Below are 57,671 nucleotides of genomic sequence, written 5' to 3' on the forward strand. Positions count from 1 at the left end.
TGCTATTGCAATATTCATCCTGCTTATAGCTTGTGTTAATTTCATGAACCTAAGCACTGCGCGCTCTGCAAATCGTGCACGCGAAGTAGGCGTGCGAAAAGTCTTAGGCTCTTCGCGCAATAACCTCATCTTTCAATTCCTGGCCGAATCGCTTTTAGTAACGTTGATTGCAACAGTAATAGCTTCTTTTTCAGCTGCGGCATTGCTACCGCTATTCAATCAACTGGCAGGTAAAGAAATAGTGCTTACTGCGCAAACTGTCATCTGGCTTGTGCCTTCCCTGCTTGCAATTGTTTTAGTAGTGGGAGCCTTAGCTGGATCTTACCCTGCTTTTTTCCTATCTGCATTCCAACCTATAGCCGTATTAAAAGGAAAGCTTTCAAACGGTTTCAAAAGCAGTTTCCTGCGCAGTTTTTTGGTGGTTTTTCAATTTAGTGTATCTATTCTATTGATCATTGGCACGCTGGTGATCTATAATCAATTAAACTTTATCCAAACCAAAAATCTTGGCTACAACCGTAACCAGGTTTTGGTGGTTCAAAATGCATTCGAACTGGGTAACCAGGCATCCATCTTTAAACAGGAGTTAGCAGACCTGCCGGGCGTAAAAGCCACCACCATGACAGGCTTCTTGCCAACATCCGGATGGAAAAACACCCGTATCTTTTTCAAAGATGCTTCCCTCAATCAAAAAGAATCAATGTTCCCGCAAACCTGGGATGTTGATGCCGATTGGATACCAACCCTGGATATGAAAATGGCGCAGGGCCGTAATTTCAACAAAGATATTGCTACCGACTCATCTGCCGTGATAATCAATGAGGCAGCGGCCAGATTCCTGGGCTTTAATGATAACGCCGTAAATAAAGAATTATATCAGTCCCTTGGTGGTAAAACCGAATTAGCTAACACTAAACTGTACCATGTTGTTGGTGTTGTGAAGGACTTCCACTTTAACTCGCTTAGAGAGAAAATAGAGCCGGTTGTGTTAAAGCTTGGCCAAAACAACGGTGCATTAAGTATCAGGTTAAGTGCTAATAACCTGCCACAACTGATCAGCCAGATAAAAGCTAAATGGAGCAGCCTGTCACCCGGCTTACAGATCAATTATTCGTTCATGGATCAGGATTTTGACACCATTTACAAAAGTGAGCAACGCGTGGGTGAGATCTTTGTCATATTTACAACACTTGCTATTGTAATTGCATGCCTCGGCTTATTTGGTTTGGCAGCCTACGCCGCTGAGCAACGTACAAAAGAGATAGGTATCCGCAAGGTTTTAGGAGCCGATGTAACCTCTATTGTATCGATGTTGTCTAAAGATTTTGTAAAACTGGTTGTACTTGCACTGGTAATAGCTGCACCACTGGCCTGGTACCTAATGAACAAGTGGCTTCAGGATTTTGCCTACCGGATACATATACAGTGGTGGGTAATAGCCGCTGCCGGCATAGGTGCATTACTGATAGCGATTGTCACTATCAGTTTCCAATCAATAAAAGCTGCACTGGCAAACCCGGTTAACAGCCTCAAAGACCAATAAACAACGTTGCTACTTGTTTGACACCAGTGCATTGACTTAAAGACCAGATGACTCAATTATAGAAAATATGTTTAAGAACTACCTAAAGATCACATGGCGAAACCTGATGAAAAACAAAGGTTTCACGGCTATCAATATTGCGGGTTTGGCTGTTGGCATGGCCAGCGCAGCACTTATCTTATTTTGGGTACAAAACGAGGTAAGCTATGATAGGTTTCACACCAAGGCAGACCGATTGTACAACATGTATAACCGCTCGCGTTTTGATGGCAAATTATGGTGTTGGAATACAACTCCAGAGCCAATGCGAAAATCTCTTAAACAGGATTACCCACAGGTAGATCAGGCAACACGGGTCACCGATGCTGGTTTTCTATTTACCGTTGGCGAAAAGCATTTAACGATGCAGGGCAACTTCGTGGATAACGATTTCCTGACGATGTTCAGTTTCCCGCTTATAAAAGGTGACGCTAAAGCGGCACTTAATGTGATGAAGAACATTGTATTGACCGAGTCTACAGCCAAACGACTTTTCGGTAATGACGATGCGATGGGCAAAACCATCAAGATTGACAGTGTTGATTATTTTACTGTAACAGGTGTTATGAAGGATCTGCCAAACAATACCCGTTTCAAGTTTGATTACCTTCTTCCATGGCAATACTATGATAAGATCAGCAACAAAGGTAGTGAGTCTGCCAATTGGGGAAATAACGACGTCAACACATATATAACTTTAAAACCGGGCGTTACGGAAGATTTCTTTAACTCACGTGTTAAAAATATTACCCGTTCGCATTCAGATATCAAAGACATTGACGTTTTTGTACATCCGGCAAAAAAATGGCGCCTTTACTCAAAGTTTGAAGAAGGCAAACAAGTGGGCGGTAAAATTGAAGTAATAACGCTTTTCAGTGTTATAGCCGCTTTTATATTACTGATAGCCTGTATCAACTTCATGAACCTAAGTACTGCCAGAAGCGAAAAGCGTGCTAAGGAAGTAGGCATACGCAAGGTGGTTGGCGCCGGTAAAAGCAGTTTGATAGCTCAATTTATGGGCGAATCAATACTCATCTCTTTAATTTCAGGAGCAATTGCGCTGTTGATAGTTCAACTTTCATTATCAGGCTTTAACAACCTTACACAGAAGCAGTTATTTATTCCGTACGGCAGCCCATCGTTCTGGTTGATCTTTACTGGATTCATTGTTTTCACCGGCTTATTAGCGGGTAGTTATCCTGCACTTTATCTATCCTCGTTTGCGCCGGTTAAGGTATTAAAGGGAACCTTTAAAGCTGCTAACGCAACTTTTTCACCACGAAAAATTTTGGTAGTTACACAATTCACTTTTGCTATAGTGCTTATCATCAGCACAATCATTGTTAAAGAACAGTTGGATTATGCGCAAAACCGCGAAACAGGCTATGCCAAAAATAAACTGGTGTATACCCTCATGACCGGGGAAATAAGTAAGAATTATAATCTTATCCGTAATGAGTTGGTTATCAGCGGTGCGGCGGCAGCTGTTACCAAAACCAGTGCACCAATAACCGAAGGTTGGAGCGATACCTGGGACTTTTCGTGGCCGGGCAAACATGAGGGCGATAAAATAGACTTTAACGTATTTAACACCGATGGTAATTTCACCAAAACCATGGGCCTTAAGATAATTGATGGCAGGGATATAGACATAACTAAATATCCGGGCGATTCAACCGCTATTATGCTGAACGAGGCCGCGGTTAAAGTGATGGGGCTTAAAAACCCAGTTGGGCAAATTGTGCTCAACGGTAACAAAACCAAACTTACCGTAGTAGGCGTTGTGAAAGATTTTGTTCTTCAATCGCCGTATGACCCGGTTAAACAAATGGTTATACAGGGGCCGTCAGCATGGTTTAACGTAATACACTTTAAATTAAACGATAACCTGAGCACCGCTCAAAGCCTCAAACTGGCCGAAGGCGTTTTCAAAAAATACAATCCCGAATATCCATTTGAGCCACACTTTGTAGATGAAGCTTACGGTAAGAAATTTCAGGATGAGCAACGGATAGGTACACTTGCATCTCTATTTGCAGGACTAACCGTATTTATCTCATGCCTTGGCCTGTTTGGTTTAGCTACTTACATGGCACAAAACCGCATTAAAGAGATCGGTGTACGCAAAGTTTTAGGCGCCTCAGTTATGCGGGTAACCACTATGCTATCAAAAGACTTCCTGAAACTTGTAGGTATTGCCTTCGCTATTTCTGTACCCATATCATGGTATCTCATGAGCCAATGGCTACAAAAATACTCCTACCGGGTTGAGATAAGCGTTTGGGTGTTTGTAGCAGCCGCACTGCTTACTACGCTTATTTCCATCTTAACAGTTAGCACACAAGCTGTAAAAGCAGCGCTTGCTAATCCGGTTAAGAGTTTACGTTCAGAATAATTAAGGGCTCCATTAACTCAAATAGGGTTTGGTGTTTAGTTTTCACTTCATTAGCATTTAAGTATCATGATATTAAACTATTTAAAAACAGCCTGGCGCAACATCTTATCCAATAAGTTTTATGCAGCCATTAATGTTACCGGTTTAACGGTTGGATTAGTAGTTGGTATTTTTATGCTGCTGTGGGTGCAGGACGAATTAAGCTTTGACCGCTTTAATTCTAAAGCTGATAACATTTATAAAGTAGGCATTGTAGGCGGTACCGGTTTAAGCAAGCAGATATTTAGTAATATCATTGCTCCGGTATCAACATTTGCCAAAAACGAACTGCCGGATGTTAAGGATGGCGTGCGTATTATGGCTGTAGGAGATGCACCGTTCAAGTACAAAGACAAAGTTTTTTACGAGGATAATTTTTGCTTTACTGATCCATCTTATTTTTCCGTTTTTGATTTTCCGTTGATAAAGGGAGATAAGCGCAATCCATTTCCTGATAATAACACCATTGTAATTACTGAAAGCACTGCCAAAAAATATTTCGGGACCGAAGACCCTATCGGCAAGACAGTGATTATCGGGCAAAATGAACCCGTATCCGTTACCGGCGTCATTGCTGATTATCCTAAGAATTCCAGTTTCCAATACCGTGTAATGCTGCCGTTATCGAGGTTTAACTACCTGGCTTATATCAAGAACAAAACCAGCTATGATGGGAAAACAACTGTACAATCAATGGATGCAGATTGGTCAAGTTTTTCTTTCCAAACTTATTTACTTACTAAACCAAATACCAAAGCCGCTAAGCTTGAAAAAGAGCTGCAGGCTATACACGAGCGACAAAAACCTGAAGATGCCCCTGTTCCATACCTTACACAGCCTCTGCCGCAAATGCACCTTTACCAGGCTGATGGTACGGATGGCGGCATGTCAACGGTTCGTATGTTTGCTATTGTTGCTGTTATGATATTGGTTATAGCTTGTATAAACTACGTTAATCTGTCAACCGCACGATCAATGCTTAGAGCGAAAGAAGTAAGCATCCGCAAGATCATTGGTGCGGGCAAGTTTCAATTGTTTATGCAGTTTATGGTAGAAACAGCGCTTTTATTCGCCCTAGCGGCTGCAGTAGCAATTGCATTAATGTTTATATTATTACCTTATTACAACCAGTTCTCCGGCAAGCAAATAGCGTTAAATATTACCAGTTTTAATGTTTGGGCTTGCGTGGTGATAACGCTTATCGGCACCTTAACGGCATCAAGTATTTACCCGGCTTTGTTACTTTCTTCGTTTGAACCATTAAAGGCTTTAAAAGGAAAGGTTACTGCTGGTATTGGTACCGCCGCGTTCCGCAGAATATTGGTGGTATTACAGTTCAGCGTATCGGTAGTGCTTATTGTAAGCACGCTGATCATTGGTAAGCAGCTAAAATATGTTTTTACAAAGGATTTAGGTTACGATAAAGAGAATATAATCACATTTAACATGCGCGATGATATGCACAAGCATGCTGATGCGGTGATGAATGAACTCAAGAAAGATCCGTCTGTTTTGGCTGCAACGGTATCCAGCCGCAATATGGTTGTTGGCGGTTCCTCAACCGGGAATAATGATTGGGACGGCAAACCGAAATCATCAAATCTGTGGTTCAATCAAATTCACGGTGATAAAAATCTTATCGATTTTTTTAAGATAAAGTTGATACAGGGAAGCAACTTTACAGGCGTGGTTGCAGATAGTTCGCATTTTATCATTAACGAAACGGCCGTGAAGGAAATGGGCCTTAGTGGTAATGTGATAGGAAAACGACTGAGGATACAAACCATAAATGGTACCATAATAGGGGTGGTTAAAGATTTCCACTTCCAAAACCTGCATAAAAAGATAGAGCCTGTGGTTTTCCAATATAACCCGGCAAACAGCTGGCGGGTTTACCTTAAAATAACCAATGCCAATGCCCAAAGAGCAATTGCGATTAGCACAGCAGTATGGAAGCAATATAACAATGATGTACCATTCAATTATGCTTTTTTGGATGATAGCTACCGCAGAATTTACAGCGATGATAGCAGGCAGGGACAACTCTTTAATATATTCTCTGCTATAGCTATCGTTATTTCCTGCCTGGGGCTATTCGGTTTGGCCACTTACTCGGCCCAGGTTAAAACGCGGGAGATAGGTATTAGAAAAGTTTTGGGCGCAAGTGTCGCCCGCATCATAACACTGTTAGCAAGGGAATTTATGATACTCATTGCCTTATCAACTGCCATTGGTTTACCTGTGGCGTGGTATGCCATGAACAAGTGGCTGCAGGATTTTGCTTACAAAACAAATATAGGCTGGGCGGTATTCGCGTTTGCTGCATTTGCCGCTGCCGCTGTAGCGCTTGCCACCATCAGTGTGCAATCAATAAAAGCTGCACTTGCAAACCCAGTAAAAAGCCTCAGAAGCGAATAATGATTTAAGGCTGCTTTGAAAGCAGCCCATTTTGCGAACTTTTATTTTTAAGAGATGCTTAAAAACTATTTCAAAACTGCTTGGAGAAGCTTTTGGAAACACCGCTCCACCGGCTTCATTAACATAGCTGGCTTGTCTGTTGGTATGGCTGCAGCTGTGCTCATCTTTATTTGGGTGCACAACGAATTCACTTTTGACGACGACCAGCCCGATGCGGAAAACGTTTACCGGATAACCAGCCACCTGGCCATAAGCAAAAACGAAACTTGGGTATGGGAAAGCGCACCATATCAATTAGGGTTAGAAGCTAAAAAAACGATGCCTGAGGTTGTTGCGGTAACAAGGGTGCTTCCATTTCATTGGGAGCCCATGTACCTTAGCATCAATAATGAGTTTTTTAAAGAGGAGAATGCTGCATATATAGACGAATCATGGTTTAATGTATTTAAAACCAACTTCGTAAGCGGCAATGCAATAGCATTTAATCAAAATCCATTCAGCATTATTCTTTCAGAAAGCAAGGCAAAAAAGTATTTCGCTAATCAGGATGCTGTAGGTAAAATCATCCGCATTGATTCTGCCAATTACCAGGTACAGGCAGTTGTCAAAGACGCACCTGCTAACTCCAGTTTTAAATTTGATTTGTTTATACCTATTGCAGCAAGGCAAGCTGATGCGCAAGAGAAAAAGAACGATATGAGTTGGGGCAATTTCTCATATATCACCTTCCTAAAATTTAAACCTGGAACTAACATAAAACAGGCTACAGAAAATTTAAAAAGCATCATCAAGCCACATCGTGATAAGAACGATAATTTGAATATCACCTTAAGAAATTTAAAGGCGATGCACTTTGAGAGTGATCTTCAAAATTCTGGATTGGTACATGCCGAAAAAAAGGTTGTTTACATATTTGTTATCCTGGGTGCATTGCTGCTGATCATAGCGTGTATCAATTATGTAAACCTAACAACTGCACGCGCCAGCCTTAGAGCCAAAGAGGTAAGTATTAAAAAGATAGTAGGAGCAGGCAGGGGACATCTGTTCAACCAGTTTGTTGCCGAGTCGGCAGTGATAAGTGTGTTGGCGCTTGTGCTTACGGTAATTATTGTAAGTGCTGCCTTACCATCTTTCAATAGCTTTACTAATCGCAATTTTTCGCTAACAACAGGTTCTGCGTATCTGTGGCTTATCATGATAGGCACCTTGCTTTTAACAATTATACTTAACAGCATTTATCCGGCAGTGCTGCTTTCGTCTTTTAAGCCGTTAAGTGCGTTTAGGGGCGGGAGCGTTATGAAAATAAAAGATACGTCGTTGAGGAAGGGTTTGGTGGTATTACAATTTACATTCTCTATATTTTTAATTATTGGCGTTATCACCATTTACAAACAACTGTCTTTTGTTCAGTCGCAAAATCCGGGTTATGATCGTTCGCAGATCATGTCGTTTAATCTTTCATGGAAGTTACTTAAGGGTATGAAAGATGATCAAAAAGCAGCTGTAAAATCAACCTTAAAACAAGCTATTCTGCAAGAACCATTCGTTAACGGCGTCTCACTGGTTGGCATGGAGTCGATACAATCAAATGGTAGTTTTTCCTCAGGCAGTGCCGATTGGGAAGGCCGTCCAAAAGATTTTAACCCAAGCATAACTTATTTTAATGTTGATGGTGATTACAACAAATTGGTGAACATTAATTTTACATCAGGGAGGTGGTTTTTCCCGGGCAGCGTAGATAAACGCAACGTAATAATCAATGAAACTGCAGCCAAGCAATTTAATTTACACAAACCTTATGTTGGCCAGCGTTTTATAGCACAGGGCGATACAGGTGTTGTTGTAGGCGTTGTTAAAGACTTTAATTTTCAATCTATGCACGCAAAGATAACTCCGGTGGTGTTTAAGTTAGACCAGCAATGGAGTTCAAACTACCTTGTTAAAGTTGCTCCGCATAAACAAGCGCAAGCTATTGCCAGAATGGAAAGTATCTGGAAGCAAAATTTCCCGGATCAACCATTCTCTTATCAATTCCTTGATCAGGAGTTTGATAAAATATACCGCGAGGATGCTAAAGCTTCTACATTGATGTCGGGTTTTGCTGTGGTTGCCATCATCATCTCATGCCTTGGGTTGTTTGGTTTAGCGGCATTTACGGCTGAACAAAGAGGCAAGGAGATTGGTATCCGCAAAGTATTAGGTGCTTCAATAGCTGGCCTTGTATCGTTGCTTTCCGTTGAGTTTGTGGTTTTAGTGCTGGTAGCGTTAGTGATTGCGGCGCCATTAGCTTACTGGTTAATGAACCTGTGGCTACAAAACTTTGCTTACCGTATATCAATGCAATGGTGGATATTTATGGCTGCCGGTTTTGTTGCAGTACTGATAGCGTTTGCAACAGTAGGCCTGCAAACAATTAAAGCAGCGATGGCCAACCCTGTGAAGAGTCTAAGATCGGAATAGATAAGTTGTGCATTGGAGCACGAGGTGATATTTACCCCATCTACGATATTAATCTCTTGTATCATAACCGAACACTTACTGTTGCAGATGCGTACGCTTAAAAAACTGTGAACTGCAATAAAATATTGATTTACAAATATTTATGGTATTGGCATTCATATTAGTGCTTATCTGTACATTATACAGTTATGATACACAATTACCTTAAAATAGCATGGAGGAGTCTTTTAAAACATAAGGCTTTCTCATTTATCAATATAATTGGTCTTGCGGTAGGTATAACGGCTTTTGGCCTTATTGCGCTGTATGTGACAGATGAGTGGAGTTATGACAGATATAACACCAAAGCTGATCGAATTTTCAGAGTGGCACAGCATGGGCAATGGCAAGGCGGTAAATTTGATATTGCCGTTACTTCACCCCCATATGCGCCTACGCTTAAATCAGAATTTCCGCAAGTTGTAGAGGCGTGCCGAATTGATGCAGAAGGAGGCAGCAAAATAGTTTACGGCAATAAATCTCTTGAAGAAGGAAGCATTCTATTTGCTGACAATAGCATCTTCAGTATCTTTTCTTATAACTTTTTATCCGGCGATGCTACTAAAGCGCTTAATAAACCTAATACGGTTGTTTTAACGGAATCACTGGCTAAGAACTTATTTGGCGATGCAGGATCAGCCACCGGTAAAATGCTTCAAATGGGTGATACCCCAACAGAGGTAACAGGTGTTATTGCAGATGTACCAGTAAATTCACACTTTGCCTTTAAAGCTTTACGCGCTTTCCCTGCCGGTTACTTTACAGGCTACAATAACAGTTGGGGCAACTCAAATCTATACACTTATCTGCTTTTAAAAAACCAGGCCGATGCAAAAGAGATTGAAGCGTCGGGTAATGCTTTCTTTAACAGGCATGTAAAAAGTGAGCTTGGGCCTATGAAGTTCACGTTAGAACTTCAGCCTTTGACTGACATCCACTTGCGCTCTAACCTAAGCTATGAACTGGGTGCGAATGGTAATATCACTTACGTGTATGCTTTTGGTATAACGGCAATTTTAATATTGGTTATCGCTATTATCAATTATGTTAATTTAACTACAGCGCGTTCATCCGTACGTGTAAGGGAAATTGCGGTACGAAAGGTGGTAGGCTCAGACAGGGGTCAATTAGTGACCATGTTTTTTACGGAATGTGTGCTATTGACTATAGTGGCTGCTGCTGTAGCTGCTTGTCTCATACAAATTATCCTGCCATACTTCAATCAATTGTCTGGTAAAACGCTAACCTTGTTTCAGTACGGTAAATATTATACCATAGCAATTTTTGGACTGTTTGCAGTAATTACCGGTTTGCTAAGCGGTATCTATCCTGCACTTTTTCTTTCCGGTTTCAAAACCATACCTGCAATGAAGGGCCAAATGGGTAACCAATTAGCAACTATTTTCTTCCGGAAGTCTCTTGTAGTATTCCAGTTTGTAGTCACAATTGTGCTGATTGTAGGGTCTTGCGTTATTTATCAGCAATTAAACTATTTCCAAAATAAAGATCTCGGTTTTAACAAAGCACAAACACTCACTTTTCACATTAACAATAGGGAGGTGAGGGGCCGTATAGATGCTTTAAAACAAGCTCTTTTGCAGAACCCCCATATCGAAGCTGTAGCCGTAGCCGGTAATCCCATAGGCAACAATAATATTGGCGGAGGTGATTTTAATCTCGGCCCTGACGGTAAACCAAATGCTGATTCTAAAATCGTACAGAATCTGCAAATAGATGAAGATTTTATCCCGGCGATGCAAATTCGCATGGCAGCGGGTCGTAATTTCTCAAAAAATATCACAAGTGATGTTAATGATGCTATCATAGTAAACGAAACACTTGTAAAAGAACTGGGATGGAAAAACCCAATAGGCAGGAAGGTCCGCACAGGTTTGGACGACAAGGGAAATGTACTTGTTCGCACAGTTGTAGGTGTTGTAAAGGATTTTAACACGTATTCGCTGCAACACAAAATTGCGCCAATAGTGATGGAAATGCCTGCAGAAGCAAAGGACAAGGACAATTTTTATGTACGAATCGCCAAGGGAGACGTAAAAGCTTCTTTAAATTATATTACCGCTACTTATTCGGGCTTTGATCTGGAGAACAAACCGGAATTTCATTTCCTCGATCAGAACTTTGCGGCACAATATCAAACAGAACAAAAGCAGGGAACCATCTTGCTGATCTTTACTATCCTTGCTATTAGCATAGCTTGTTTAGGTCTGTTTGGATTAGTGACTTTTACTGCAGGGCAGCGTGTAAAGGAAATTGGCATTCGCAAAGTTTTAGGCGCAAGTGTAACCAGCATAGTACGCATGCTGTCTACCGACCTCATACGTCTTGTCGGCATTGCAATCATCATTTCTGTTCCGATAGCATGGTTTGCCATGGACAGGTGGCTACAGAATTTTGCCTATAAAATTCAGATCCAATGGTGGGTATTTATACTTGCCGGATTAGGTGCAACGGTAGTGGCTTTAGTTACAGTAAGTGTTCAATCTATAAAGGCGGCTTTAGCTAATCCGGCTAAAACCCTTAAAGATGATTGAGTTATAGCACTGCCTCATAAAATTTAACATTATAGAGTTTAGAATTTAATAACAGAATTTCACCTGCATATCATGATCAAGAATTATTTGAAAATTGCGCTTCGTGGTCTTTGGAAAAACAAGGGTTTCACTTTTATCAACCTTTTTGGCCTTACCATAGGCTTGTGTAGTTGCCTGCTAATAGGCGTTTACATTATGCACGAGCTTAACTACGACAACACGCAAACAAAAGGCAACCGCATTGCACGTATGATAATGGAGTACAATTTTGGTAAAGGCGAAAGCAAAAAGGGAAATTATACCAGCGTTAAGGTTGCACCTACATTCAAACGCAATTTTCCGGAGATAGAAAGCGCAGTACGCATGTTAAAATCCTCTTTGGTTATCGGTTATAAAGACAAACTGCTTACAGAAAAATCGTTCATGTACGCCGATTCATCTTTTTTCAAGATCTTTTCTTTTGATCTCATAAAAGGGGATAAAAACACAGCATTGGATGCATCTCATAAAGTGTTACTTACCCAAAGTACGGCTAAACGATATTTTGGTGACGAGGATCCAATTGGTAAAGCACTAAAAGTAGGTAATGATAGTATACCTTACCAAATAAGTGGTGTAATGGCTGATTGTCCTTCAAACTCGCAGATCAAATTTGATTTCCTTGCTTCCTTTTCGTCATTAAATGTGGGTAAATGGGAGAACAGCTATTGGAACGCAAATTTTACTACCTACCTGCTGTTAAAGGACGAACGTTCGATAGCTACCCTTCAAGCCAAAATAAAACCATTTATGGCTAAGGAAATGACAGGAGAGGGTGCCAGTGTAAGCTTCGATTTAGAACCGTTTAAGAGTATTCACCTACATTCGCCTTATGATGGGTTTGAGCCCAATAACAACATCAAATACATTTATGTATTGGAGGCTATAGCCCTGCTGATATTGGTTATCGGTTGTTTTACTTACGTTAATCTCAACACCGCGCGCTCGATGGAACGGGCAAAAGAAGTGGGTGTCCGTAAGGTGATCGGAGCCGACAAAAGTCAGTTGTTCTGGCAATTTATTGGAGAATCGGTTATCGTTTGCGTGATTGCGGCTATCATTAGCTTTATTGCGGCTATTTTACTTTTACCGGCATTTAATAACTTAACCGACAGGCAACTACCGGTAGAAGCATTTTTCACTACGCCATTTGTAGTTGCGACCATTACAGTGGTATTGGCAGTAAGCTTTTTCGCGGGATTGTATCCTGCATTGGTTCTTACCAATTTCCAGCCGGTTAAAGTGCTAAAGGGCGCTTTCAAAAATACTGCATCAGGGCAGTTTACCAGAAAAGCACTTATTGTTTTCCAGTTTTCTGTATCGGTTATCCTTATCGCATCAACTGTTATCATCCAGAAGCAACTGGCTTACATTCGAAACAAAAATTTAGGTTACGAGCGCGAAAGGGTAATAATACTTCCTTTCGAGTACAGGATGAATAGCCAACTAAATGTAATGCGGAACGAATTTAAGGCAGATAAAAACATTTTAAATGTATCGCGCTGCGTAGACGCCCCCGTGAAGATTGATGGCGGATACAACATGCGTAATGACCAGATGCCGGAGAGCCAGCAGATAGCGGTTACTGCAAACCCTATTGACCAGGAATATATAAAGACCACCGGTTTGCATATAATTGCAGGTACCGATCTAACGGAGCAGGATGTAAAAGATGCCTCTAACGAAAATAGTAAGAAAAATACCTTCCATTTCATTTTAAACGAGGCAGCTGCGAGGGAACTGGGATGGACGCCCCAGCAAGCAATTGGCAAGAGAATGTTTCTTGATTCACAGCGCCCGGGCTATGTTAAAGCCGTGGTAAAAGATTTCAACTTCGAGTCGTTGCACAATAACATAAAACCGCTTGTATTATTCCCGGAAGATTGGGGTAGCCACTTACTCATCAAGATCAGCGGCCAAAACATCCCGCAAACCATAGCCAATCTTGAAAGTAAATGGAAAGCGCTTGTTCCATATCGCCCTTTCGAGTACAGATTTATGGATGATGATTTTAACAATCTTTACAAATCTGAATTACGCCTGGGTAATGCACTTAACATTTTTGCAGCGATCGCAATCGCTTTAGCATGTATGGGTTTATTAGGTTTATCTGCTTATATGGCAAAACAGCGTATCAAAGAAATTGGCATCCGTAAAGTTTTGGGCGCAAGTATCACTGATATTACCACTACGCTGTCAGCATCTTTCATTAAGTTGGTTTTAATTTCAATAGCTATATCGTTACCTGTCGCCTGGTATGCTACAGGGTTATGGCTGCAAGGATTTGCATATAGGGCAAACGTAAGTGCTTTAACCTTTATCGTAGCAGGTGGGTCAGTGGTGATAATTGCCATTATCACCGTAAGCTTCCAGTCTATTAAAGCAGCTCTGGCCAACCCGGTAAAAAGCTTAAAAAACGAATAATAAAATTTTATGATCTGCGTGCAACTAATTTTAGGCTGATGCAGTCTTATACAAGAAACTTAAACACATTATGAAAAAGAATTTACTATTCCTGCTATTGGCTTCAGGTGTCATTTCAGCATCCGCTCAAAGCTATAAAACTCCGTATTACACCCGCTCGTTGGCTAATGATGGCATTAAGAATGTTATCGTGAATACCAGCGGAGGCAGTATAATGGTTACCGGCGCAGGCCAGCAACAACCTCACATTGATGTATTTGTTGTTGGCAACAACAATCAAGATCTTTCTAAAGAAGAGATCAAAAAACGCCTTGAAGAAGATTACGTCCTTGATATAGATATCCAGAACGGGCAACTTAAAGCCATCGCCAAAAATCGTAAGAATAATATCAACTGGAGAAGGTCGTTAAGCATAGGCTTTAAAGTTTATGTTAACGCACAAACATCTACTAACTTAAACACCAGCGGCGGTACCATCAGTATCGAGAACCTGAATGGTACCCAAAACTTTGAGACCAGCGGTGGCAGCCTTAGCATTACCAATGTTACAGGCAACATCAAAGGCGAAACCAGCGGCGGTAGCATCTCTGTTAGTAACAGCCGTAACAATATCGATTTAGAAACCAGTGGTGGTGGCATTACAGCTAACAACTGCAGCGGCAGGATAAAACTTGAAACCAGCGGTGGCTCCCTTGATCTTGCCAACCTTAAAGGAAACGTTAATGCCGAAACCAGTGGTGGCAGCATCAGAGGCAATAATGTAGATGGTGAATTGATCACCAGCACATCAGGCGGCAGCATTAATTTAAATGCGATTTCAGGTAGTGTAAATGCATCAACCAGCGGCGGTAGCGTACATGTACAAATGGTAAAACTTGGCAGGTATGTAAAGCTGGAAACCAGCGCAGGCCATATAGACCTGAACGTTCCACGCCAGGCAGCAATGAACGTTAGCCTGCATGGCGACCGCGTAAACCTTGATGTAGCGGGCAATTTCCAGGGAAGTAAAGATAAAGAGGACGTTGTAGGTAAAGTTAATGGCGGCGGCACAACTGTAGAAGTTCACGGTGATGGTGGTGTAACCGTTTCATCAAAATAATAAACAACGTAATCGTATTTATAAATCACAAGCACAATGTTCAAGAATTACTTTAAAACAGCATGGCGCAACATTGCCAAACGCAAAGGTTTCTCTATGTTAAATGTTGGTGGCCTTGCTTTGGGTATGGCAAGTTGCTTGCTGTTGCTGCTGTACGTAAGCTATCATTTAAATTACGATAAACAGTTTAAAGAGCTTGATAAGATTTTCCTTGTGCAAAACAACCAGGCTGGTGATGGTAAAATATACACCTTTTCCGCTTCTCCAAGGCAGGCAGCTGAAACCATAAAAAGTGAAGTGCCAGGTGTTTTACAGGCTGTAAGAACCGTAGATTATAGCGGTGAAAGCTTGCTTACCTATAAAGACAAGAGCCTTAAAAAGAAGGGGTTATTTGCTGACGATGGCTTCTTTGATATCTTCTCTTATGATTTTATAAAAGGCAATGCCAGGACAGCGCTTAAAACTCCCAATTCGGTAGTGCTTACCGAATCAGTTGCAAAGGCTTTGTTTGGTGATGAAGATCCTCTAAACAAAATGATAAAGCGCAATAACGCCACTGCTATGCAGGTTACCGGCGTTATTAAGGATGTGCCATCAAATTCAACTTTTAAGTTTGATGTTGTGTTGCCCTGGGTGCTGTTTGATGAAGCCAACGATTGGGCAAAAAATAGCGGATGGGGCAGTAACTATGCAAGAACGGTTGTTAAATTAAAAGATCCTGCAGGTTTAAACGCAGCCAACGGAATTATGAAGCACATGGTAGAGCGGCATAATGATGGCAACAAAAACCAGTTATTTTTATATCCGTTTGCTAAACTTCACTTGTATTCTGAGTTTGTTGATGGTAAAGCTGTAGGCGGTATGATAAGCCAGATCCGTTTGTTTATTACCTTGGCAATCTGCATTCTTTTGGTAGCTTGTGTTAACTTCATGAACCTGAGTACAGCCCGGTCTGAAGAGCGCGCCAAAGAAGTGGGCATTCGTAAAGCTATAGGCTCGGGCAGGGGATCGCTGATCAGCCAGTTCATCATGGAGTCGGTTATCTTATCGCTTATATCGGTTTGTATCGCGATAGTACTGGTAGTGATTTCATTACCGTATTTTAATACGCTGTTGGGAATTAAATTACAATTACCATACGCTGATCCGAAAGCATGGGCCGCATTGTTAGGTATAGGCGTGCTTACAGGTTTATTGGCCGGAAGTTACCCCGCTTTCTACCTTTCTGGTTTCGAGCCTATAAAGGTTTTAAAGGGGATGTTCAAAGGTGGTACCTCGGCCTTGTCACTTCGTAAAGTGCTTGTTGTTGTACAATTTGGTTTTGCAGTATTCCTTATTATCGCTACTATTTGTATTTACAGGCAGATAAAATATGTACAAGATAAACCGATAGGCTTTGATAAAAACAGTCTGGTAGAAATACCGATAGAGGGTGATCTGCAACAAAAAACAGATATCCTTATCAATCAGTTAAAAACATCAGGCAATATTGTTAACGGCACTGTTTTTACCTCAAGCATTACCTCATCCGGCAATAATACCTGGGGCATAAGTTGGCCGGGTAAGCGCGACGACGAAACCGTTTTGTTTGACGTATTTAGGGTGGGTGATAACTTTACTCAAACTACCGGTGTTAAATTATTGAAGGGCCGACAGTTCTCAAGTAGCAATCCTTTAGATACTGCAGGCAAAACCGCCATGATAAACGAGTCGGCTGCAAAGGTGATGAAACTGAAGGAACCCATCGGCAGCATTATCAAATATGGGGATGCAGAAATGACGGTAGTAGGCGTTTACCAAGACTTTGTTTGGGGTTCGCCTTACGAGCAAACAAGGCCAATGTTTACCCACTATGCTAATAACTATCGTACCGTTATTGCTTTACGATTATCGCCGGAGCGTACAATAACAGCTAACGTTGAAGCCATCAATAAAGCGTTAAAAACACTTAACCCGGCATACCCGCCGGTTGTAAATTTTGTAGACAGTGATTTTGCACTGAAGTTTGCAAACGAAAAGCTTTTGGCAACTTTGGCCAATATATTTGGGGGACTTGCCATTGTAATATCTTGCCTTGGTTTATTCGGCCTTGCGGCTTACGCTGCAGAACAACGCATTAAAGAAATTGGTGTTCGGAAGGTATTAGGCGCCAGTGTTGCTAACCTTGCCGGTCTGCTATCAAAAGACTTTTTAAAATTGGTAGCGGTAGCCATTCTGGTAGCCGTGCCGTTATCGTTTTGGGCCATGAATAAGTGGCTGGAGAACTACCAGAACCGCATTAACCTTAGCTGGTGGATGTTTGTATTGGCGGCCGTTATTACCATTTTTATAGCAGTGCTGACGGTAAGCTATCAAGCTGTAAAAGCCGCATTGGCCAACCCGGTTAAAAGTTTAAGAAGCGAATAAAATAGCAAGAACTTAAATTACTAAAGGGTCGGGTTAATAGCCTGACCCTTATTTATTTATGCACCTTATTTCGAATAAAAAACAAACTGTATCAAAACCGAACAATCACTGTACCATACCGAACAGCTAATAATATATTTTTAATTATAAATAACTGATTTTTAATGATTTATTTATTTGGTATTGTTTTTCAATATTGATAATCATGATCAAAAACTACCTAACCATTGCATGGAGAAATCTTACAAAAAACAGGATTTTCTCTTTTATTAACACCTTTGGTTTGGCCATTGGCCTGGCTTGCTGCATGCTCATAAGCGGTTACCTGTACCAGGAGCTTACTTACGATAGGTATCCGGCCAAGTCAGATCAGCTTTACCGGGTAAACCTCACCACTCTCGGCAATGGAGGTTCTGATGTTTATCCGTTTGTTGATAATGCCGTTGGTGAAGGCATGAAAAACGCCCTTCCCGAGATCGAGGCTTATTCAAGGTTATCAATCAACCAACCTGCATTTGTAGAAAACGGCAGTAAGAAGTTTAAAGAAACTAACATAGCCCGCGCAGATGCCAACTTTCTGCAGCTCTTCTCAATTCCGTTAATTGATGGCGACCCTATTACATGTTTAAAAGATCCATCGTCAATGGTGCTAACCAGGGATATGGCGAAAAAATACTTTGGTACTACCGATGTGGTAGGAAAGAGTTTGATAGTTGCTACATATCCGTTTAAAATAACCGGGGTTATTGATAAGGTGCCTGATAATTCTCACTTCCATGCAGATGCATTTTTAAGTATGGTTACGTTTACTGAAGGCCAACGCCAAAGCTGGAGCAACCTCGGTTTTTACACATACCTGCAACTGCGTAAGGGCGCTGACCCAAAAAAATTGGAGAAACAATTTCCGCAATTGGTTGCCAAATATGTAGTGCCCGAAATTCAGCATGACATGGGCGTAAGCGTTGCCGAAGCGCAGAAATCAGTAAATACGTTTTTGTTTAGCCTGCAGCCTATTACCGATATTCACCTGCACTCCCACACCAAATACGAAAAAGAAGCCAACGGCGATATCAATTATATATACATCTTTGGAGCGCTGGCGGCATTCATTCTTGTGCTTGCGTGCATCAACTTTACCAACCTTTCAACTGCAGCATCAGCAAAACGGTCTAAAGAAGTAGGTATCCGTAAAGTTCTGGGTTCGCTTAAGAGTAGTCTGATATCACAGTTTTTAACAGAATCGGTACTACTTACAACTTTGGCAACAGTTTTTGCTTTAGCATTGGTTTACTTACTGTTGCCATACTTCAATCAATTATCAGGCAAACAGATCACTATTGGGTTTTACTTAAATCCGGTTGTGCTGTTGATAGAATTTGCAGTGGCTTTAATAGTAGGGATACTTGCAGGAATTTACCCGGCGTTCTTTATCTCATCCTTCAAAATATTAAGCGTTTTAAAGGGCAATGGCATCGGCGATGTCACAGCCAGCCGCAGCCTTTTGCGCAGCGGGCTCATCGTTTTTCAGTTTGCAATATCTACCGCTTTTATCATCGCAACTTTTGTGGTGTACCAGCAATTACATTATATGCAAAACAAAAAACTTGGATATGATAAAGACCAGGTTATTGTTTTAAACGACACCTACACCCTGCAAAATAATCTTGAACCATTCAGGAATAAGCTACTGCAGGATAATCGCGTGGTTAATGCCACTATATCAAGCGATGTGCCTGTAAGCATATCAGACGGTACACAGATATATCTCAAATCTGCAACCAGCGACGGCTCACACAGCGACATCCACGCCAATATTTATCACATTGATGAAACCTACCTGCCAACAATGGAAATGAAAATGGCTGCAGGGAGAAACTTTTTACCTGCTTACCCGGCAGATTCCGCATCGGTTATTGTTAACGAAACGGCTGTTAAAGATCTGGGCATCACAGGTAATCCTTTAGGCCGCACCATTGTACGTTCAGGCCGGCATGCATTTAATATTGTTGGTGTTGTAAAGGATTTCAATTACTCATCGGCCAAAGAAAAAATTGCACCGCTGATGATGCTTTATGGTCACAGCACCGGTGCTATGATGGTGAGGGTAAAAACTGCCGATGTACAAGGCCTTATAACCGGCATGAAACAGCAATGGGACAGCTTTAATCCGGCCAGCCCGTTCAGCTATAACTTCTTAGACGATCAGTTTGCCCATTTGTATGTAGCAGAAACCCGTACCGGAAAGATCTTTACATCGTTCGCCATACTTGCCGTTATCATAGCGAGCCTGGGTTTATTCGGATTGTCGGCATTCTCCATCCGCCAGCGAGTTAGAGAGATTGGCGTACGTAAGGTATTGGGGGCATCGTCCGGCAGTATCACTGGTATGTTATCAGCACAATTTTTGAAATTAGTAGCGCTGGCTATAGTTATAGCCATACCATTAACCTGGCTGGCAATGCACCAATGGCTGCAGGAATTTGCTTACCGTATCGATATACAATGGTGGGTTTTTGCTGCTGCAGGTGCTATGGCTTTGGGTGTAGCCTTTATCACAGTAAGTTTCCAAACTATAAAAGCAGCACTGGCTAACCCTGTCAAAAGTTTGCGTTCTGAATAAGGATCGAAACATAATTTCAATAATTTAACAGTTACTACTATGTTCAAAAACTACATAAAAACAGCATACAGGAATCTAAAGAAAAACAAGGCTTTCACCATCATCAATGTACTGGGGCTTGCTTTGGGATTGTGTGTATGCTTGCTGATAGTGCTGTACGTTGTGGATGAGTTTGGTTATGATAAATATAACACCAAGTTAGATCGTGTCTACCGGGTAAATGACAATATCAAGTTTGGCGGTATGAACAAGCAATTTGCACAATCACCCGCACCTTTGGCTGCAGCCTTCACCGCAAATTTTCCTGAAATAGAAGCAACGGCGAGGTTTAGGCAATGGGGCTCATATAAAGTGCGTAAGGGTGATCAAAATGTACACGAGAACCACGTAATATTTGCTGACTCTACATTATTTGATGTCTTTACATTGCCTATGTTATTTGGCGACCCTAAGACAGCACTTCGCGAGCCTCATTCGGTGGTTATAACTGAAAGTATTGCCAGAAAGTATTTTAATCAGGAGGATGTAGTTGGGAAAGCCTTGTTATTGAATGATTCCATTAATTACAAAGTAACCGGCGTTATAAAGGATATACCTAAACAGTCGCATTTTCATTTTGATTTCTTCCTGGCCATGTCAGATCTACAGGAAAGCAAAGATGATTCATGGTTAAATAATAACTTTAACACTTACCTTTTACTTAAACCGGGTACGAATTTAAAAACTCTTGAAAACAAATTTGAGCCTTTAATTCGTAAAGGCGCAGGTGGTCAGCTTCAAGGAGCCATTCGCATGGATTATGATGCCTTTGTAAGGGCAGGTAATTTTTATAAGTTAAATTTAGTTGCGTTAAAGGATATTCATTTACACTCCAATGTTGTTGGCGAATTGGATGGTAACAGTAGTATTCAATACGTTTACATTTTTTTAGCTATTGCTGCTTTTATCTTGATAGTTGCCTGCATCAATTTCATGAACTTATCTACAGCAAGGTCGGCAAATCGTGCACGTGAGGTAGGTGTCAGAAAAGTTTTAGGGTCACTTAGAAAATATCTTGTTGCGCAATTTTTATCAGAGTCAATTATCGTCACATTTTTCGCTGCTGTTATAGCTTTGTCAGGCGCATGGTTATTATTACCCTATTTTAACGAAATATCAGGCAAAGTGATTACAATTACACAGGATACGTTACTTTGGCTATTACCATTATCGCTGCTAAGCGTCATAGTTATTGGCTGTATTGCAGGCTCTTATCCGGCTTTCTTTTTGTCAGCATTTAAGCCGGTAGATGTGTTGAAAGGAAAACTTTCTTCGGGCTTTAAAGCTGGTTTTTTACGAAGTTTTCTGGTGGTGTTTCAATTTGGGACCTCGATCTTTTTGATTATCGGCACAATGATTATCTACAACCAGCTCAAGTTTATCCAGAACAAGGACCTTGGTTTTGATCGCAACCATGTAGTTACCATAAAGAATACAGATGATCTGCCTAATGCTAACGTACTTAAAGATGAACTGATGACGATCACCGGCGTTAAAAACGCATCGCTTAGCGGCTTTACTCCAACCGGGGGCTGGCGAAATAGTACAACTTACTTTACAAATGAAATGCGTGACACAAAAAACGCATTATCTACGCAAAGCTGGGTTGTAGACGAAAACTATATACCTACTATGAACATGCATATCATAGAGGGTCGCAATTTTGAGAAGGGGCGACTTGCTGACTCTTCATCCCTGATAATAAATGAAGCAGCCGTTAAACAACTGGGCTTTAAGGACCCTGTGGGCCAAGATCTGTTTGTAATAGTTGACAGCAAAGGTGAAAATCAAAAACGTATGCACATCATTGGCGTAGTTAAAGATTTCAATTTCAATTCCCTTCGTGACAACGTTACGCCTGTTGTACTAAGTATGGGTTACAGCACAGGTCAACTATCTGTATTAGTTAACAGTAATGATATGGCTGGTCTTATAAATAAGTTGAAACAAAGGTGGCACTCCTTTGCACCAAATGCAGCCTTCGAATACTCGTTTATGGATGACGAATTTGATGCAACCTACCGCACTGAACAGCGAATGGGGCAGCTATTTATCTCTTTCACCACAATGGCTATCGTTATTGCATGCCTTGGCTTGTTTGGGTTAGCTGCATATGCTGCAGAACAGCGTACAAAAGAGATCGGTATCCGTAAAGTGCTTGGTGCAAACGTATCAACTATTGTGGGTATGCTTTCTAAAGACTTTATTAAGCTTGTTATCATTGCCATTGTGATAGCTGCACCACTGGCATGGCTGTCTATGCAGCAGTGGTTAAAAGGTTTTGCCTATCGCGATAATATTAAGTGGTGGGTTATCGCCGTCGCAGGGTTTGGGGCAATCATCATAGCTTTCCTAACTATCAGCATTCAGTCCATCAAAGCAGCTTTAGCAAATCCGGTTAAAAGCTTAAAAAACGAATAGTTATTATACCTTAATTCACCTTACCATAATGCTTAAAAACTATTTCAAAATCGCTTTAAGAGGTTTCCGTAAGCATAAACTGTTCACTTTTATAAATGTAATAGGTTTGTCTATCGGCATCAGTGCATCACTGGTGATTTACCTTATTGTTCACTACGATCTTACCTTTAATAAGTTTGCAGGCGGCAACGATGGAATTTATCGTGTGACTACCGAGTATGCATTCTCTGGCGAGGTTGGCTACAATAGTGGCGTTTGTACGCCGCTAACCGAAGCTGTTAAAACAGAGATCTCGGGTATAGAAAAATCAGCGCCTTTTTACACCCTGTATGAAGCCCGCGTACAAGTACCTCACGGCAAAGGAGAAGAGTTTAAACTGAACAAGGAGAACGGCATAGTAATAGCAGATGGCCGCTATTTCAACCTGTTCAAATACGATTGGTTAGCAGGCGGTGTTAAAACATCCCTAAACTCGCCGTATCGGGTTGTTTTAACCGCAAGTCAGGCTAAAAAGTATTTTCCGGGTATGGGCTACCAGGACATGATAGGCCGGGAGGTAATTTATGAGGATTCAGTAAGAACCAATGTAAGCGGTATAGTTGCTGACCTGAAAGGTAATACGGACTTCCTTTTTCATGATTTTATCTCGTTTAAAACCGCAGATGTAGACAGCCTGTTTAAAGGTTATTTTCAACCTACCGAATGGGGTAGCACCAATTCGGCATCGCAACTTTTTGTCAAGCTGGATAAAAACACGGCTGCTGCAAACGTGATCAAACAGTTAAATGTATTACGTAACAAACGAGCACTGCAAAAGGCAGATAAGGCTAATTACACCAAATTTGATCTGGAGAAACTGGATAATCTTCACTTTGACCAAAAGTACTATTCGTTTGATGGCGCACGTACGGCCAATCGCAGTACGCTCTATGGTTTGTTAGTAATAGCCGCATTCTTGTTGCTATTGGGTTGTATCAACTTCATAAATCTGACTACAGCACAGGCCTCACAACGTGCTAAAGAAATAGGCATCCGCAAAACTATGGGCAGCGGGAGAAGCCAGCTTATTATGCAATTCATGAGCGAGACTTTTTTGGTGACCCTGTTTGCCGTTATCATCTCTGTTGCGCTTACGCCTTTAATCCTGAAGTTATTCAGCACATTTATTCCTAATGGTGTAAAGCCGGATCTGTTACAACCTGATCTTTTGTTATTCCTTGCAGGCTTAACTGTAGTAGTAAGCGTATTATCGGGCTTTTACCCGGCGCTGGTTTTATCTAATTATAAACCGGTTATTGTGTTAAAATCGCAGGTAGCCCCAACATCCGGCAATACCCGCAAAACCCTTTTGCGCAAATCGTTAACTGTTACCCAATTTGTTATAGCGCAATTTTTCATCATGGCTACCATACTGGTGAGCAAGCAAATTCATTATGCCTTAACTAAGGATCTTGGCTTTAAAAAAGATGCCATCTTAATTGTTACAACGCCTTACAAAAGTGCCCGAACCAACAAAAAGCAGGTTTTCTTAAATAAGATACGTTCAATGCCGCAGATAAAAATGATAGCGGTAGGGGGAGATGCACCATTATCCGGGGGCACGCACTCAACCGAGGTAACTTACAAAAACGGTAAAACCGAAATAAAAACCGATCTGCAGCAAAAATTTGGCGACGAGAATTATCTGAAAATATATGGTATAAAATTGCTTGCCGGCCGTAATCTTACACCCGCCGATACCGGTAAAGCAACCGTAATTAATGCCACTTATGCAAAAACGTTAGGTTTTAAAAATGTTGCCGATGCTGTTGGTATAACGCTGGACTACAATGACAAAAAACGGCAGATAGTTGGTGTAATGAACGATTTTAACCAGAAATCGTTACGCTCGCAAATTAAACCTTTGGCTTTTATTGAACCACAGCGTTTCAGTAACCGTGTATTGCATATTGCGTTAAAACCGCAAACTGCAGGAGGCAAGGAATGGAAAACAGCCATTGCAGGCATGGAGCAGGTTTGGAAAGAGCTTTACCCCGAAGATGAATTTAGCTATGCATTTTTTGATGAAAGCATTGCCAAATTTTATGAAAGCGAACAACAGATATCAACTTTGTTGACTTGGGCAACAGGCCTTTCAATACTGATAAGCTGCCTTGGTTTGCTTGGCCTTGCCATGTATACTACCAGCCTTCGCACAAAGGAAATAGGCGTACGCAAAGTATTGGGCGCCACCGTTGCCCAAATAGTGACGCTATTATCAACCGAATTGGTTCTGCTTATTGTGCTGGCCTTTGTATTGGTAACGCCGATAGCTTTTTACGCTATGCACAAATGGATGGAAAACTTTGCCGACCGAACCAGCATCAGCTGGTGGATATTTGCCTTAAGCGGCGCAGGGATGTTGCTGATAGCACTGTTTACGCTTAGCTTCCAAACTATAAAGGCTGCTATAGCAAATCCGATTGGCAGTCTGCGCAGCGAATAAGGCACTTCATTTTGATTAAACATAAAAGCGGACCTTAAAAGCCGCTTTTATGTTTTAGTTAAGATATGTTAAATAGCTATAATTTAACAGCTTATATGAAGATATTGCAGGTATAAACTTATTATATGCTCAAAACTTACCTGAGGACCGCCTGGCGAAGTATCATTAGCAACAAAACATCATCTATCATCAACATCAGTGGTTTGGCCGTTGGAATGGCAGTAAGTTTCATGTTGCTGCTGTATGTTTACAATGAATTTAGCTTTGATAAGTTCCATCCAAATAGCGACCGTATTTATCAGGTTTTTAAAAACCAGCCAGCAAACGGAGTAATTAAAACAAGGAACTACACTACGCAACAGCTCGCATCAGTCTTAGAAAAGGATATTCCCGAGGTAGAAAAAACCGCGCGGATGAGTGAAATGATGAGAGTACTTGTGACTTACAATAATAAATCGCTTAGATTCAGATCGTTTGCTGTAGATCCATCTTTCTTCGATATATTCAATTTTGACGCAGTTTATGGTACGAAAAAAAAGCATCTTACAGATGAATCTTCAGTTGTATTAACACAGTCTACAGCAGCAGCGCTTTTTGGTTCCTTGGATCCGGTCGGTAAAACAATACAGTACAATTCCTTTCCATTAAAAGTTGCTGCAGTTATCAGGGACAATCCAAGAAATTCAAGTTTCGATTTTGAGGTGTTGATACCATGGCAAGCATTTATGAACCAACAACCGTGGTTAAAAGATGCGGGCTGGGATAATTATTCCTACTTCACCTATGTTTTGTTTAAAAGTGGGGCCTCTGTTCAAACTGCCAATCTTAAAGTTAAACACCTAATAGCCCAGTATTATCCGCCCGATAAAGATATAGAATTATTCATGTATCAATTTAGCAGATTACACCTGTACGGGAATTTTACAAACGGGGTTAGTACTGGTGGAAATATAGAGTATGTGAGGCTTTTTTTGATATTGTCTATCAGTATTTTGATTGTTTCATGTATAAACTTCATGAATTTATCTACAGCCAGGTCAGAAAAAAGGGCCCGCGAAGTAGGTATTCGCAAGACTTTAGGAGCGAGGCGATCCGGGCTGGTAAAACAATTTCTTTGGGAAGCTATTGCCTTAGCTTTTATTGCTTTGATAATAGCTTTACTTTTAATGGTCTTGCTGTTGCCTTTTTTCAATAGGATCATGCACGTAGTTCTGTTCTTTCCATACGGCGATGCCAGGTTTTGGACTTTGTCAATTGCGATAACCTTTTTTACAGGTGCTTTAGCTGGAAGCTATCCAGCTTTATATCTTTCATCATTCAAACCTTTAAAAGTCTTAAAAGGTAAAATAAATACTTTGGGTGCAGCCATTGCACCCAGGCAAGTTTTAGTTGTTTTACAGTTTACTTTTGCAATTTGCCTCATTTTAGGCAGCGTGTTCATTTACAAACAAATCTTTTTTATTGCTAATAAACCGGTTGGGTTTAGCAAACAAGGGTTGATAGAATTACCAATTGAGGGTGGTTTATTTGGGAAATTTGAGTCGTTTAGAAATGATGTCATCAATTCCGGAGCAGGAACTGACGCTGCAATTATATCTGAACCAATCACGCAAATAACAGGTGCGTCATGGGCAAATAATTGGCCCGGACAGTTACCTGGAGAGGATAAGATTTCTATTGATTGCATAGCTGCGACATATCACTTTACCCAAACATATCAGCTTAAAGTTATTGACGGACGTGATTTTGATATTTCCCGGCCGTCTGATACAACGGGAGTTATTTTAAATGAAGCCGCTGTAAAACTAATGAGATTAAAGCAGCCGATTGGCCAAACTATAAAATGGATGGGTGCCAATCGTACTGTTATAGGGGTTGTTAAAGACTTTGTTTGGGGTTCGCCCTATGAACCTGTGAAGCCCACCATAATCGGTTATGTAAAAGACTGGATAGGCAACATCGGCATACGCCTTAACCCAAACATGCCTGTTTCCAAAAGTTTAGCTTCATTAGAACGCATTTACAAAAAATATAATCCCAACTATCCGTTTGAATATACTTTTACCGATGAAGCCTTTGATAAAAAGTTCCAAAGTGAAAAAATTTTGGGCGCCATGGCCATCACATTTACAGCGCTTGCAATATTTATTTCGTGTTTGGGTTTATTTGGGCTGGCTTTATTTTCTGCAGAACGGCGACGCAAGGAGTTGAGCATAAGAAAGGTTTTAGGAGCCAGCGTAGCAAATCTATGGTTCAAACTATCCCAGGAATTTATCAAACTGGTCATCATTTCATTTTTTATAGGGTCGGCAATCAGCTGGTACTACATACAAGGTTGGTTAAATACTTACACCTACCATGCTGATATTTCTTTGGATATTTTTGGCCTTACATTAATTGGAAGTTTGATGATCTGCCTCACCGCAGTAAGTTGGCAGGCAATAAAAGCAGCGCTGGTTAACCCGGTAAAAAATCTGCGAAGCGAATGACATTGGCTAACTATAAGGCTTAAAATGCGTAAATTCGCGTTATGAATTTTTCATCAAAGTTGTTGGAAGAAGCAGTGGCGGAATTTGCAAAACTGCCCGGTGTTGGTCAAAAAACTGCCCTTCGCCTGGTGCTGCATTTACTTAACCGGGATGTAGAAGAGGTGCAAAAATTCAGCAGTGCGGTTAGCCGTTTACGTAACGAGATACAATTCTGTCAAACCTGCCATAACATATCTGATACTGCTATTTGCGAAATATGTGCTTCGCCGCGGCGCGATCATGGTTTGATATGCGTGGTGGAAGATACGCGTGATGTAATGGCTATCGAGAACACCAATCAATACAACGGTGTTTACCATGTATTGGGCGGACTGATTTCGCCCATGGACGGTATCGGCCCGTCTGACCTGCAGGTTGATTCGCTTGTTGAGAGACTTAAAGAAAATAACATAAAGGAAATTATTTTTGCCCTAAGCGCTACTATGGAAGGCGATACCACCATATTTTATTTGCACAAACGCTTAAAGCAATTTAATATAAATATCTCTACTATAGCCCGTGGCATAGCTTTTGGAGGTGAATTGGAGTACGTTGACGAGATTACTTTAGGACGATCTATCGTAACACGCGTTCCGTATGAGAATTCATTATCCTAACGCATATGAAACTTTCTGTCATCGTAGTTAACCGCAACATGTGCAGCCTGCTCAAACAGTGCCTGCCTACTTTAATAAGGGCATGTCAAGATATTGAACATCAGATAATTGTAATTGATGATTCATCCACTGATAAATCGGTTGAAATGGTTAAGACAGATTTCCCTGAAGTTTCGATGATAGTGAATGAACAATCTATCGGTATGGCAGCAAGCCGCAATTTAGGTACAGAAAAAGCTAAGAGCGAGTACGTTTTACTGGTCAATGCGGATATTATAAGCGGCAAAAAAACAGTAGAACAAGTCGTTCAATTTATGGAAGGTCACCCAGACGCAGGAGCCGTTGGTGTGCGTGCTTTAACACCCCGAGGCCGCTTTATGCCTGAGTCGAGAACCGGCTTTGGTCGCAGCTGGGCCACATTGCTTAAAATTACCGGTTTAGCTAAATATTTCCCTAAATCGCGTCTGTACAAAAATGAGGAGCGCTGGATAAACGAAGATGAGTTTGCCACAACCGAAGTAGACGTGATTAACGGAGCATTTATGTTATTACGACGTTCTGCTTTGAACAAGATCGGTAAACTGGATGAAAGGTTTATTCAATTCGGTCATGATATTGATCTGTCATTCCGATTAAGGCTTGCTGGCTACAAAAATTACTACTACCCGCGCACATACATTCTCAATTTTGCCAAACAACTAACTTCCAAATTTACGTTGGATTATATCCGTAAATTTTATGGGGCTATGATTATATTCGCCGGTAAATATCTGTTTAAAATGCCTGAAATAAAGGTTCCTGGCATACCGCAGATGTTTGCCCCGAAATATGAAATTGAAAGATAAGGTTGTTGTCATCACCGGTGCATCATCAGGCATTGGTAAAGCCCTTGCATATGAATTTGCCAAGCGCGGTGCTAATTTGGTTTTAGGCGCAAGACAGTTTGTAACCCTTTGTGAAATTACGCAGGATATTGAAGGCCGCTACAACAACCGATCTGTAGCTGTGCAATGCGATGTAGCTATCGAAGAAGACTGCAAAACACTTATTAAACAATCTATTTTGACATTCGGCAGGGTAGACGTTCTGATCAATAACGCCGGCATTTCTATGCGGGCACTTTTTAAAGATGCAGACCTTAAAGTACTAAAAAGCTTAATGGATGTTAACTTTTGGGGTACTATAAATTGCACCAAACACGCATTGCCGGAGGTTACAAAGACCGGCGGCAGTATAGTAGCCGTATCATCCATTGCAGGGTACAAAGGTTTACCGGGCCGTACGGGCTATTCGGCCTCGAAATTTGCCATCAACGGTTTTATGGATGCCCTTCGGGTTGAGAACCTTAATACAGGTGTGCACATTATGGTTGCCTGCCCCGGCTTCACTGCCTCTAATATTCGTAATACTGCCCTAAATAAAGACGGTATCTCTCAGCAGGAGAGCACTTTGAATGAAAACAAAATGATGACTTCCGAAGAAGTTGCTAAACAGATAGCAGACGGCGTTGAGCAAAGAAAGCGTACACTCATCTTAACTTTTCAAGGTAAACTTACAGTGTTTCTAAGCAAATTCCTGCCTTCCTTTGTTGATAAACAGGTTTATAAATTGTTTTCCAAAGAGCGCGACGCTTTGATCAAATAACCTGGTCTTTACAATTCATAAGTAACACCTTTTTCAGGAATATTCACCTTATATCCATCTGCTGTCAACGAGTCTGACAAGGCTTGCATTGCACTCGTTTCACCGTGTACCAAGTAAATGCCCTTTAACTGCTCAGCATCCTGCGATTTGATATTGTTTACCAAGTCTTGATGATCACCATGGGCGCTAAGCACGTCGGTTTGTTTGATAGTGGCATAAACAGCCAGGTCGCGGTCTTTGATATGCACAATAGGGTCGCCGCGTAGCAGCCGGTAGCCTAATGTCCCCTTTGCGCAATAGCCTATGAACAGAATGGTGCAATAGTAATTTTGTATATTATAAAACAAGTGATCTTGTATACGGCCGCCCTCCAGCATCCCGGCAGAAGAGATGATGATACAAGGCTCGAAGTAATTGGATACCTGTCGGCTGTCTTTCAACGTCTCAACGTAGGTAAGGTTGTCAAATTCAAACTCGTCACCTTGCGTGTTGTAAAACTCCTGTGCTTCAGGATTAACCTGGTTGTGGTGCTTGCGGTAAAGTTGCGTGGCCCGGCTTGCCATAGGGCTATCTACAAATATCTTAACCGGGGGAAGTGCACCGCTGCTGAAGATTTTATTTAGCACAAAAACCAATGACTGCGTACGGCCAATGCTAAATGCAGGAATTATCAATCGCCCTTGTTCTTTGATGCAAACCTTGTCTATGATCTCCTCAAGGGTTTTCTGAACGCCTTTACCCTTGCTGTGGTTACGGCCTCCGTATGTAGCTTCAGACACCAGGTAATCAACTTTTGGTAGCGGTTGCGGGTCGTTAAGTACAGGATATCCCTTGCGACCGATATCGCCCGTAAAGGCAATTGTTTTTTCTACCCCCTCATCGTTTACCTTGAGCACTATGCCTGCGGCGCCAAGCAGATGTCCCGCAGGCACAAACGTTACCTCGATATCACCTGTTATTTTAAATGGTTTGTTGAAGTTGATGGTGATAAAGCGCTCAACAGTATCCATCACATGTTTTTGCAGGTACAATGGCTGCGGGCCACCGCTGCTGTGTTTATGCCTGCGGCGATGCTTATTGCCCTTTTGCGCTTTTTGTAAAAAGATGTTCACCGAATCCATCAGCAACAGCTCGGTAAGGTCAGCCGTGGGAGGGGTGCAAAGTATCTGGCCATTGAAGCCCATACGCACAAGCGTAGGCAGGTTGCCCGAGTGGTCTATATGAGCATGCGTAAGTATCACAACGTCGATCTCCTCGGGCCTGAAGCCGAAATCTTCGTTCACCTGTATATTGTGATCTTTTTCGTAATCAAGACCACAATCGATCAATATTTTATATTGGCCAACCTGCAGCAAGTGCATACTGCCGGTTACCTGCCGGGCTGCCCCGTGTATGGTTAGTTTCATTTAGTCAGTAGGTGAACAACAGGCCCAAAGGGCTGGTCTGTTGCAATAATAATAATTAATCTGTTTTGTTTTGGGCAAATACACTGGTGTTCACGTTCACGCCATGAACACTTGTGAACACCGTGAACGCAAATTATAGCAATATGGAGTATTCAGCTATGCATGCGAAAGCTTTCCATATCAACCTTTTGCAGTCTCAAACTGCAATTGGCTCAGGTAACGATATAAACCCTGTTCATTAGCTATAAGTTGCTGATGATTACCACTTTCAACGATATTTCCTTTTTCCAGCACTATAATTTTATCGGCTTCGCGGATGGTTGATAGACGGTGTGCAATGATGATAGAGGTGCGGCCTTTCATCAATACTTCAAGTGCTTCCTGTACCAAACGCTCAGATTCAGAGTCGAGAGAGGAAGTAGCTTCGTCCAGTATCAGGATGGCAGGATTTTTAAGTAAAGCACGCGCAATGGCAATGCGCTGGCGCTGCCCGCCGGAAAGTTTAACGCCACGTTCGCCCACAACCGTCTCATATCCCTCTGGGAAACCTGTTATAAAGCTATCTGCATTTGCTTTTTTAGCGGCAGCGATAATCTCCTCGTGGGTTGCATTTAATTTACCGTACGCAATATTTTCGGCGATAGTGCCACCAAACAATAATACATCCTGCGGAACTATCGCCACCTGGTTGCGAATATCGGTCAAGGCATATTTTTCAGCATCAACACCATCAAATCTGATCGAGCCGGCCTGCGGATGATAAAACTGCAGTATCAGTGCCGCCATAGTAGACTTGCCCGAACCACTTGGGCCAACTATAGCCACTTTTTGCCCGGCATCGGCGTTAAAAGAGATGCCTTTTAACACACTTATCTCCGACCGTGACGGATAAGCAAATTCAACATTGTCAAATTCAAGGTTGCCGTTGATGGGTTGTTTTATCGCATTTTCCTCAGCATTGATAGATACCGCTTCACCTTTTTCGTCCAATATCTCTAAAACGCGTTCGCTGGCACCAACCGATTTTTGCATGTTGGCATATAACTCCGGAAAACTCCCCATGGCTGCCCCTACAAAAATGGAGTAAAGTATAAAAGTGGTAAGGCTGCCTACGGATAATTCATGGTGATGAACGAGTACAGAACCATACCAGATAACACCAACTATGGCGCCGAATAAACAGAATACGATAAACGAAGCAAACAACCCACGGAATACTGCACCTTTAACGGCTATCTTCACTACTTCGCGCAGATTTTTGTTGTAACGGCCGGCCTCAAAAGCTTCATTAACAAAAGCTTTTACATTGGCAATGCCTTGTAAAGTCTCTTCAATAATGGTGTTTGATTCGGCAAGTTTGTCCTGGGCCTGGCGTGATAAGCTGCGGATAAATCTTCCGAAAAATACAGCTACTACTATCAGTACAGGTAACATCAGCAACAGGGCTAAAGTCAATTTAAAAGAAACAATGGTTAAAAAAGTGATACCGCCAACCAATAAAACCAGTTGCCTTATCATTTCGGCAAAGGTGGTGGTCATGGTATCCTGTATCTGCGAAAGATCGGCAGAGATGCGGCTGTTTAATTCACCAACCCTGCGGTTAGCAAAAAAATCCATCGGAAGGGTGATCAGCTTAAAATAGGTATCACGGCGAATATCGGCAAGCGCTTTTTCCGCCACCTGTACAAACCACACCACTCTAAAAAACGACACAAAAGCCTGTACAAACAAGATTCCGAAAGCCAAAAAACCGATAGCATTGATGGTAGGGGGTAAGAAAGCATATTTTTGTTTGCCTTGCGCCGCATCGATCAACGCACCTAATAGTGATGGGAAGGCCAAACCCGTTAAGCTCGAGATAAAAAGAAAAATGATACCGGCTATAAATTTTCCTTTATATGGTTTGATGTAGGAGATAAGTTTAGCTATGCGCTTTAAACTATCCAGATTTATTTTTGCCTTAGGTAATTCTGCTTCTGCTTTGCTGCCACTGTTCAGTCGTCCTCGTGCCATGTATTAAGTTAGTGTGTACAAAGGGGCAAAACTACGCCTTTGTTTTCCGTTTAACGATTAACAGTGCTAAAATTGACGCAAAAAGGATAACGATAACCACAATCAGTATTCCCTGCTTTTTTTGACCGGCTGTTTCCAGTTGTTTTACCTTTACTTTTAAACTGTCGTTCTGTTGGCGCAAGGTGCTGATGCTATTCAAATACGCTATCCGGCTTTTTTCTGCATCCTTTAAATTATTCTCAGTTTGCAGGCGTTGAAACTTGCTGAATTTGAGCTGATTATTGTTGTAATCGAATAGCTTTTTGAGTTCGGTAAATATCTCATCATCGGTTTCGGCTATATCCATCAATATCTCGTTAGATCGCTTTACATCGCCTTTGGTTTGCATACCGAAAATGCCGCTTCGTTTGGTAAGGCTGGTATCATACTGACCAAACTTTGCACGCCTATCGGCAAGCATGGCGTTTATTTTATTACGTTGCTGTACGTAAACAACAGAATCCGGATTGGGCTGGGCAAAAATACCGGCAGCAAACAACAGCATAAAGCCGGCGAATAACAGATTTTTCATACGCTAAACGGATAAGTACTACTCAAAATTAATAATTATATTATCACCACATCCAGGCCAGGCAAGCCTACCGGCTTTTGCCTTAACAAAACAATATTTATTCCCATAACCTCGCTAACCGTAAATATATTTAGCGTATAATTACTAATCAAAATTCATGATCATGAATGTTATATCACTTCCCAAAAAAATCAGTTATTTTATTGGCCGGGCTGCTGATCATTTCCCTTACGCTGTTTCTTGGCCGGTTTGCAACATTACCGGATTTTGCCAGAGGGGCGCTGATGGGCGTTGGTATAGGTATGGAAATAATTGCCCTGAACAGGCTTGCCGCCTACAGGAAAACAATGCGCGCTACTGAAAATCAATAATTACGCTATCTCCCAGATTTAAGCCAAGCAGGCCGCTGGCGTTGCCTTTGTTTATGGCGATCTCCAGGTGGTCGCTAATGCCAAAAAGGCAAAGTTTTTCTCCTTCGGGTACTTCATTGTAATGCCAGCTTAATTGGTTTATGGTTTCATTACGTTTAAAGTAAAGCACAAACCTTCGGCCTTGCTGTACCCGGTTAAAAAACTCTTTGGTGATGTTGGTTATTACGTTCTGGAAAGCATCTATGTATATAACCACGCCTTTGATCAGGTTTTTTTCTATCACCGGCTGCAGGTTCATTTTATTTTCTACATCCGGCACAGGCAAACCTATCTGAGCCAATGATCCGCCGTTTGCCAGGTGGCAGGCGGCCTTTACAAAAATATCAGCCAGTGGAAAGTGCAGGAACTTAAGATCCTGCATAATGTTAATTTCCACAACCTCGTTAACCTTATCGTCAAACATCAGCGAAAAGATGCCATTATCGGCCCCCACAAAAAAGTGATTATTGTGTTCAATGGCCAGGTAACGGGTGTACGTACTATACACAGTATCAATACCTATAAGGTGCACGGTACCATCCGGAAAGTAGTGGTAACTATTTTTTAAAATAAAGGCAGCCTGCTGAACATTAAAGGCCGGTACGTTGTTAGAAATATCTACAATATTTACTGTTGGCAGCAACTTATAAATACTACCTTTAAGGGCAGCCTGATAAATATCTTTATCGCCCAAATCAGTAGTTAATGTTATAATTGCCATTAATATTATAAATATTTATTGCTAATCTTGTAGAGTAATTAAAGGTGCAAATATTCAATTTTTAATTCATAAAATTTCGCAACTGAACAAAAAACACGAAGTATTGAACGAGCTAAAATTATCAATCGAACAAATAGATCCGGCGGTTTTGTGGGGCCCATCTAACGATCACTTCGAGATCATAAAAAAGCAATATCCTAAGCTTAAAATAGTTGCGCGCGGCAGTGAGGTAAAAGTACTAGGCGACGAAAACGAATTAAACACTTTTCAGGATAAATTTAACGCGCTGGTGCAGCATGTTGAAAAATATGAAAGCCTTAACGTAAACGACGTAGAACGGATACTTGGCGCCAAACCATCTGCAAACACCGCCAACCCAGCAGAAGGTGGTACCGATAAGTTTGCCAACAGCGAGGTAATTGTTTTTGGCCCTAACGGCATTATGGTAAGGGCGCGCACGCCAAACCAACGCCGCATGGTTGATAGCCTTGCCAAAAGCGATATACTTTTTGCCATTGGCCCTGCTGGTACGGGTAAAACCTATACTGCCGTTGCATTGGCGGTACGTGCGCTTAAGAACAAAGAGATCAAACGTATTATCCTAACCCGCCCTGCTGTTGAGGCAGGGGAGAACCTTGGTTTTTTACCAGGCGATTTAAAGGAAAAAATAGACCCATACCTGCGCCCGCTTTACGATGCGCTTGATGATATGATACCTGCCGAAAAGCTGAAGCTTTATCTGGAGAATCGTACCATAGAGATAGCACCGTTAGCATTTATGCGCGGCCGTACGCTTGATAATTGCTTTGTGATATTGGATGAGGCACAAAATGCCACAGACATGCAGCTAAAGATGTTCCTGACACGTATGGGTCCATCAGCCAAGTTTATTGTAACCGGCGACGTAACACAGATTGACTTACCCAAAAAACAGCAATCTGGATTATACACCGCGCTGCGTATTTTAACCGACATAAAAGGAATTGATATTGTTTACCTGAGCGGAGAGGACGTTGTGCGTCACAAACTGGTGAAACGCATCCTGGAAGCTTACGGGGATATACAGTAGATTTATTTAGTATCAGGTAATTAGTATCAAGTATCGAGAAATTTCGAATACTTGATACTTGATACTCGCTACTCAGTACTGAAACACATGAACGCTATAAAAGAAACGCATTTTAATTTTGAAGGGCAAACCAATTTTTATAAAGGTAAGGTCCGCGATGTATATACTATAAAAGACCAGTATTTGGCTATGGTGGTTACCGACCGCATTTCTGCGTTTGACGTGGTACTGCCTGAGCCTATCCCTTACAAAGGGCAGGTGTTGAACCAGATCGCTGCCAAATTTTTAGAAGCAACTTCAGACATTGTACCTAACTGGGTGGTATCGGTGCCAGACCCAAGCGTTACCATTGGCCGCATTTGCGAGCCGTTTAAGGTAGAAATGGTTATACGCGGCTACCTGGCCGGCCATGCTGCTCGTGAGTATGCTGCAGGCAGGAGAGAAGTTTGCGGTGTACAACTGCCGGAGGGCTTAAAGGAAAACGATATACTGCCTGAGCCGATCATCACACCTACAACAAAAGCTGCGGTTGGGCATGACGAGGACATCTCTCGTGAAGAAATCTTAAAACGAGGCGTTGTAAGCGAAGCTGACTACAATCAATTGGAAGAATATACCCGTGCCTTGTTTAAGAGAGGAACGGAAATAGCTGCAGACCAGGGACTTATATTGGTTGATACCAAGTATGAGTTTGGCAAGGTAGGAGACACCATTTACCTCATAGATGAGATCCACACGCCTGATTCATCACGCTATTTTTATGCTGATGGCTACCGTGAGCGCCAGGCAAATGGAGAAGCTCAAAAACAACTTTCAAAGGAGTTTGTTAGAAAATGGCTAATCGAGAACGGATTTCAGGGCAAAGAGGGCCAGCAGGTGCCTAAAATGACCAGAGAAATAGTTTATTCGATATCCGAAAGGTACATTGAACTGTATGAACAGATAACCGGCGAGAGCTTTATAAAAAGCGACCAGGCTGATGTAATTGGCAGGGTAGAAAAAGCTATTAGCAATGCTTTAGCCTCAATGTAAAGTTTTTATTAAGCGATAAAATTATCATATCTTAGCCTTCATAATATAATACAAATGAAATTTACGGTTGACAAGCACGAGAAGTACGTAATGATTAAGTTGAATGAATCAAAGCTGAACTCGTTGGTTACTCCGCAGTTAAAATCAGAGTTGATCTTGATCAATACTGAAGGACAACGCAACATCATTCTTGACCTATCACAGGTTAAGTTTGCAGATTCGTCGGGCTTAAGCAGTTTACTGGTAGGCCATAGGTTGTGCAAAAACTCAACCGGCTCATTTATCCTTTGCGGCCTTAATGATGCTGTGTCTCGATTGATCACCATTTCGCAATTAGATAGCGTACTTTCAATAGTACCAACCTGCGAAGAAGGTATCGACCTGATCTTTATGGAAGAGATAGAGCGCGAATTGAAGAAAGAAGTTAAATAGTACAGTTTGTTTCCCCGGTATGAAATTCGAAGTAACGATACTGGGCAGCAGCTCTGCAACTCCCATTTTTAACCGCAACCCTACAGCGCAGGTAGTTAACGTAAACGATAAGCTTTACCTGGTTGACTGCGCTGAAGGTACCCAACAGCAAATGCTGCGGTTTGATGTTAAACCAAGCCGTATCGACCATATCTTTATCAGCCATCTTCATGGCGATCATTATCTTGGCCTTGTTGGTTTATTATCATCAATGCATCTTAACGGCCGCAAAAAGTCGCTTAAGTTATTTTGCCCCGAGCCTTTAAAAGACATCATTGAGATACAACTCAGATATTCAGAGACTACGCTGAATTACAATATTGAATACGTTTTTACTGATGCTACGCAAAGGTCGCTGATATTTGAGAACCAGGATGTGTGTGTAGAAACCATACCGCTTGATCATCGGATACCAACCACCGGGTTTCTATTTAAACAGAAAAAACGTTTACGTAAACTGATCAAAGAACGCGTTGAGGAAATAGGCATACCCGTGCCATATTATACCGCTATTAAACGCGGGGCTGATTACGAAGCACCCGATGGCACCACATACAAGAACGATGATATAACCACTGCGCCTGCATCGCCAAAATCATACGCTTACGTATCTGACACCAAGTACAACGAAAAATATTTTAAGCAGATTAGCGATGCAACCCTGCTTTACCATGAAGCAACCTTTATGCACGATATGCTGGATAGGGCCAATCAAACGCACCATACTACTGCACTGCAGGCCGGCGAGATAGCTAATATCACAAAAGCAGAAAGACTATTGATAGGGCATTTCTCTGCACGTTACAAAACCCTCAACGAGATCCTCGAAGAAACGCAATCTGTTTTTCCCAATACAGAACTTGCTGTAGAAGGAAAGACTTTTGTGATAAGTGAATGAAGTAGCAACCAGCTATTAGTTGATTAAAGAATAGTCTTAAGTACTGAAATAAAAAAGGTTAGAATTTCCATCCTAACCTCTAATATCTAATTCAATTAACTAATATCAATCTCCCTTTTTACCAAATACCGAGAAGTGTACGTAACGGCTTGGATGGGCTTTAATATCGATAAACAGGTTATTCAGGTTTGCAGATGCACTATTAAGATTATCATACATCTTGGTATCATTCATCAATAACCCTAAAGAACCATTGGTGCTGTTTATCTTGGCCATAGTAGCGCTCAGATCAGCGGTGGCTTTATTGGCATTGTCTAAAGTGCCTTTTATATTTGAATTAGCCAGATCATTGCTGAACCGTTCAAAATTAGAAGAGATGCCGTTAAGCTTGGCTGTGCTTGTCTTTAAGTTGTTGGATACAGCCTCGGCGTTGGTCATGATACCGTTGATGTGACTTGTTTGTGCACCAACAAGCGCATCTATTTTTTTGGTGGTTCCTTCAAGTGTTTGCAGGGAGTTAGCAATGCTGGCAAAGCTACGGTCAACATTTGCCTGAAAACGCGGGTTCATGATATGGTTGATAGAAGCAAGTGCAGAATCTACCTTTGAGATCAGTACCTCAGCTTTCTTTTGGATAGGCTGCAGGCTTTCTGCAAGGCTGCCTTGTATATCGGCCCGCAAAGTGTCCTGATCCTCAGCTGGCTTAGGGCTGTTGCCTAATTCGAAAACTATGGCCTTACCGCCCAAAAGGTCTGTACTTTGAAGTTTAGCCAAAGTGTTATCCGGGACATTGTATTTTTTATCAACTTTAAATTCTACAATGGTTCGGCCATCAGGCTGTAATTCCATTTTAGATACGCGGCCTATCTGGAAACCGTTCACCAGAATAGGTTTAGACAAGGTTAAACCTTCAACGCTGCGGTAAATGGCGTAAAATTTATTGGATCCCGAAAAAACGTCGTTGCCTTTAAGGAAGCTGTACCCCAATATCAGTATCGTTATAGCTACAGCGGTAAGTGCACCTATTTTTGTTTCGTTAGTTATTTTCATGTGTGTGGTAGATGTGTATCAAATTAATTAGTACCAGTTCCTTCCATCTGGTTTTTGTATTTCGTAATAGCGCGTACTATCGAGTTGACTATTTCTGTTTGCCCGGCTTCAGAGTTTAAATACTCTTCATCCTCCGGGTTGTTGATATATCCTGTCTCAACCAGTACAGACGGCATTGCAGCATGGCAAAGCACATAAATGCTCTGTCCGCGCAAGCCTTCACTTCGCCTTCCGTCAACCTGAACAATCTCATCGTTAATTAAGTTTGCAATATTTACACTTTGCTTGCGAAAACGCCGTTTATACTCGTTTGTTAGTATCACAACCACCGGATCATCCGGGTCAAGGGCATCACCAAGGTCACTTTCTCCCTCTACCTGGTTGGCCTTTATCTCATTCTCAGCCTCAGTAGATCTTTTAAGGGCATATATTAAAAACAAAGTGCCCTTTCCTGATCTATCAGGCACCCGCACTGTACGATATTTTGGCCGGCGGGCAGTACCGCCAACGCGCTCGCGGATAACCCTATCCGGCAGAGAGTTACAGTGGATTGAGATAAAAAGGTTTCCCTTGTTCTCGTTTGCTATCTGGGCCCGGCGTTCAAAGGAGACATCATCTTCTGTAGATCGGGTTAAAACTGCTTTTACACCGGTGATATCTTTTTCTATAGCTTTCTGCAATTTTAAAGCAATGGCTAACGTTACATTTCTTTCGTTAGAAAATGAGCCATCTGCACCTCTTGAATAGTGTCCTTTGGGAGCGTTCTCTGGCTTAACGCCGTGGCCGGCGTCTACTATTACTGTGCGCAATTTAAAGCCGTTGGTAACAGTGTCGGTTAAGTGACTTTCTGCGGAGGCCATAGCATTAAATGAAAACGCTGATAAGCAAATTAGTAGCGCAGGCGCACTACAAATAGCATTTTTCAGCCTGTTCAATAGTTTATTTTTCATTATGTTTGGGGCTGTTAACTGTACCGTGCAAAAATAGTATTCATAATCAATTTTGAAATTAGTAAGGCTTTTTTTTCTATTTGCGCTTGTTTTAATAGTTAACATGATGGCGTCTGCAAAAAGAGGGCATCATAATGTAACTGTAAGGGATACTATTATAAAACTTGATTCGATACGAGACAGGCGCCTGCTTAGGCTCGATAAAAAAGACAAGGCCAATAAAAATAATAGGCCCGGCGCATCGGCAGGGCAGCTTAATACCAGACAAGACACCACCCCAGGTGCCGGCGGTTTAAAATCTATAGTTAAATCTGTTGCCGAGGATTCCACCTTTGTAGACAATGAAAACAAGATCACTTATCTGTACGGTAAGGCACGCGTTACCTACGAGGATTTTGAGCTGGATGCCGAATACATCCGTGTTAACGAGAAAACCCACCTCATATTTGCCAGGGGTGCAATTGACCCCAGGACAAAGCGCTATGTAGGCAGGCCATTGTCAAAGTCAAAAAACGAAAAGCCGGTAGCATCAGACTCCCTGCTGTTTGATTATAAAACCAAAAAGGTAAAGATATGGAACCCGGCATCAGAGCAGGAGGGAAACTTCATATCTGGCGGGCAGGCAAAACGTTTAAATGAAAACGAAGTTGCGTACCGTAATGTCATATTCAGTACCTGTAACCTGCCTTATCCTGACACACACTTCGGTATTGTGATCACCAAAGGTATCGGTGAAAAGAAACGCATCATATCCGGGCCGGCCTACCTGGAAATTGCCGGTGTTCCGTTGCCAATAGGTTTGCCATTCGGTTTTTTCCCAAAACCCGACTCAAGGTCATCCGGAGTTATTTTGCCGTCGTTTGGTGAGGATCAAAAATTAGGCTTCTTCCTGCGAAATCTGGGATATTACATGGCTATCAATGATAATATCGACCTTACCACAATGGCCACCATTTATTCCAGGGGCTCGTACGAGATCAATACCAATGCGCGCTATTTAAAACGTTATAAATACGGTGGCAGCTTAACGCTTGCATATGGTTCGCACAATTATGGTCTGCCCGGCGACCCGGCTGCAAAGGATTTTAATATCACCTGGACGCACTCACAAGACCCTAACGCTAATCCGGGGACTACCTTTAGCGCTTCGGTAAATGCCGGTACATCAACATTTTATTCAAATAGCGTAAACCAGAGTAATTTTAACGTACAGGCGCTTACACAAAACAGCTTACGGTCGAGTATTAACTACGGCAAAACCTGGGCAAATTCGCCTTTCAACTTAAATATCAGCTTAGGCCACAGCCAGGATCTTGCTGCCAAAACCGTTAACCTGGAATTGCCAACACTTAGCTTCAACATGGCTACGCTAAGTCCGTTTAAAAACCCGGAAAGCGTTAATCAAAGGTGGTATGAAAAAATCACAGTTGGTTACAGCTTGCAGGCAACCAACAGACTGAATAATATCCCGGAATCTGAACTATTTAAATCAAACACATTTACTAAACGTTTGCAGAACGGTATGCAGCATACCATTCCTATTGCGTTTAACACCACGCTGGCTAAATTTTTCCAATTTAATACAAGTATAAATTACATCGAGCGCTGGTATCTACAAAGCACCCGGATAAGACTGGATAGGGGCTCAAGCGCGGGGCAGGTCAATCAAATAAGGGACACTGTTCCGGGTTTTAACCGCGCTGGTGAATATAGTTTTAGTGCAGGTTTCTCCACTAAACTTTATGGTACCGTTCCGTTCAAAAAAGGTAATATACAAGCTATAAGGCACATTACCACGCCGTCCATAAGTTTTGCCTACCGTCCTGATTTTGGCGATCCAAGCTATGGATACTATCGCACGGCAGTAAGCAGCGCAACAGTGCCATATCCCTACTACGCAACCCGTTATTCCATATTTGATGGTTTACCTTACGGAGGGCCAAGTCCCGGCAAGCAAGCAGGTCTTAATTTCTCGCTCGATAACACCATTGAGGCAAAGGTTAAACCTAAAAGTACTGATACAACGGGTACGCCCAAAAAGATCCCCATTTTGCAGGGTTTAACTTTTTCAACTTTTTACAACTTTGCAGCCGACTCGTTGAAGCTTTCGCCGATCAACTTTAATGGGCATACTTCTATTCTGAACCAAAAAGTAAATCTGAGCTTCAGCGGTAGTTTCGACCCTTACGTAACACTCGTTCGCGATTCCATTTCAGGTGGCCAGATACAAAAGTATATCAGGCAAATAAACCGTTATACCTGGCAGGATGGTAGGTTCCCTACGCTAAGGCAGTTTACATTCTCCATGAGCAGCAGTTTAAACTCATCGTCTTTTTCGCCTAAGAAAGCACCGATGCCTGTGGGAACATCTATGCAAACCATGTCTGCTGATCAAGCCCAGCGATTAGCACTTATGAATGGTGACCCCGGTGCTTATATCGATTTTAATGTACCCTGGAATATTTCGCTTAACTACAGTTACAACTACGCTAATAACTATTCTGGCTCCACTACTGCAAATACCCTGATGATAAGCGGCGATGTGAGTATTACGCAAAAATGGAAGATACAGTACAATACTACCTACGATATAAAGGCAGGTAAGCTATCTGATGCAACATCATTTGCAATTTACCGCGACCTGCATTGCTGGGACCTGTCTATCAACTGGTTACCTTTTGGTTTCTATAAATCGTACAATGTAACCTTAAAGGTTAAATCAACCATTTTGCAGGACCTTAAATTGAGCAAACGCAGCGATTACACCAACAACCCGGGCTTTAACTAATATGCTGGCAGAAATTATTACCATTGGCGACGAAATTTTAATAGGACAGATTGTTGATACCAATTCTGCCTGGATGGCGCAGTTGCTAAACAGCGAGGGTATAAGAGTTAAACAGATATCGTCAGTATCTGATAACAGGGAACACATTTTGAAAGCCTTTGCGGAAGCAGCAGAACGAGTTGACATTATTTTAATAACCGGTGGCCTTGGCCCAACCAAAGACGATATAACTAAACAGACACTTGCGCAATACTTTGGTGTGCCGCTTGTTTTAAATGAGGATGCATTAACCAATGTGCTGAATATATTTAAGCGCTACAACCGCCCAATGCTTGATGTGAACCGTATGCAGGCGCAAGTACCGCAAAATTGCGAGGTGATATTGAACCATAATGGTACTGCACCGGGTATGTGGTTTAATGAGGATGGTAAAATATATGTATCAATGCCGGGCGTGCCGTTTGAGATGCAATACATGATGCAGGACCAGGTTGTGCCAAAACTGAAACAAACCTTAAAACTGCCATCCATAGTCCATAAAACAATATTGACGGCCGGCGAGGGAGAATCATACCTTGCTGAAAAGATATCAGATATTGAAAGTAGTTTGCCGCCTCATATCAAGCTGGCCTATTTACCTAAAATGGGGCAGGTGCGCCTGCGTTTGAGTGGTGATGGTGAAGATGAGGCAGCGCTGAAAAAAGAGATTGATGTGTTTGCTGCACAGATTGTTGAACGGGTAGGTGTTAATGTGATAGCCCAGGAAGATAAGCCGATAGAAAAGGTTATCCTTGATGAGATGGCTTCGCGCGGTTTAACGCTAAGCCTGGCTGAGAGCTGTACCGGCGGATATGTATCGCATTTACTTACCCAGCATGCAGGCTCATCGGCCGTTTATTTGGGCGGCTTGGTAAGCTATGCAAATGATCTTAAACAGCATATCCTTGGTGTAAAGGAAGAAACTCTCTACCAGTTTGGCGCGGTAAGCGAACAGACTGTTATTGAAATGGTTGAGGGTGCATTACGCCAGTTTAAGTCTGATTATGCGGTTGCAATCACCGGGATTGCAGGGCCCGGCGGGGGTTCTGAAGAGAAGCCCGTAGGTACCGTATGGATAGCGGTGGCAAATGCAAATAAAACTGTGACAAAGAAATTCACATTTGGTAACAAGCGTTTACAAAACATTGAAAGAAGTGCCGTGAGCGCATTTTTTATGTTGAATACTTTAATAAAAGAAACTACAACTTAACCTTTCATTTCCCTAAATTTGGTCACTGATATACAGTTTTACTTATGGCCAAATACCAATTGTTATTGCCGAAAATGGGGGAAAGTGTTGCAGAGGCAACAATAATTAAATGGAATAAAAAACCAGGCGATTATATTGAAGCAGATGAGGCAGTTATGGAGATCGCTACCGATAAGGTGGACTCTGAAGTGCCATCTCCGGTATCTGGAAAATTGATCGAGCAGCTTTACAAAGAGGATGACGTTGTACAGGTTGGATCTGTAATAGCTGTAATAGAAACAGACGCCGCAGAAGAAGAAACGGCTGCTGCTCCAGCCCTTGCCGAGGCCGAAAAGCCTGCATCGCAAGCAAATCAAGAACCACAAACATCAGAAGCTCATCAGCCGGACAAAGCAGAAGCACCGCAAGAAAATAATGCGGAGGAAGCTACAGCCCAACAAGCTGATGCAATACCGGGATTAGACCAGCTCGAGCAAAAAGAAACAACAGCACCAAAAGCTAACGATGGCATCAAATACGAAAATCGTTTCTATTCTCCTCTCGTCAAAAATATCGCTATCCAAGAAGGTATCAACAACGATGAACTTGACCGCATAGCCGGGACAGGTGCCGAGGGGCGCCTTACTAAGGATGACTTGTTAGATTACATACAACAACGCGGCGCCAAAAGCCAGTCGACCCAGAATTTTATTGCACAGCAAACCGCACCTGAGGCCCCGCAAGTGCCTGCGGAACAAACTCAAGCATCTCAAGCAAAGCCTGAGCCTATTTTTGCCTCTCCGCATCAGCAGGTGCCGAAAACCCAAGCACCTCAACCAGCGGCCGAAACGCCAAAAGCTGAGCAGGCATCAGCACCGGCAACTTCTGTATCCGGAGGGCACGAGATCATAGAGATGGACCGCATGCGTAAGCTTATTGCTGAGCACATGGTGCACAGTAAGCACACATCGCCACACGTAACCTCTTTTGTTGAGGCCGACGTTACCGAATTGGTAATGTGGCGCGATAAGATCAAAAACTCGTTTGAAAAACGCGAAGGTGAGAAGATCACGTTTACCCCTATATTTATTGAAGCTGTGGTAAAGGCTATCAAAGATTTCCCGATGATCAACGTGTCTGTTAACGGTACGCAGATCATCAAGAAAAAGGATATCAACATCAGCATGGCCACAGCCTTACCAAGTGGTAATCTTATTGTACCGGTTATTAAAAAGGCCGACGAGCTTAGCTTGCTTGGAATAACAAAGGCGGTTAATGACCTGGCTAACCGTGCACGTGGTAACAAACTGCAGCCCGATGATGTGCGCGACGGAACGTTTACGTTAACCAACGTAGGCTCTTTCGGTAACGTTATGGGTACGCCAATCATCAACCAGCCTCAAGTGGCTATACTTGCGGTGGGTGCTATCAAGAAAAAGCCTGCAGTTGTTGAAACTCCGCAAGGTGATGCTATTGCCATAAGGCATATGATGTTCCTTTCTTTATCCTATGACCATCGCGTGGTTGATGGTGCCTTAGGCGGCTCATTTGTGAGCAGGGTAGCCCACTACCTTGAAAATTGGGACCCAAACAGGAGTTTATAGTACAGGAATATAGTTAATTTAAATTGTGAGTTCTACAGAAAAAGGCTTCCCGAAAGGAAGCCTTTATTATTTTAAGCATTTGCTGCAACTGGTTTCAGCTGTAAAACATTCTCTTCCGTTTCCTCATCAAATTTGCGGGTAAGCATTTCGTGGACAATCTTAAGCCAAAGTATAAATGCCGGCAAAGCCATTAGAGCATATTTGACGATATAGTTCTTACGGATATCAGGCGGGAAAAGATCGGACCCGCCAAAACCCGTCAGCAACAGTGTAAAAATAAAAACGAATCGCTCAAAGCTGGTAATAGGGCGTTTAAGATTTACGTACCAGATACCGAAGCCTATAAAAGCTATCACGTAAGTTGGTGGCTCAGATCCGGTGCTGAAAATTACCGTAAACACCAGTACTGATGCTAACAGCAATAACTGGTATTGCTTATTGCGCCAGTATTTTATCCTAAGCATTGATGCGCCGAATAAAAGCAACGCCGGGATAAGCGTATACAGGTTTGAGATGCCTTGTGCGTTAAAGATCTTGGCTATCATCCCCATAACACTAACGTTTCCTCGGTATGAACCTAAGTTGGCTGCGTTTTTTGCTTGCAGATCGGGCAACCAGTCTTTGTAAGTTTGAATAATGTAACTTGGTGATGATACCGCCATAGGCAAAATAAATAATACCACCGACCAGAACACCAACCCAAGTATCAGCCTCAATTTATTGTCTGAAAAGAAGAAGAACGCAAGCCCGACTATCCCGTAAAGTTTAATAGCGGTGCCGATAACGATCATCAACGCCGCCCAAAAATCCTTTTGGTTTCTGATAAGTAAAAAGCTGAATATTACTAATGAAGCGATCAAAGGGTTTACCTGCACATTACCGGATGATCCCATCATGGCATTTACGTTAAGCAAAAGAATGATTGTTTTTTGGAAATTATTTAAAGGCAGTTTTATAATGGCATAATAGGTAACCCAGGTTAAAAAAAGTACCCAAAGTATAACGCCTACTTGGTTGGGCAACAAAGCAAAAGGTGCCATTATTAAACCAAATACCGGCCCATAGTGGTTAAGGTCAAAATAATATTGCGGTTCGGGGCCAAACAAAGTATGCTGATGGATGAGGTTTAAAAAGTTATGCTTATATATAATATAGTTATTATGGGTGGTTTCGGTGTTCTCTGGATGGGCGATAATATCTTTTGCTACAGCAAACAAACTCAGGCCGAACAACAACACCACCACAAAGGTGCGGTTAAACAGGGTTTTTCTTAAAAGGGTCATCTATATAAAGCTTGCCGCGAAATTAATCATTTCATTGCAATCATCATTTCAATAAAAAAGCCATCCCGGTTTCCCGGAACGGCTTTAATTTAAAGGAGTGATCTAAAATTTATGCTTCTGCTTCCTGCAGTTTGGCATTAGCAAGCTTCACGCCGGATAGCTGGTCGGCAAAGGCAACAAAGGCCCCGCTATCGGCTATTTGCTGTTGATTGTCGATCAATTTTTGCAGATTGATCTTGCCGATAACAAACTTGTAACTGCCTGAGTAGAAACGTTCGTGGATGTGTTCAAATTCTAAAGCATCAACCAAAGCTTCATCATCATAACGCAGGTAGATATTGATATCTACATTGTTGGTGAATTGCAAGCGGTTATTATCTGCTTTGGCTTTCTTGTATTCGTAAGCATAGTTATATCGCAAGGCTGCAATATCTGAAAGTACGGCAGAACCAGTAGGGTGGCCCCCAGCACCTTTGCCAAAAAAGAATTGCTGATCGGCAAAGGCGGCTTGCACTGTTACGCCGTTGTACTCATACTCTACATTGTAAAGGAACTCGCTTTCGGTAACAAACTTTGGTAATACAAAAAGGGTTACGTGGCGGTCATCCAGTTCTTTAGCAACCGGCACCAGTTTTATTTTGAGGTTCTTCTCGCGTGCGTACTGCAGGTCTTTCGCAGATAAGTTCTGGATACCAACGTTCAGTACATCTTTAGGATCTATAACCACGCCATAGGCATGCGCAGCAGCAATGATGAGTTTGTATTTAGCATCAAACCCACCAACATCCATGGTTGGGTCCGTTTCGGCAAAGCCGAGATCTTGCGCTTGCTTTAAGGCTGTTGAATAATCAAGCCCTTCTATAAAACCTTTTGATAGGATGTAATTTGATGAGCCATTAAAAATGCCGCTTATGGAATGCAGCAATTCGTTATCGTAATACTCTTCCAGGTTACGAATGATAGGGATACTGCCGCAAACAGAGCCTTCATATAACAACGATGTTCCGTGCTTTTGCTGCAAGGCTATCAGCTCGTCCAGGTAAGTGGCGATCATTTTTTTACTTGCCGAAACCACATTCTTGCCTGAGCTTAATGCCCGAGATACGATCTCAAAGGCCGCTTCAGTATCATTTATCAGTTCAACAACCGTATTAATTTCAGGGTTGTTCAATATATCGTCCCTGTCTGTAGTGAATAACTCTTTTGGTAAAGAACGGTCTTTCTCAGGGTTTTTGATGGCGATCTTTACGATCTCCAGGTTAAGGTTCTTTGTTTTGATGATATCGTACAGTCCCTGGCCCACAACGCCGAAGCCGAAGAGACCAATGGTAAGTTTCTTGCTCATTAAGCTATTTTTTGTAATTCAATAATTTTTCCCTTTACATCCGTTTTAAGGAAGGATGTGATCACCTTTGTAAGGTCTTCGGTCTCTATCAGGAAACCATCGTGACCATAAAACGAGTCTAATTCGGCAAAAGCCGACTTAGGTATATGCCTGAACAGGTATTGCTGTTCCTCAATAGGGAACAATACGTCTGACTTGATGCCAATTACCAAAGTGCGCGCCTTTACCAGGCCCAAAGCTTTATCAACTCCACCACGGCCACGGCCAACGTTGTGCGAATCCATCGCTTTTGACAAAAACCAGTAGCTGTAAGCATTAAAACGGTTCACAAGTTTTTGTCCCTGGTAGTTTTGATAGCTTGCTGCTTTAAAGCTCTCGGGTATCTCGTCGCTGTCTTCCTGTTGAGTAATGCCGTAAGTTTTGTAATTACGGTAGGATAGGAGCGCGATACTTCTGGCTGCTTTTAATCCCTTTGCACCGCCATCTATACTACCTGCCTGGAAGGTACGGTCGGCACTGATGGCCAAGCGTTGCGATTCATTAAACGCAATGCCCCATGGTGAGTGGTTAGCATTGGTGGCGATCAATATCAGGTTCTTGATACGATCCTGCTCGATAATGCTCCACTCCAAGGCTTGCTGGCCGCCTAAAGAGCCGCCTAACAATATTTCTATCTTATCGATACCTAAATGGTTAGCCAGTAACTGGTGCGCTTTTACAATATCCCTGATAGTATATTCCGGAAATGCCAAAAAATAGGGTTGACCGGTTGCCGGGTTATTGCTTAGCGGGTTAACTGTTCCATAAGGCGAACCCAGAACATTAGCACAAATAATAAAATGTTCATCAGGGTTAAAATGGTCTTCGGGGCCAAACAGGCCTTTCCACCAGTCGAAAACATCGGAATTTGCAGTGAGGGCATGGCATACCCACACTACATTATCCCGGTTTTTGTTGAGGGTACCGTAAGTATTGTAACCTACTTCAATACCTTGTAATTTACGGCCCGATTCAAGTTCGAAAGTCCCTGTATAAGTAAAGGTTTGTGTACTCATTTCTTCTTTTTCAGTTATAGATGAGCGGCTGCCTGGCAACCACTCTCTACAACTATCACTTAAAAACTAAAAAACTATTAGAAGGTCTTTATGCATATGCTAACTGACCGATCTTGACAAATGCCTGCTCAAAATCGGCTTTAATATCATCTATATGTTCAATACCAACGGCAACGCGCAGCAGGGCAGGGGTAACACCGGCAGATAGCTGCTCGGCATCGCTCAGTTGTTGGTGCGTAGTTACTGATGGTTGTATAATTAATGTTTTTGAATCGCCTACATTAGCTAAATGACTAACCAATTTAAGGTTATCGATAACGGCCGACGCATTTTCCTGCCCGCCTTTTACTTCAAAAGACAACACAGCGCCAAAGCCATTCTTCAGATATTTTTTAGCGTTGGTGTGGTTTGGTGACGATTCCAGTCCCGGGTAGTTCACTTTTTCTACTTGCGGATGTTGCTCCAACCACTTAGCTAACTCAAGTGCATTATCTACATGGCGTTGTACCCTTAATGACAGAGTTTCCAGTCCCTGGATGTTTAACCAGGAATTGAATGGTGATTGCGAAGGGCCAAAATCACGCAAGCCTTCCACACGGGCACGAATGATAAAGTTGATGTTACCAAAAGGGCCATTGATTCCAAACACGTCATTGAATATCAGTCCATGATAGCCTTCGCTCGGCTCGGTAAATTGCGGGAATTTACCGTTACCCCAGTTGTAATTACCGCCATCAACAATTACACCCCCAATGCTGGTGCCGTGGCCATTTATCCATTTGGTTGTAGACTCCACAACGATGTTGGCACCGTGTTGTAACGGGCGGAACAGGTAGCCACCGGCTGCAAAAGTATTATCTACTATTAGCGGTAGATCATGCTTTTTTGCCAATGCCGCTACTTGATCAAAGTCGGGAATGTTGAAACCGGGGTTACCGATAGTCTCTACATAAATGGCTTTGGTTTTAGCATCGATGTGTTTTTCAAGATTTTCGGCTGTATCATCCTCGGCAAAACGTACTTCTATACCAAGGCGTTTAAAAGCTACCTTAAACTGGTTATACGTGCCTCCATATAAATACGGCGAGGTAACAAAGTTATCTCCTGCCTGCAGGATATTGTTTAAAGCAATGAACTGAGCCGCCTGACCTGATGATGTTGCTAAGGCTGCTACACCGCCTTCAAGAGCGGCAATGCGTTTCTCAAAAACATCAGTTGTCGGGTTCATCAAACGGGTATAGATGTTGCCAAATTCCTTTAAAGCAAAAAGGTTGGCACCATGCTCGGCGTTGTTAAATACGTAAGACGTGGTTTGATATAAAGGAACCGCGCGTGATCCGGTGGTAGGATCTACTTCCTGACCGGCGTGTAATTGTAGGGTTTCAAATTTTAGTGCAGACATGGTAGTATTTTTTAAGTTGATTTAAAACTGAGATTAACTGGCAAGCGGATAGAACTATCCTAAGCAGAGTAACACGTATTTTTCAGGAAACAGAAAAAGGGAACGTGTACTGCATCAACAGCAGCAGCAACACATGCAAATACAGCCATTAGCAGGGTTGTATACAGTAAATGTACCCGATTGGGTTTGCGATGTGTTTTGTTGGGCTAAATAAATCAGACTTTTCATGACTATTAATTTATATCCCCCGGGTAAATTATTTTCCGGGACAGGAATTGGCACCTTCTGCACCTTGCAGGGTTGCCAGCGGTTCTCAGAGCCTGATCTCTCGCCGCTTCTTTATAAATCAAAATCCGTGTGAGGGAAAATTGATCATGGTATTGCTACCAAATATTGTTTCAAATATAGGACAATAAGAAAGTATCTTCCAAATAAAATTTTTAAATAATTGAAAATGAAGATTTCGTGAATGTGAAAATCAAGCCATAGCCTGCTCCAGATCAGCAATCAGATCATCAATATGCTCTAAACCAACAGAGACCCGCAGTAGATTAAATGGTGTTTTGGTATCCGGCCCTTCAACAGATGCGCGGTGTTCTATTAAACTTTCAACGCCGCCTAAACTCGTTGCCTGCGTAAAAATCTTTAAGGAATTGATTACCTTTTTCGCTTCTTCTTCGCCGCCTTTTAGCGTAAAGGACATCATTGCACCTGGCAGTGTCATTTGCTCTTTAACAATTCTTTGTTGTGGGTGTGACGTTAATCCGGGATACATCACCTGCTCCACGCGTGGGTGATTTTCTAAAAATGCGGCCAGCAATAAAGCATTGTTAACGTGCCCTTTAACACGATACGGAAGCGTTTTAATGCTGCGAACCAAATAGTAGCAATCCATTGGAGAGGGTATGGCACCACCCATGGTTTGCACATTTCGGATCTTTTCCCACCAATCTGTTTTTTCAGCAGTGATCAAAGCGCCACCCATCAGATCGCTATGGCCGCCAAAATATTTGGTGGTAGAGTGCATCACAAGGTCGGCACCAAGTGTTAGGGGTTGCTGGCATACCGGTGTTGCAAAAGTGTTGTCACATACCACTTTGATATTGTGTTCGCGGGCTATGGCAACCACCTTTTTTATATTGGTGATCTTAAGCAGCGGGTTTGATGGTGTTTCAACCCATATCACCCGGGTATTTGCTTTAATATGTGACCTTAGCGTTTCTTCATTATTTACATCAATAAAGTCAAATTCCAGGATACCGGCAAAAAGCTGCTTTAGCTGGTTGCGTAATCCGTGGTACATGTCATCAGGCGCAATAATATGGCTGCCAGGCTCAAGGGATTGAAAAACGGCCATACCCGCCGCGTTGCCGGATGAAAAAGCAGCAGCTTCAACCCCTTGTTCTAACTGCGCCAAAACCTTTTCTAACGCATCACGGTTTGGGTTAGCTGAGCGACTGTACTGATAACCGGAGGAAAAGCCCCCATCGGCATCGCGCTCAAAGGTTGTAGCCATAACAATTGGCTGCACAACTGCTTTAGTTTTAGTGTCTATGTGGTTTCCGCCGTGTATGGCAATGGTTTCTATATTCATGCTAGTATGTGTTATCAGTACTTTGCTAAATAACCAAGAAAAACGCAATTATGGCAAAACAAATTAAAATCGTTACCACTGTAAAGCCTATGTAACGTCATTGTCATAGTTGAATGTTCAAACATCTGTTGATACGCACAAATCGTTAATAGAATGTGGTATTTTACTACATTTGCCCAAATATTTTTTCAACATGGAAGTATCAGATAATTTACGGGTGTTGATCAATGATCCTCAACTTTTACCCGAACTAAAAGATATAGCCGAGAAGGTACTTCATAACCAGCGTATAAGTTTTGATGAGGGAGTACTACTTTACGAAAAGGCCGAATTGGGTTATTTAGGCGTACTGGCTAACTACATACGCGAACAAAAGCACGGCGATAAAACCTACTTTAACCGTAATTTTCACATCGAGCCAACTAACCTTTGCGTTTACGATTGCAAGTTTTGCTCTTACTCGCGCTTGTTGAAACAACGCGCCGATGGTTGGGAATACACGATGGAAGAAATGCTTGACATCGTAAAAAAATACGACGACCAGCCGGTTACCGAAGTGCACATTGTAGGCGGTGTATTGCCACAGTATGACGTTCCTTTTTACAGCGAATTATTCAGCAGGATAAAGGCCCACAGGCCAGATCTGCACGTTAAGGCACTAACCCCGGTTGAATATCATTACATCTTCAAAAAAGCCAAAATTGATTACGCTACGGGTATGAAGATGATGAAAGATGCCGGCCTTGAATCGATACCTGGCGGTGGCGCGGAAATCTTCCATCCCGAAGTTCGCGACCTGATAGCGAAAGATAAATGTACCGGCGACCAATGGTTGGCTATACATGAGGAGTGGCATAAATTGGGCATGCGTTCAAACGCAACCATGCTGTACGGCCACATTGAAAAGTACTGGCATCGTGTTGACCATATGGAGCAGTTGCGCCAATTGCAGGACCGTACGGGTGGCTTTCAAACATTTATTCCGCTAAAGTTCCGTAACCAGGATAATCAGATGAGTAACGTGCCGGAATCGACCGTGGTTGAGGACTTGCGCAATTACGCTATTGCACGTATTTACCTTGATAACTTTGACCACATCAAAGCTTATTGGGCAATGATCAGCAGAACCACTGCACAATTATCACTGAATTTTGGCGTAGATGATATTGACGGTACACTTGATGATACCACCAAAATATATTCAATGGCTGGCGCAGAAGAGCAGCACCCGGCAATGAGTACTAAAGAACTGGTAGAACTGATACAACATATTGGCCGCCATCCGATAGAACGTGATACATTATATAATGTAGTTACCAACTATAAAGACTTTCAATTTGAGGAAACGGCAAAACCAAGTTATTACAAACTGCCGGTTATTAATTAGTTAATTGGCTATGGTTCACTGGTTCATTAGCTCATTAGTTCATTGGTACTTCCAAATGAACAATGCAGCTGATAACCATCATACGAACCATTGAACCAATGAACAACTGAACTAATGAACGATGATACAAAAAACACTTTATATTGTACGCCACGGGCAAACCGAGTTAAACAGATTGGGAATTGTACAAGGCCGCGGCCGCGACACTGATCTGAACGAAGAGGGCCAATTGCAGGCACGGCAATTTTACGCTGCTTATAAAGATGTTCCTTTTGATAAAATTTACATATCAAACCTTAAACGCACACAACAAAGCATCCAGCCTTTTATTGATAAGGGAATCCCATTTGAGAAACTGAGCGGATTGGACGAGCTGGCCTGGGGTGTACAGGAAGGGCAACCAGCCACGCCGGAAAGTAAAGCTGCATTTCTCAACCTGATGCGCGATTGGTTGGATGGTAAACTCGACTCTAAATTTGAAGGCGGCGAAAGCCCCAATGAAGTTGAGATACGCCAGCGCGAAGCGATGGATGTGATCATGAGTCATCCTGAGGAAAAAACGGTTTTAATATGTATGCATGGGCGTGCGCTGCGCTTGTTGATGTGCATTTTAACCGAACAGCCTTTAACGCAAATGGATACCTTCCCGCACCAAAACCTGGTGCTTTACAAACTAACCTATGATGGCAGTAAGTTTACCATTGTTGATGCAAACAACGCGCTCCATCTAAAACAGAAATAGGAATTTTATAGTGGACAAGATCAAAATATCGGCTGTTAGTTACACTAACACCAAACCCTTTTTATACGGACTGCAACACTCAGAAATTAAAGAACAAATAGACCTAAGCCTTGATATGCCATCAGATTGTGCGCAAAAGCTCATAGATGGAAAAGTTGACATCGGCTTAATTCCTGTTGCAGCAACCTTAAATTTACCCGAGTGGCACATTATCTCCAACTACTGTATCGGCGCCAACGGGCCGGTTAACTCGGTATTTATTTTTAGTAATTGCCCCATAGAGGAAGTTAAAACCGTGCAGTTAGACCCGGAATCGCGTAGCTCAAATAACCTTGCTAAGGTGTTGCTAAAAAACTACTGGAAAGTACAACCGCAACTGGTTACCAATGCGTCCGATTATGCAGCTCCGACAGATGAGAAAACCGCCTTTGTATTGATAGGTGACCGCACTTTCGGTAAGGCCGAGCAATACAAATATGTGTATGACCTTGCAGGTGAGTGGAAGAAATTTACCGGATTACCGTTTGTTTTCGCTGCGTGGATAGCCAATAAACCGATCCCGGAAGAATTTGTAAAAGATTTTAACCAGGCTTTGCGTCAGGGATTGGCACATCGTACGGACTTGTTAAAGCAACTACCTCATCGTGCAGATTTTGACCTGGAAGACTATCTGATGCACAAACTTGATTTTGACCTAACGGAAGATAAGCGCAAAGCACTCTATATGTTCCTGAATTATATAAAGGCACTTTAAAATTCAGTTTCATCAAACAATAGTCCATCCACGCGCCTTTGTTTTACAGGATGGAAATACAAAAGCTCAAAGCCCAATCGGCAATAGTAACTGGCGGTGATAGTGGTATAGGTAAGGGCGTTGCATTAGCCCTGGCAGAAGCAGGCGCCAACGTTACCGTTAACTATAACCATAACCTGCAACACGCTAACGAAGTTGTTGAAGAAATAAAAAGCATCGGCAGCAAAGCAATTGCTGTTAAGGCAGATGTAAGCAAAGAGCACGATGTGCAAAATATGTTTGCGCAACATCTTAATGCTTTTGGTTCATTAGACATTTTGGTAAACAATGCCGGCTTGCAAAAGGATGCCAAGTTTGTTGATATGTCTTTAGAAGACTGGAACACAGTTATCAGCATAAATCTTACCGGCCAGTTCTTATGCTCCCGCGAGGCAGCCAAATTATTTATACAGCAGGGGATAAGGGAAGGCATCAGCAAGGCAGCCGGAAAGATCATTTGCATGAGCAGCGTGCATGAGGTTATACCGTGGGCAGGGCACGTTAATTATGCCGCAAGTAAAGGTGGTGTAAATCTCTTCATGAAAAGCATAGCGCAGGAACTGGCTCCCCAAAAGATCCGCGTAGTAGGCATAGGCCCGGGGGCTATTCAAACGCCTATAAATAAAGAGGCGTGGGAAACGCCAGAGGCACTGGAGAAACTACTTACCTTGATTCCATACAATCGTATTGGCCAGCCGGATGATATAGGAAGGTTAGCCGCATGGCTGGCATCTGATGACGCAGACTACATTACGGGCACAACAGTGTTTTCAGACGGTGGTATGACCTTGTATCCGGGTTTCGCCGATAATGGATGATAGTTGTATTGTCAGGGTTTTGTCAGAAAATAGACCAATATTAACAATGATTTAACTTAGTGTACTTTTTACAATAAGTATTTTCAAAATTCTTTAACATATTGTAAAAAATACACTAAGTATCGACCTGAATTTTTACATTTTTGTTTTCAGTTGCTGTATTTTATTAAAATCTCATAAAAATTAGCCGTTATTTTGACATTATTCAATTGTGCTGTATTTTTGTTGCATAAATTAAAAAAGACAGCCATGAAAAAATTATTTATAACTACAGCAATTGCAGCATTTTTAAGCGTTAACGTTTTTGCAGGTGACAAAGCACCAAAAGCTAACGATGATGCAGCTAACGTAAGCTATTTAACTATAAACAAATTTAACAACGATTTTATCGGTGCTGAAAACATCACCTGGAAAGTTACTCCTAAATTCCAAAAAGCAACTTTTACAATTGATGGTGTACAAAAATCTGCTTTCTACAACCAACGTGGCGAATTGATGGGTACTACACAAACAGTACAATACAATGCGCTTCCGGTTTCTGCTCAAAAAGAGATCTCAAAAAAATATCAAGGTTACTTCGCTAAAGAAGTTATCAAATTAGAGAACGACGAGAACGTTGATCCACTTGTTTATTTCGTAGACGTTGCAGGTGATAACGACGAAGTATTACTTAAAGTTGTTCCTGGTAGCGGTGTAAGCTTCTTCCAAAAAGTTAAATAATTCAAGCTCTCAACATAGCAAAAAGCCATCTGTGTACACAGGTGGCTTTTTGCATTTCCGCCATGAAATATTTATTTATTTGATATTAATTTTTTGTTATATTTGATATAGATAGTTGTATTTCTACATTGATTATAAGCTACTTATTCAGTTTGATCTACTTACTAATCTTAACGCAATTAATAAATCAAACAATTATGAAAACTGGAAAAGTAAAATGGTTTAATACCCAAAAAGGTTATGGCTTTATCATAACCGAAGACGGTAAAGATCTTTTTGTACACTTTAAAGATGTACAGGGCGGCGTAAACGCAATAAAAGACAATGACGATGTAGAGTATGAGGAAGAAGAAGGTCGTAAAGGTTTGCAAGCAGTAAAAGTTAAAAAAGTATAATCCTACATAAACCTAATGATGATATTGCCCCTGTTAACAGGGGTTTTTTGTTGGCGCTTATTTGCGTGCTTGTTTACAATAATTACCTTAGCATATCAATTATCTGCTTAGATGACACA

General features: G+C 42.0%; 41 protein-coding genes and 1 riboswitch (2 of these 42 running past the window's edge). Of the genes, 30 read left to right on the forward strand and 11 right to left on the reverse strand.

Features of this window, described 5'->3' with window-relative positions:
* From FPZ42_RS10500 to FPZ42_RS10570, 15 genes are all read left to right on the forward strand, one after another.
* Positions 1–1,543, forward strand: the 3' portion of a protein-coding gene (locus FPZ42_RS10500; RefSeq protein WP_146271108.1) for an ABC transporter permease. The gene continues 890 nt to the left of window position 1, outside the view; the window shows 1,543 of its 2,433 coding nt (coding positions 891–2,433); the start codon falls outside the window, past its left edge; the stop codon is at positions 1,541–1,543.
* A gap of 67 nt (positions 1,544–1,610) precedes the next feature.
* Positions 1,611–3,977, forward strand: a complete 2,367-nt coding sequence (locus FPZ42_RS10505; RefSeq protein WP_146271110.1) for an ABC transporter permease — start codon at positions 1,611–1,613, stop codon at positions 3,975–3,977.
* Between the two features lie 66 nt (positions 3,978–4,043).
* Positions 4,044–6,434 carry an ABC transporter permease gene (locus FPZ42_RS10510; RefSeq protein ID WP_146271112.1) on the forward strand — a complete coding sequence of 797 codons (2,391 nt, stop codon included), beginning with the start codon at positions 4,044–4,046 and terminating at the stop codon, positions 6,432–6,434.
* 54 nt (positions 6,435–6,488) lie between these two features.
* A complete protein-coding gene (locus FPZ42_RS10515; RefSeq protein WP_146271114.1) occupies positions 6,489–8,894 on the forward strand; it encodes an ABC transporter permease in 2,406 nt (801 codons plus the stop codon).
* A gap of 188 nt (positions 8,895–9,082) precedes the next feature.
* The gene (locus tag FPZ42_RS10520; RefSeq protein WP_146271116.1) at positions 9,083–11,485 is read left to right on the forward strand and encodes an ABC transporter permease; all 2,403 of its coding nucleotides are present in this window, start codon (positions 9,083–9,085) and stop codon (positions 11,483–11,485) included.
* A 72-nt stretch (positions 11,486–11,557) separates the two neighbouring features.
* Positions 11,558–13,948, forward strand: coding sequence for an ABC transporter permease (locus FPZ42_RS10525; RefSeq protein ID WP_146271118.1), 2,391 nt, complete (start codon positions 11,558–11,560; stop codon positions 13,946–13,948).
* 70 nt (positions 13,949–14,018) lie between these two features.
* The gene (locus FPZ42_RS10530) at positions 14,019–15,047 is read left to right on the forward strand and encodes a DUF4097 family beta strand repeat-containing protein (RefSeq protein WP_146271120.1); all 1,029 of its coding nucleotides are present in this window, start codon (positions 14,019–14,021) and stop codon (positions 15,045–15,047) included.
* Positions 15,048–15,083: 36 nt separating this feature from the next.
* Complete coding sequence (locus tag FPZ42_RS10535; RefSeq protein WP_146271121.1) at positions 15,084–17,453, forward strand: ABC transporter permease; 2,370 nt, start codon at positions 15,084–15,086, stop codon at positions 17,451–17,453.
* A gap of 205 nt (positions 17,454–17,658) precedes the next feature.
* On the forward strand, positions 17,659–20,073 hold the full coding sequence (locus FPZ42_RS10540) for an ABC transporter permease (RefSeq protein ID WP_146271123.1): 2,415 nt from the start codon (positions 17,659–17,661) through the stop codon (positions 20,071–20,073).
* 39 nt (positions 20,074–20,112) lie between these two features.
* Positions 20,113–22,533, forward strand: coding sequence for an ABC transporter permease (locus FPZ42_RS10545; RefSeq protein WP_146271125.1), 2,421 nt, complete (start codon positions 20,113–20,115; stop codon positions 22,531–22,533).
* A 28-nt stretch (positions 22,534–22,561) separates the two neighbouring features.
* Positions 22,562–25,018, forward strand: a complete 2,457-nt coding sequence (locus tag FPZ42_RS10550; protein ID WP_146271127.1) for an ABC transporter permease — start codon at positions 22,562–22,564, stop codon at positions 25,016–25,018.
* 125 nt (positions 25,019–25,143) lie between these two features.
* Complete coding sequence (locus FPZ42_RS10555; protein ID WP_146271129.1) at positions 25,144–27,507, forward strand: ABC transporter permease; 2,364 nt, start codon at positions 25,144–25,146, stop codon at positions 27,505–27,507.
* A gap of 41 nt (positions 27,508–27,548) precedes the next feature.
* Positions 27,549–28,163: a recombination mediator RecR gene (gene recR / locus FPZ42_RS10560; protein ID WP_146271131.1), complete on the forward strand. Its 615-nt coding sequence runs from the start codon at positions 27,549–27,551 to the stop codon at positions 28,161–28,163.
* 5 nt (positions 28,164–28,168) lie between these two features.
* The gene (locus tag FPZ42_RS10565; RefSeq protein WP_146271133.1) at positions 28,169–29,008 is read left to right on the forward strand and encodes a glycosyltransferase family 2 protein; all 840 of its coding nucleotides are present in this window, start codon (positions 28,169–28,171) and stop codon (positions 29,006–29,008) included.
* Positions 28,992–29,807 (forward strand): SDR family oxidoreductase, encoded by an 816-nt coding sequence (locus FPZ42_RS10570; protein ID WP_146271135.1) that lies wholly within the window; start codon positions 28,992–28,994, stop codon positions 29,805–29,807. The genes FPZ42_RS10565 and FPZ42_RS10570 overlap by 17 nt, the downstream gene beginning before the upstream one ends.
* An 8-nt stretch (positions 29,808–29,815) precedes the next feature.
* Here FPZ42_RS10570 and FPZ42_RS10575 read toward each other — a convergent pair whose 3' ends face one another.
* The 3 genes from FPZ42_RS10575 to FPZ42_RS10585 form a co-directional block, all read right to left on the reverse strand.
* Entirely contained in the window at positions 29,816–31,213 is a 1,398-nt protein-coding gene (locus tag FPZ42_RS10575; RefSeq protein ID WP_146271137.1) for an MBL fold metallo-hydrolase, read from the reverse strand.
* A gap of 180 nt (positions 31,214–31,393) precedes the next feature.
* The gene (locus tag FPZ42_RS10580) at positions 31,394–33,226 is read right to left on the reverse strand and encodes an ABC transporter ATP-binding protein (protein ID WP_146271139.1); all 1,833 of its coding nucleotides are present in this window, start codon (positions 33,224–33,226) and stop codon (positions 31,394–31,396) included.
* A gap of 31 nt (positions 33,227–33,257) precedes the next feature.
* Positions 33,258–33,797 carry a hypothetical protein gene (locus FPZ42_RS10585; protein ID WP_146271141.1) on the reverse strand — a complete coding sequence of 180 codons (540 nt, stop codon included), beginning with the start codon at positions 33,795–33,797 and terminating at the stop codon, positions 33,258–33,260.
* A gap of 167 nt (positions 33,798–33,964) precedes the next feature.
* Between FPZ42_RS10585 and FPZ42_RS10590 the strand changes: the two genes are divergently transcribed.
* The gene (locus tag FPZ42_RS10590; RefSeq protein WP_146271143.1) at positions 33,965–34,168 is read left to right on the forward strand and encodes a hypothetical protein; all 204 of its coding nucleotides are present in this window, start codon (positions 33,965–33,967) and stop codon (positions 34,166–34,168) included.
* Here FPZ42_RS10590 and FPZ42_RS10595 read toward each other — a convergent pair.
* Entirely contained in the window at positions 34,152–34,928 is a 777-nt protein-coding gene (locus FPZ42_RS10595; RefSeq protein ID WP_146271145.1) for an SAM hydrolase/SAM-dependent halogenase family protein, read from the reverse strand. The genes FPZ42_RS10590 and FPZ42_RS10595 overlap by 17 nt on opposite strands.
* Positions 34,929–35,031: 103 nt before the next feature.
* Here FPZ42_RS10595 and FPZ42_RS10600 point away from each other — a divergent pair, with 103 nt between their 5' ends.
* The 4 genes from FPZ42_RS10600 (at position 35,032) to FPZ42_RS10615 (ending at position 38,398) form a co-directional block, all read left to right on the forward strand.
* Positions 35,032–35,997: a PhoH family protein gene (locus FPZ42_RS10600; RefSeq protein WP_146271147.1), complete on the forward strand. Its 966-nt coding sequence runs from the start codon at positions 35,032–35,034 to the stop codon at positions 35,995–35,997.
* Between the two features lie 87 nt (positions 35,998–36,084).
* Positions 36,085–37,029, forward strand: a complete 945-nt coding sequence (locus FPZ42_RS10605; protein WP_146271149.1) for a phosphoribosylaminoimidazolesuccinocarboxamide synthase — start codon at positions 36,085–36,087, stop codon at positions 37,027–37,029.
* Between the two features lie 54 nt (positions 37,030–37,083).
* Positions 37,084–37,461, forward strand: coding sequence for an STAS domain-containing protein (locus FPZ42_RS10610; protein WP_146271151.1), 378 nt, complete (start codon positions 37,084–37,086; stop codon positions 37,459–37,461).
* 19 nt (positions 37,462–37,480) lie between these two features.
* Complete coding sequence (locus FPZ42_RS10615; RefSeq protein WP_146271153.1) at positions 37,481–38,398, forward strand: ribonuclease Z; 918 nt, start codon at positions 37,481–37,483, stop codon at positions 38,396–38,398.
* A gap of 105 nt (positions 38,399–38,503) precedes the next feature.
* Here the strand turns inward: FPZ42_RS10615 and FPZ42_RS10620 are convergent, their stop codons facing one another.
* Positions 38,504–39,448 (reverse strand): MlaD family protein, encoded by a 945-nt coding sequence (locus FPZ42_RS10620; RefSeq protein WP_146271155.1) that lies wholly within the window; start codon positions 39,446–39,448, stop codon positions 38,504–38,506.
* A gap of 23 nt (positions 39,449–39,471) precedes the next feature.
* On the reverse strand, positions 39,472–40,308 hold the full coding sequence (locus tag FPZ42_RS10625; protein ID WP_186458742.1) for an N-acetylmuramoyl-L-alanine amidase family protein: 837 nt from the start codon (positions 40,306–40,308) through the stop codon (positions 39,472–39,474).
* A 193-nt stretch (positions 40,309–40,501) separates the two neighbouring features.
* Here FPZ42_RS10625 and FPZ42_RS10630 point away from each other — a divergent pair, with 193 nt between their 5' ends.
* Genes FPZ42_RS10630 through FPZ42_RS10640 form a run of 3 tightly spaced genes read left to right on the forward strand, consistent with a single transcriptional unit; the run spans position 40,502 to position 46,018 of the window.
* The gene (locus tag FPZ42_RS10630) at positions 40,502–43,186 is read left to right on the forward strand and encodes a putative LPS assembly protein LptD (protein ID WP_261382274.1); all 2,685 of its coding nucleotides are present in this window, start codon (positions 40,502–40,504) and stop codon (positions 43,184–43,186) included.
* 1 nt (position 43,187) lies between these two features.
* The gene (locus tag FPZ42_RS10635) at positions 43,188–44,435 is read left to right on the forward strand and encodes a competence/damage-inducible protein A (RefSeq protein WP_146271161.1); all 1,248 of its coding nucleotides are present in this window, start codon (positions 43,188–43,190) and stop codon (positions 44,433–44,435) included.
* 44 nt (positions 44,436–44,479) lie between these two features.
* On the forward strand, positions 44,480–46,018 hold the full coding sequence (locus tag FPZ42_RS10640) for a dihydrolipoamide acetyltransferase family protein (protein ID WP_146271163.1): 1,539 nt from the start codon (positions 44,480–44,482) through the stop codon (positions 46,016–46,018).
* A gap of 71 nt (positions 46,019–46,089) precedes the next feature.
* Here FPZ42_RS10640 and FPZ42_RS10645 read toward each other — a convergent pair whose 3' ends face one another.
* The 5 genes from FPZ42_RS10645 to FPZ42_RS10665 form a co-directional block, all read right to left on the reverse strand.
* Positions 46,090–47,301: a glycosyltransferase family 87 protein gene (locus FPZ42_RS10645; protein WP_146271165.1), complete on the reverse strand. Its 1,212-nt coding sequence runs from the start codon at positions 47,299–47,301 to the stop codon at positions 46,090–46,092.
* Between the two features lie 109 nt (positions 47,302–47,410).
* A complete protein-coding gene (locus FPZ42_RS10650; RefSeq protein WP_146271167.1) occupies positions 47,411–48,646 on the reverse strand; it encodes a homoserine dehydrogenase in 1,236 nt (411 codons plus the stop codon).
* Positions 48,646–49,701 (reverse strand): homoserine O-acetyltransferase family protein, encoded by a 1,056-nt coding sequence (locus FPZ42_RS10655; protein ID WP_146271168.1) that lies wholly within the window; start codon positions 49,699–49,701, stop codon positions 48,646–48,648. Before FPZ42_RS10655 ends, FPZ42_RS10650 begins: the two co-directional genes overlap by 1 nt.
* Positions 49,702–49,789: 88 nt before the next feature.
* On the reverse strand, positions 49,790–51,103 hold the full coding sequence (locus tag FPZ42_RS10660; protein WP_146271171.1) for an O-acetylhomoserine aminocarboxypropyltransferase/cysteine synthase family protein: 1,314 nt from the start codon (positions 51,101–51,103) through the stop codon (positions 49,790–49,792).
* 235 nt (positions 51,104–51,338) lie between these two features.
* A riboswitch (SAM riboswitch) is annotated at positions 51,339–51,451 on the reverse strand.
* A 130-nt stretch (positions 51,452–51,581) separates the two neighbouring features.
* The gene (locus FPZ42_RS10665) at positions 51,582–52,697 is read right to left on the reverse strand and encodes a trans-sulfuration enzyme family protein (RefSeq protein WP_146271173.1); all 1,116 of its coding nucleotides are present in this window, start codon (positions 52,695–52,697) and stop codon (positions 51,582–51,584) included.
* Between the two features lie 193 nt (positions 52,698–52,890).
* Here FPZ42_RS10665 and mqnE point away from each other — a divergent pair, with 193 nt between their 5' ends.
* The 7 genes from mqnE to FPZ42_RS10700 all read left to right on the forward strand — a co-directional run.
* Positions 52,891–54,084 (forward strand): aminofutalosine synthase MqnE, encoded by a 1,194-nt coding sequence (gene mqnE, locus FPZ42_RS10670; RefSeq protein ID WP_146271175.1) that lies wholly within the window; start codon positions 52,891–52,893, stop codon positions 54,082–54,084.
* A gap of 121 nt (positions 54,085–54,205) precedes the next feature.
* Positions 54,206–54,826, forward strand: a complete 621-nt coding sequence (locus FPZ42_RS10675) for a histidine phosphatase family protein (protein WP_186458743.1) — start codon at positions 54,206–54,208, stop codon at positions 54,824–54,826.
* Positions 54,827–54,836: 10 nt separating this feature from the next.
* Positions 54,837–55,580, forward strand: a complete 744-nt coding sequence (locus FPZ42_RS10680) for a menaquinone biosynthetic enzyme MqnA/MqnD family protein (protein ID WP_146271177.1) — start codon at positions 54,837–54,839, stop codon at positions 55,578–55,580.
* 50 nt (positions 55,581–55,630) lie between these two features.
* Complete coding sequence (locus FPZ42_RS10685) at positions 55,631–56,437, forward strand: SDR family oxidoreductase (protein ID WP_146271179.1); 807 nt, start codon at positions 55,631–55,633, stop codon at positions 56,435–56,437.
* A 249-nt stretch (positions 56,438–56,686) separates the two neighbouring features.
* Complete coding sequence (locus FPZ42_RS10690; RefSeq protein WP_146271181.1) at positions 56,687–57,157, forward strand: hypothetical protein; 471 nt, start codon at positions 56,687–56,689, stop codon at positions 57,155–57,157.
* A 197-nt stretch (positions 57,158–57,354) separates the two neighbouring features.
* Positions 57,355–57,552, forward strand: coding sequence for a cold-shock protein (locus FPZ42_RS10695; protein ID WP_146271183.1), 198 nt, complete (start codon positions 57,355–57,357; stop codon positions 57,550–57,552).
* 111 nt (positions 57,553–57,663) lie between these two features.
* Positions 57,664–57,671, forward strand: partial view of an MFS transporter gene (locus FPZ42_RS10700; RefSeq protein ID WP_146271185.1) — the 5' portion only. It continues 1,237 nt past the right edge of the window; 8 of the gene's 1,245 nt are visible here — the first part of the coding sequence; its start codon is at positions 57,664–57,666; the stop codon falls past the right edge of the window.

Source organism: Mucilaginibacter achroorhodeus, assembly GCF_007846095.1.
Classification (GTDB): Bacteria; Bacteroidota; Bacteroidia; order Sphingobacteriales; family Sphingobacteriaceae; genus Mucilaginibacter; species Mucilaginibacter achroorhodeus.

Bases quoted from the DNA above. Each gene is read 5' to 3' on its own strand.
- FPZ42_RS10660 (WP_146271171.1), bottom strand. From the start codon at position 51,103: ATGTCTGCACTAAAATTTGAAACCCTACAATTACACGCCGGTCAGGAA.
- FPZ42_RS10530 (WP_146271120.1), top strand. From the start codon at position 14,019: ATGAAAAAGAATTTACTATTCCTGCTATTGGCTTCAGGTGTCATTTCA.
- mqnE (WP_146271175.1), top strand. From the start codon at position 52,891: ATGGAAGTATCAGATAATTTACGGGTGTTGATCAATGATCCTCAACTT.
- FPZ42_RS10625 (WP_186458742.1), bottom strand. From the start codon at position 40,308: ATGGCCTCCGCAGAAAGTCACTTAACCGACACTGTTACCAACGGCTTT.
- FPZ42_RS10570 (WP_146271135.1), top strand. From the start codon at position 28,992: ATGAAATTGAAAGATAAGGTTGTTGTCATCACCGGTGCATCATCAGGC.
- FPZ42_RS10640 (WP_146271163.1), top strand. From the start codon at position 44,480: ATGGCCAAATACCAATTGTTATTGCCGAAAATGGGGGAAAGTGTTGCA.
- FPZ42_RS10545 (WP_146271125.1), top strand. From the start codon at position 20,113: ATGTTCAAAAACTACATAAAAACAGCATACAGGAATCTAAAGAAAAAC.
- FPZ42_RS10525 (WP_146271118.1), top strand. From the start codon at position 11,558: ATGATCAAGAATTATTTGAAAATTGCGCTTCGTGGTCTTTGGAAAAAC.
- FPZ42_RS10520 (WP_146271116.1), top strand. From the start codon at position 9,083: ATGATACACAATTACCTTAAAATAGCATGGAGGAGTCTTTTAAAACAT.
- FPZ42_RS10655 (WP_146271168.1), bottom strand. From the start codon at position 49,701: ATGAGTACACAAACCTTTACTTATACAGGGACTTTCGAACTTGAATCG.
- FPZ42_RS10635 (WP_146271161.1), top strand. From the start codon at position 43,188: ATGCTGGCAGAAATTATTACCATTGGCGACGAAATTTTAATAGGACAG.
- FPZ42_RS10535 (WP_146271121.1), top strand. From the start codon at position 15,084: ATGTTCAAGAATTACTTTAAAACAGCATGGCGCAACATTGCCAAACGC.
- FPZ42_RS10595 (WP_146271145.1), bottom strand. From the start codon at position 34,928: ATGGCAATTATAACATTAACTACTGATTTGGGCGATAAAGATATTTAT.
- FPZ42_RS10540 (WP_146271123.1), top strand. From the start codon at position 17,659: ATGATCAAAAACTACCTAACCATTGCATGGAGAAATCTTACAAAAAAC.
- FPZ42_RS10505 (WP_146271110.1), top strand. From the start codon at position 1,611: ATGTTTAAGAACTACCTAAAGATCACATGGCGAAACCTGATGAAAAAC.
- FPZ42_RS10695 (WP_146271183.1), top strand. From the start codon at position 57,355: ATGAAAACTGGAAAAGTAAAATGGTTTAATACCCAAAAAGGTTATGGC.
- FPZ42_RS10550 (WP_146271127.1), top strand. From the start codon at position 22,562: ATGCTTAAAAACTATTTCAAAATCGCTTTAAGAGGTTTCCGTAAGCAT.
- FPZ42_RS10675 (WP_186458743.1), top strand. From the start codon at position 54,206: ATGATACAAAAAACACTTTATATTGTACGCCACGGGCAAACCGAGTTA.
- FPZ42_RS10690 (WP_146271181.1), top strand. From the start codon at position 56,687: ATGAAAAAATTATTTATAACTACAGCAATTGCAGCATTTTTAAGCGTT.
- FPZ42_RS10580 (WP_146271139.1), bottom strand. From the start codon at position 33,226: ATGGCACGAGGACGACTGAACAGTGGCAGCAAAGCAGAAGCAGAATTA.
- FPZ42_RS10610 (WP_146271151.1), top strand. From the start codon at position 37,084: ATGAAATTTACGGTTGACAAGCACGAGAAGTACGTAATGATTAAGTTG.
- FPZ42_RS10665 (WP_146271173.1), bottom strand. From the start codon at position 52,697: ATGAATATAGAAACCATTGCCATACACGGCGGAAACCACATAGACACT.
- FPZ42_RS10575 (WP_146271137.1), bottom strand. From the start codon at position 31,213: ATGAAACTAACCATACACGGGGCAGCCCGGCAGGTAACCGGCAGTATG.
- FPZ42_RS10620 (WP_146271155.1), bottom strand. From the start codon at position 39,448: ATGAAAATAACTAACGAAACAAAAATAGGTGCACTTACCGCTGTAGCT.
- FPZ42_RS10645 (WP_146271165.1), bottom strand. From the start codon at position 47,301: ATGACCCTTTTAAGAAAAACCCTGTTTAACCGCACCTTTGTGGTGGTG.
- recR (WP_146271131.1), top strand. From the start codon at position 27,549: ATGAATTTTTCATCAAAGTTGTTGGAAGAAGCAGTGGCGGAATTTGCA.
- FPZ42_RS10650 (WP_146271167.1), bottom strand. From the start codon at position 48,646: ATGAGCAAGAAACTTACCATTGGTCTCTTCGGCTTCGGCGTTGTGGGC.
- FPZ42_RS10605 (WP_146271149.1), top strand. From the start codon at position 36,085: ATGAACGCTATAAAAGAAACGCATTTTAATTTTGAAGGGCAAACCAAT.
- FPZ42_RS10630 (WP_261382274.1), top strand. From the start codon at position 40,502: ATGATGGCGTCTGCAAAAAGAGGGCATCATAATGTAACTGTAAGGGAT.
- FPZ42_RS10515 (WP_146271114.1), top strand. From the start codon at position 6,489: ATGCTTAAAAACTATTTCAAAACTGCTTGGAGAAGCTTTTGGAAACAC.
- FPZ42_RS10565 (WP_146271133.1), top strand. From the start codon at position 28,169: ATGAAACTTTCTGTCATCGTAGTTAACCGCAACATGTGCAGCCTGCTC.
- FPZ42_RS10555 (WP_146271129.1), top strand. From the start codon at position 25,144: ATGCTCAAAACTTACCTGAGGACCGCCTGGCGAAGTATCATTAGCAAC.
- FPZ42_RS10615 (WP_146271153.1), top strand. From the start codon at position 37,481: ATGAAATTCGAAGTAACGATACTGGGCAGCAGCTCTGCAACTCCCATT.
- FPZ42_RS10510 (WP_146271112.1), top strand. From the start codon at position 4,044: ATGATATTAAACTATTTAAAAACAGCCTGGCGCAACATCTTATCCAAT.
- FPZ42_RS10590 (WP_146271143.1), top strand. From the start codon at position 33,965: ATGTTATATCACTTCCCAAAAAAATCAGTTATTTTATTGGCCGGGCTG.
- FPZ42_RS10585 (WP_146271141.1), bottom strand. From the start codon at position 33,797: ATGAAAAATCTGTTATTCGCCGGCTTTATGCTGTTGTTTGCTGCCGGT.
- FPZ42_RS10685 (WP_146271179.1), top strand. From the start codon at position 55,631: ATGGAAATACAAAAGCTCAAAGCCCAATCGGCAATAGTAACTGGCGGT.